The organism is Shewanella sp. MSW (assembly GCF_007636515.1).
Taxonomy (GTDB): Bacteria; Pseudomonadota; Gammaproteobacteria; order Enterobacterales; family Shewanellaceae; genus Shewanella; species Shewanella indica.
Genome location: NZ_LVDR01000009.1, coordinates 115,343 through 173,013, shown reverse-complemented (window position 1 = coordinate 173,013; position 57,671 = coordinate 115,343). Strand labels below are relative to the sequence as shown.

Annotated in this window: 53 protein-coding genes (2 of these 53 running past the window's edge); 28 read left to right on the top strand and 25 right to left on the bottom strand. The window is 50.2% G+C overall.

The window, feature by feature from the left end; translation table 11 throughout:
* Together ftsE and ftsY are read right to left on the bottom strand one after the other, a co-directional pair.
* Positions 1 to 15, bottom strand: partial view of a cell division ATP-binding protein FtsE gene (gene ftsE / locus AYI96_RS11960; protein WP_025012145.1) — the 5' portion only. The gene continues 678 nt to the left of window position 1, outside the view; 15 of the gene's 693 nt are visible here — the first part of the coding sequence; it begins with the start codon at positions 13 to 15; the stop codon falls past the left edge of the window.
* Between the two features lie 3 nt (positions 16 to 18).
* A complete protein-coding gene (ftsY, locus tag AYI96_RS11955; protein WP_144361668.1) occupies positions 19 to 1,683 on the bottom strand; it encodes a signal recognition particle-docking protein FtsY in 1,665 nt (554 codons plus the stop codon).
* A gap of 225 nt (positions 1,684 to 1,908) precedes the next feature.
* Between ftsY and rsmD the strand changes: the two genes are divergently transcribed.
* Both rsmD and AYI96_RS11945 read left to right on the top strand, forming a co-directional pair.
* Positions 1,909 to 2,496, top strand: a complete 588-nt coding sequence (gene rsmD / locus AYI96_RS11950; RefSeq protein WP_071475533.1) for a 16S rRNA (guanine(966)-N(2))-methyltransferase RsmD — start codon at positions 1,909 to 1,911, stop codon at positions 2,494 to 2,496.
* Positions 2,493 to 2,795 carry a DUF1145 domain-containing protein gene (locus AYI96_RS11945; protein WP_071475532.1) on the top strand — a complete coding sequence of 101 codons (303 nt, stop codon included), beginning with the start codon at positions 2,493 to 2,495 and terminating at the stop codon, positions 2,793 to 2,795. The genes rsmD and AYI96_RS11945 overlap by 4 nt, the downstream gene beginning before the upstream one ends.
* On the opposite strand, the gene AYI96_RS11940 is transcribed toward AYI96_RS11945, so the two are convergent.
* From AYI96_RS11940 to AYI96_RS11930, 3 genes are read right to left on the bottom strand one after another with little or no spacing between them, the layout of a single operon-like run.
* Positions 2,792 to 3,268 (bottom strand): hypothetical protein, encoded by a 477-nt coding sequence (locus tag AYI96_RS11940; RefSeq protein ID WP_144361667.1) that lies wholly within the window; start codon positions 3,266 to 3,268, stop codon positions 2,792 to 2,794. The two genes, AYI96_RS11945 and AYI96_RS11940, sit on opposite strands and share 4 nt — an antisense overlap.
* Positions 3,269 to 3,315: 47 nt before the next feature.
* A complete protein-coding gene (locus tag AYI96_RS11935; protein WP_039035737.1) occupies positions 3,316 to 3,651 on the bottom strand; it encodes a DUF4870 domain-containing protein in 336 nt (111 codons plus the stop codon).
* Between the two features lie 18 nt (positions 3,652 to 3,669).
* The gene (locus AYI96_RS11930; protein ID WP_144361678.1) at positions 3,670 to 4,374 is read right to left on the bottom strand and encodes an MOSC domain-containing protein; all 705 of its coding nucleotides are present in this window, start codon (positions 4,372 to 4,374) and stop codon (positions 3,670 to 3,672) included.
* A gap of 147 nt (positions 4,375 to 4,521) precedes the next feature.
* On the opposite strand from AYI96_RS11930, the gene AYI96_RS11925 reads away from it, so the two are divergent.
* The 3 genes from AYI96_RS11925 to AYI96_RS11915 all read left to right on the top strand — a co-directional run bounded on the left by AYI96_RS11925 (position 4,522) and on the right by AYI96_RS11915 (position 7,774).
* Positions 4,522 to 5,310, top strand: coding sequence for a MipA/OmpV family protein (locus AYI96_RS11925; RefSeq protein ID WP_144361666.1), 789 nt, complete (start codon positions 4,522 to 4,524; stop codon positions 5,308 to 5,310).
* A gap of 425 nt (positions 5,311 to 5,735) precedes the next feature.
* A complete protein-coding gene (locus AYI96_RS11920) occupies positions 5,736 to 6,431 on the top strand; it encodes a response regulator (RefSeq protein ID WP_039035735.1) in 696 nt (231 codons plus the stop codon).
* A complete protein-coding gene (locus AYI96_RS11915; RefSeq protein WP_052248255.1) occupies positions 6,431 to 7,774 on the top strand; it encodes an ATP-binding protein in 1,344 nt (447 codons plus the stop codon). Before AYI96_RS11920 ends, AYI96_RS11915 begins: the two co-directional genes overlap by 1 nt.
* 154 nt (positions 7,775 to 7,928) lie before the next feature.
* On the opposite strand, the gene AYI96_RS11910 is transcribed toward AYI96_RS11915, so the two are convergent.
* Positions 7,929 to 9,137 carry a multidrug effflux MFS transporter gene (locus tag AYI96_RS11910; RefSeq protein ID WP_039035734.1) on the bottom strand — a complete coding sequence of 403 codons (1,209 nt, stop codon included), beginning with the start codon at positions 9,135 to 9,137 and terminating at the stop codon, positions 7,929 to 7,931.
* Between the two features lie 113 nt (positions 9,138 to 9,250).
* On the opposite strand from AYI96_RS11910, the gene AYI96_RS11905 reads away from it, so the two are divergent.
* Positions 9,251 to 10,210: a LysR family transcriptional regulator gene (locus tag AYI96_RS11905; protein ID WP_025888907.1), complete on the top strand. Its 960-nt coding sequence runs from the start codon at positions 9,251 to 9,253 to the stop codon at positions 10,208 to 10,210.
* 24 nt (positions 10,211 to 10,234) lie between these two features.
* Here AYI96_RS11905 and AYI96_RS11900 read toward each other — a convergent pair whose 3' ends face one another.
* Positions 10,235 to 12,106 (bottom strand): methyl-accepting chemotaxis protein, encoded by a 1,872-nt coding sequence (locus AYI96_RS11900; protein ID WP_096142124.1) that lies wholly within the window; start codon positions 12,104 to 12,106, stop codon positions 10,235 to 10,237.
* A gap of 326 nt (positions 12,107 to 12,432) precedes the next feature.
* Between AYI96_RS11900 and AYI96_RS11895 the strand changes: the two genes are divergently transcribed.
* A complete protein-coding gene (locus AYI96_RS11895) occupies positions 12,433 to 12,732 on the top strand; it encodes a hypothetical protein (RefSeq protein ID WP_025010750.1) in 300 nt (99 codons plus the stop codon).
* On the opposite strand, the gene AYI96_RS11890 is transcribed toward AYI96_RS11895, so the two are convergent.
* Both AYI96_RS11890 and AYI96_RS11885 read right to left on the bottom strand, forming a co-directional pair.
* The gene (locus AYI96_RS11890) at positions 12,729 to 14,141 is read right to left on the bottom strand and encodes a tetratricopeptide repeat protein (protein WP_144361665.1); all 1,413 of its coding nucleotides are present in this window, start codon (positions 14,139 to 14,141) and stop codon (positions 12,729 to 12,731) included. The genes AYI96_RS11895 and AYI96_RS11890 overlap by 4 nt on opposite strands.
* 47 nt (positions 14,142 to 14,188) lie before the next feature.
* Positions 14,189 to 14,887, bottom strand: a complete 699-nt coding sequence (locus AYI96_RS11885) for a hypothetical protein (protein ID WP_144361664.1) — start codon at positions 14,885 to 14,887, stop codon at positions 14,189 to 14,191.
* A gap of 187 nt (positions 14,888 to 15,074) precedes the next feature.
* Here AYI96_RS11885 and AYI96_RS11880 point away from each other — a divergent pair, with 187 nt between their 5' ends.
* Together AYI96_RS11880 and AYI96_RS11875 are read left to right on the top strand one after the other, a co-directional pair.
* Positions 15,075 to 15,605, top strand: a complete 531-nt coding sequence (locus AYI96_RS11880; protein ID WP_101094768.1) for a DUF2780 domain-containing protein — start codon at positions 15,075 to 15,077, stop codon at positions 15,603 to 15,605.
* A 167-nt stretch (positions 15,606 to 15,772) separates the two neighbouring features.
* Complete coding sequence (locus AYI96_RS11875; protein ID WP_101094769.1) at positions 15,773 to 16,228, top strand: TerB family tellurite resistance protein; 456 nt, start codon at positions 15,773 to 15,775, stop codon at positions 16,226 to 16,228.
* A gap of 9 nt (positions 16,229 to 16,237) precedes the next feature.
* Here AYI96_RS11875 and yjeH read toward each other — a convergent pair whose 3' ends face one another.
* The gene (yjeH, locus tag AYI96_RS11870; RefSeq protein ID WP_144361663.1) at positions 16,238 to 17,503 is read right to left on the bottom strand and encodes an L-methionine/branched-chain amino acid transporter; all 1,266 of its coding nucleotides are present in this window, start codon (positions 17,501 to 17,503) and stop codon (positions 16,238 to 16,240) included.
* Positions 17,504 to 17,644: 141 nt separating this feature from the next.
* Between yjeH and AYI96_RS11865 the strand changes: the two genes are divergently transcribed.
* Positions 17,645 to 18,070 carry an Lrp/AsnC family transcriptional regulator gene (locus AYI96_RS11865; RefSeq protein ID WP_028780007.1) on the top strand — a complete coding sequence of 142 codons (426 nt, stop codon included), beginning with the start codon at positions 17,645 to 17,647 and terminating at the stop codon, positions 18,068 to 18,070.
* 194 nt (positions 18,071 to 18,264) lie between these two features.
* Here the strand turns inward: AYI96_RS11865 and AYI96_RS11860 are convergent, their stop codons facing one another.
* The 5 genes from AYI96_RS11860 to AYI96_RS11840 form a co-directional block, all read right to left on the bottom strand.
* On the bottom strand, positions 18,265 to 18,555 hold the full coding sequence (locus tag AYI96_RS11860; RefSeq protein ID WP_039035726.1) for a cytochrome c3 family protein: 291 nt from the start codon (positions 18,553 to 18,555) through the stop codon (positions 18,265 to 18,267).
* A 22-nt stretch (positions 18,556 to 18,577) separates the two neighbouring features.
* Entirely contained in the window at positions 18,578 to 19,519 is a 942-nt protein-coding gene (nrfD, locus tag AYI96_RS11855) for a cytochrome c nitrite reductase subunit NrfD (RefSeq protein WP_071475523.1), read from the bottom strand.
* Positions 19,516 to 20,199, bottom strand: coding sequence for a 4Fe-4S dicluster domain-containing protein (locus tag AYI96_RS11850; protein ID WP_025010745.1), 684 nt, complete (start codon positions 20,197 to 20,199; stop codon positions 19,516 to 19,518). Before AYI96_RS11850 ends, nrfD begins: the two co-directional genes overlap by 4 nt.
* A 12-nt stretch (positions 20,200 to 20,211) precedes the next feature.
* Positions 20,212 to 20,673 (bottom strand): cytochrome c3 family protein, encoded by a 462-nt coding sequence (locus AYI96_RS11845; protein WP_039035724.1) that lies wholly within the window; start codon positions 20,671 to 20,673, stop codon positions 20,212 to 20,214.
* Positions 20,674 to 20,747: 74 nt separating this feature from the next.
* A complete protein-coding gene (locus AYI96_RS11840) occupies positions 20,748 to 21,212 on the bottom strand; it encodes a hypothetical protein (RefSeq protein ID WP_039035723.1) in 465 nt (154 codons plus the stop codon).
* Positions 21,213 to 21,850: 638 nt separating this feature from the next.
* Here AYI96_RS11840 and AYI96_RS11835 point away from each other — a divergent pair.
* From AYI96_RS11835 to menE, 5 genes are all read left to right on the top strand, one after another.
* Positions 21,851 to 22,573, top strand: coding sequence for a LysR family transcriptional regulator substrate-binding protein (locus tag AYI96_RS11835; protein WP_160289587.1), 723 nt, complete (start codon positions 21,851 to 21,853; stop codon positions 22,571 to 22,573).
* A 139-nt stretch (positions 22,574 to 22,712) separates the two neighbouring features.
* The gene (gene menD, locus AYI96_RS11830) at positions 22,713 to 24,434 is read left to right on the top strand and encodes a 2-succinyl-5-enolpyruvyl-6-hydroxy-3-cyclohexene-1-carboxylic-acid synthase (RefSeq protein ID WP_039035721.1); all 1,722 of its coding nucleotides are present in this window, start codon (positions 22,713 to 22,715) and stop codon (positions 24,432 to 24,434) included.
* The gene (gene menH / locus AYI96_RS11825; RefSeq protein ID WP_233962987.1) at positions 24,416 to 25,222 is read left to right on the top strand and encodes a 2-succinyl-6-hydroxy-2,4-cyclohexadiene-1-carboxylate synthase; all 807 of its coding nucleotides are present in this window, start codon (positions 24,416 to 24,418) and stop codon (positions 25,220 to 25,222) included. Before menD ends, menH begins: the two co-directional genes overlap by 19 nt.
* On the top strand, positions 25,222 to 26,265 hold the full coding sequence (menC, locus tag AYI96_RS11820) for an o-succinylbenzoate synthase (protein ID WP_071475521.1): 1,044 nt from the start codon (positions 25,222 to 25,224) through the stop codon (positions 26,263 to 26,265). The genes menH and menC overlap by 1 nt, the downstream gene beginning before the upstream one ends.
* 53 nt (positions 26,266 to 26,318) lie before the next feature.
* Complete coding sequence (gene menE / locus AYI96_RS11815) at positions 26,319 to 27,731, top strand: o-succinylbenzoate--CoA ligase (protein WP_039035719.1); 1,413 nt, start codon at positions 26,319 to 26,321, stop codon at positions 27,729 to 27,731.
* Here menE and AYI96_RS11810 read toward each other — a convergent pair.
* Positions 27,714 to 28,928 (bottom strand): EAL domain-containing protein, encoded by a 1,215-nt coding sequence (locus tag AYI96_RS11810; protein WP_039035718.1) that lies wholly within the window; start codon positions 28,926 to 28,928, stop codon positions 27,714 to 27,716. The genes menE and AYI96_RS11810 overlap by 18 nt on opposite strands.
* Before the next feature lie 306 nt (positions 28,929 to 29,234).
* On the opposite strand from AYI96_RS11810, the gene AYI96_RS11805 reads away from it, so the two are divergent.
* The 6 genes from AYI96_RS11805 (at position 29,235) to AYI96_RS11780 (ending at position 39,045) form a co-directional block, all read left to right on the top strand.
* Positions 29,235 to 29,858 carry a response regulator transcription factor gene (locus AYI96_RS11805; protein WP_039035717.1) on the top strand — a complete coding sequence of 208 codons (624 nt, stop codon included), beginning with the start codon at positions 29,235 to 29,237 and terminating at the stop codon, positions 29,856 to 29,858.
* Positions 29,855 to 33,481 carry an ATP-binding protein gene (locus AYI96_RS11800; RefSeq protein WP_144361662.1) on the top strand — a complete coding sequence of 1,209 codons (3,627 nt, stop codon included), beginning with the start codon at positions 29,855 to 29,857 and terminating at the stop codon, positions 33,479 to 33,481. The genes AYI96_RS11805 and AYI96_RS11800 overlap by 4 nt, the downstream gene beginning before the upstream one ends.
* A 478-nt stretch (positions 33,482 to 33,959) precedes the next feature.
* Entirely contained in the window at positions 33,960 to 34,517 is a 558-nt protein-coding gene (locus tag AYI96_RS11795; RefSeq protein WP_071475519.1) for a fimbrial protein, read from the top strand.
* Positions 34,518 to 34,580: 63 nt separating this feature from the next.
* The gene (locus AYI96_RS11790; protein ID WP_202932881.1) at positions 34,581 to 35,285 is read left to right on the top strand and encodes a molecular chaperone; all 705 of its coding nucleotides are present in this window, start codon (positions 34,581 to 34,583) and stop codon (positions 35,283 to 35,285) included.
* 60 nt (positions 35,286 to 35,345) lie between these two features.
* Positions 35,346 to 37,886, top strand: coding sequence for a fimbria/pilus outer membrane usher protein (locus tag AYI96_RS11785; RefSeq protein ID WP_144361661.1), 2,541 nt, complete (start codon positions 35,346 to 35,348; stop codon positions 37,884 to 37,886).
* Between the two features lie 55 nt (positions 37,887 to 37,941).
* On the top strand, positions 37,942 to 39,045 hold the full coding sequence (locus AYI96_RS11780) for a fimbrial protein (protein ID WP_144361660.1): 1,104 nt from the start codon (positions 37,942 to 37,944) through the stop codon (positions 39,043 to 39,045).
* Positions 39,046 to 39,155: 110 nt separating this feature from the next.
* Here AYI96_RS11780 and AYI96_RS11775 read toward each other — a convergent pair whose 3' ends face one another.
* Positions 39,156 to 39,494: a hypothetical protein gene (locus AYI96_RS11775; protein ID WP_143078329.1), complete on the bottom strand. Its 339-nt coding sequence runs from the start codon at positions 39,492 to 39,494 to the stop codon at positions 39,156 to 39,158.
* Between the two features lie 293 nt (positions 39,495 to 39,787).
* Here AYI96_RS11775 and AYI96_RS11770 point away from each other — a divergent pair, with 293 nt between their 5' ends.
* A complete protein-coding gene (locus AYI96_RS11770; RefSeq protein WP_144361659.1) occupies positions 39,788 to 40,705 on the top strand; it encodes an IS5 family transposase in 918 nt (305 codons plus the stop codon).
* 440 nt (positions 40,706 to 41,145) lie between these two features.
* On the opposite strand, the gene fabR is transcribed toward AYI96_RS11770, so the two are convergent.
* Entirely contained in the window at positions 41,146 to 41,760 is a 615-nt protein-coding gene (gene fabR, locus AYI96_RS11765) for an HTH-type transcriptional repressor FabR (RefSeq protein ID WP_025010659.1), read from the bottom strand.
* A gap of 143 nt (positions 41,761 to 41,903) precedes the next feature.
* Between fabR and AYI96_RS11760 the strand changes: the two genes are divergently transcribed.
* The 3 genes from AYI96_RS11760 (at position 41,904) to mnmH (ending at position 45,298) form a co-directional block, all read left to right on the top strand.
* The gene (locus AYI96_RS11760; RefSeq protein ID WP_039035978.1) at positions 41,904 to 43,010 is read left to right on the top strand and encodes an acyl-CoA desaturase; all 1,107 of its coding nucleotides are present in this window, start codon (positions 41,904 to 41,906) and stop codon (positions 43,008 to 43,010) included.
* A 132-nt stretch (positions 43,011 to 43,142) separates the two neighbouring features.
* Positions 43,143 to 44,186: a selenide, water dikinase SelD gene (gene selD / locus AYI96_RS11755; protein ID WP_144361658.1), complete on the top strand. Its 1,044-nt coding sequence runs from the start codon at positions 43,143 to 43,145 to the stop codon at positions 44,184 to 44,186.
* Positions 44,183 to 45,298, top strand: a complete 1,116-nt coding sequence (mnmH, locus tag AYI96_RS11750; RefSeq protein ID WP_071475700.1) for a tRNA 2-selenouridine(34) synthase MnmH — start codon at positions 44,183 to 44,185, stop codon at positions 45,296 to 45,298. The genes selD and mnmH overlap by 4 nt, the downstream gene beginning before the upstream one ends.
* Before the next feature lie 86 nt (positions 45,299 to 45,384).
* Here mnmH and AYI96_RS11745 read toward each other — a convergent pair whose 3' ends face one another.
* The 5 genes from AYI96_RS11745 to AYI96_RS11725 form a co-directional block, all read right to left on the bottom strand.
* On the bottom strand, positions 45,385 to 47,256 hold the full coding sequence (locus AYI96_RS11745) for an MFS transporter (RefSeq protein ID WP_039035975.1): 1,872 nt from the start codon (positions 47,254 to 47,256) through the stop codon (positions 45,385 to 45,387).
* Positions 47,247 to 47,861, bottom strand: a complete 615-nt coding sequence (locus AYI96_RS11740) for a TetR/AcrR family transcriptional regulator (RefSeq protein WP_071475701.1) — start codon at positions 47,859 to 47,861, stop codon at positions 47,247 to 47,249. The genes AYI96_RS11745 and AYI96_RS11740 overlap by 10 nt, the downstream gene beginning before the upstream one ends.
* A 248-nt stretch (positions 47,862 to 48,109) precedes the next feature.
* Complete coding sequence (gene gorA / locus AYI96_RS11735; protein WP_045283799.1) at positions 48,110 to 49,465, bottom strand: glutathione-disulfide reductase; 1,356 nt, start codon at positions 49,463 to 49,465, stop codon at positions 48,110 to 48,112.
* 128 nt (positions 49,466 to 49,593) lie between these two features.
* Entirely contained in the window at positions 49,594 to 50,130 is a 537-nt protein-coding gene (locus AYI96_RS11730; protein ID WP_071475702.1) for a hypothetical protein, read from the bottom strand.
* Positions 50,131 to 50,210: 80 nt separating this feature from the next.
* Positions 50,211 to 50,918: a hypothetical protein gene (locus AYI96_RS11725; protein ID WP_083399745.1), complete on the bottom strand. Its 708-nt coding sequence runs from the start codon at positions 50,916 to 50,918 to the stop codon at positions 50,211 to 50,213.
* Positions 50,919 to 51,307: 389 nt separating this feature from the next.
* Here AYI96_RS11725 and prlC point away from each other — a divergent pair, with 389 nt between their 5' ends.
* Together prlC and AYI96_RS11715 are read left to right on the top strand one after the other, a co-directional pair.
* Positions 51,308 to 53,347, top strand: a complete 2,040-nt coding sequence (gene prlC / locus AYI96_RS11720; protein ID WP_144361657.1) for an oligopeptidase A — start codon at positions 51,308 to 51,310, stop codon at positions 53,345 to 53,347.
* A 114-nt stretch (positions 53,348 to 53,461) separates the two neighbouring features.
* The gene (locus AYI96_RS11715; protein ID WP_025009092.1) at positions 53,462 to 53,992 is read left to right on the top strand and encodes a thioesterase family protein; all 531 of its coding nucleotides are present in this window, start codon (positions 53,462 to 53,464) and stop codon (positions 53,990 to 53,992) included.
* A gap of 8 nt (positions 53,993 to 54,000) precedes the next feature.
* Here the strand turns inward: AYI96_RS11715 and AYI96_RS11710 are convergent, their stop codons facing one another.
* A complete protein-coding gene (locus AYI96_RS11710) occupies positions 54,001 to 54,654 on the bottom strand; it encodes a glutathione S-transferase family protein (protein ID WP_039035965.1) in 654 nt (217 codons plus the stop codon).
* A gap of 385 nt (positions 54,655 to 55,039) precedes the next feature.
* On the opposite strand from AYI96_RS11710, the gene AYI96_RS11705 reads away from it, so the two are divergent.
* A complete protein-coding gene (locus tag AYI96_RS11705) occupies positions 55,040 to 55,729 on the top strand; it encodes a DNA-3-methyladenine glycosylase I (RefSeq protein ID WP_144361656.1) in 690 nt (229 codons plus the stop codon).
* A gap of 696 nt (positions 55,730 to 56,425) precedes the next feature.
* Here the strand turns inward: AYI96_RS11705 and AYI96_RS11700 are convergent.
* Positions 56,426 to 57,671, bottom strand: the 3' portion of a protein-coding gene (locus AYI96_RS11700; RefSeq protein ID WP_144361655.1) for an ATP-binding protein. The gene runs 863 nt beyond the window's last position; only the last 1,246 of its 2,109 coding nucleotides appear in the window; its start codon lies beyond the right edge, outside the window; it ends in the stop codon at positions 56,426 to 56,428.

Here is a 57,671-nt window from a genome sequence, read left to right as displayed (position 1 = left end):
CTCAAATCGAATCATATATCAGTTATCCGCCTTCTCCTGACTGAACAGGGCTTCGATAAAGTCTTTGGCATTGAAGGTACGCAGATCGTCTATCTGCTCTCCCACGCCTATGTAACGAATAGGAATACCAAATTTATCGGCAATGGCAAAGATAACTCCGCCTTTGGCTGTGCCATCCAGCTTACTGATACTGATACCGGTAACCCCGACCGCTTCCTGGAACAGTTGCGCCTGACTGATGGCATTCTGGCCCGTACAGGCATCCAAGGTCAGCATCACTTCATGGGGAGCGTCCGGATCCAGTTTCTTCATCACCCGAACCACTTTCTTCAGCTCGTCCATCAGATGGCTCTTGTTCTGCAAGCGACCTGCGGTATCGGCAATCAACACATCAACATTTCTGGCCTTGGCAGCCTGCAGGGCATCAAACAACACAGAAGCGCTATCAGCACCTGTATGCTGGGCAATCACAGGAATATCATTGCGCTGGCCCCAAACCTGCAACTGCTCAACTGCAGCGGCGCGGAAAGTATCACCGGCAGCCAGCATGACAGACTTGCCTTCGCGCTGATACTGTTTGGCCAACTTGCCTATCGTAGTGGTCTTGCCAACGCCGTTGACACCCACCATTAAAATAACGAAAGGCCCGGCAGCATTGTCCGGCACCAGAGGCGCACTCACAGGCTCCAGCGTCGCCAGCATCTCCTGCTGCAGCAATTCATATAAGGCTTCGGCATCCTTGAGCTGCTTGCGTGAAGCATGATCTGTCAGGCTGGAGATCAACCGACTGGTGGTTTCTACCCCAACGTCGGCAATAAGCAGTTGCTCTTCCAGCTCTTCAAACAGGTCATCATCAATCTTTTTACCACGAAACAGGCCGATAAAACCGCTACCGATATTTTCGCTGGTGCGCATCAGCCCCCGCTTGAGGCGGGCAAAGAAGCCCTCTTTAGCAGGTTTTGCCTGTGGCTCAGGTTGAGCTTGTTCCTCGGCAACCTGTTCAGCTTGTGCTTTTTCAGCGGCCAAACGTTCAGCTTCGGCTTGCTCGGCCTGGGCCTTTTCAGCGGCAATACGCTCGACTTCTGCCTGTTCTGCCTGGGCCTTTTCAGCGGCCAGACGTTCGGCTTCGGCTTGCTCTGCCTGCGCCTTTTCAGCAGCAATACGCTCGGCTTCGGCTTGTTCGGCCTGGGCCTTTTCAGCGGCCAAACGTTCAGCTTCGGCCTGCTCGGCCTGGGCCTTTTCAGCGGCTATACGCTCGGCTTCGGCCTGCTCGGCCTGGGCCTTTTCAGCGACCAGACGTTCGGCTTCTGCCTGTTCTGCCTGGGCCTTTTCAGCGGCCAGACGTTCAGCTTCTGCCTGCTCGGCCTGGGCCTTTTCAGCAGCCAGACGCTCAGCTTCGGCCTGCTCGGCCTGGGCCTTTTCAGCGGCAATACGCTCGGCTTCAGCTTGTTCAGCCTGGGCCTTTTCAGCGGCAATACGCTCGGCTTCTGCCTGTTCTGCCTGCGCCTTTTCAGCGGCCAGACGTTCAGCTTCTGCCTGCTCGGCCTGGGCCTTTTCAGCAGCTAAACGTTCGGCCTCTGCCGCGGCTTCTGCAGCCTGTTGTTCGGCGAGTTTGGCCGCCTGTTCGGCTTCGTCGTTGTGTTTGTCTTTACGAAACCAGGAAAAAAAACCTTTCTTTGCCATCAGTGCTACCAGTGCTCAACATCGTGGGGGATCTTCAGGAGCCGGGCTCCCGCTTGAGGTCGCAACTATTTCCCTGGAGCAGCGGGGCCTGTTACTGGCATTCCCGAGCGATAAAGGGCTTTAGCTTCATCTCACCTTTTCGGCTGAGTTTGTTATAAAATAGCGACGCTTTTAAGGTGGCATAGTCTACCACTTTCTTTCTTCAGGCAAAATCACGGGGGCAAGATGGCCAAAAATAGACCGGGCAGCGGTCAGGTTCGTATTATCGCAGGCCAATGGCGCTCGAGAAAATTACCCATCCAGGATCTGGAAGGCCTGAGGCCAACCACAGACAGGGTACGGGAAACCCTTTTTAACTGGCTGGCAGGTGAACTCAGTGGCAGCTCGGTGTTGGACTGTTTCGGTGGCAGTGGCGCTCTGGCATTGGAAGCCCTGTCCCGCTATGCCGCTTTTGCCAGAGTCTATGAGCTGCAAAAAACTGCGGCTCAGCAACTGCAGCAGAATCTGCAAACCCTAAAATGCGACAGTGCCGAGGTCATCAACGGCGATGTATTGGCCGGGTTGGCGCGCCCTGCCGATCGCCGTTTCGATATCGTGTTTATCGATCCCCCTTTTCGCAAGGGGCTGGCCGAGCAAACCCTAACCCTGCTGGCCCGGCATCAATGGCTCAACCCAGGCGCCCTCATCTATCTCGAAGTGGAATCTGAATTGCAGCAGTTACCGATACCGGCTGACTGGGAGGCATTGAAAGAGAAACAGGCTGGCCAGGTCAGCTACCGCCTGTATCGCGTCCAGGGAGGAGCCGAGTCATGAAAGCCGTATTAGTGTTGGGAAAACTGGCGACCCTATTGGCCTGGGTGTTGATGTTTTTCAATCTATTCAGCCCGTTTGAAGGCAATATCGGCGTGATACTCACCATACTTCTCGGGGTAACCGCCATGATGCATGGGCTGCAGGTGCTGATATTCCACACGATATTTTGTCAGTTGTTGCCGCTCAAGGCTAAAGACTATCTCAACGCCTTTCTATTCGGGGTGTTTGCCTTGCTGGATTACCGCCAGCGAGCGCTGAGTAAACTGGCTGCAGAAACCTCGGCAAACACTCAAGATTAAGGTGGCAAAGGCGCCTCTTTACCCTTGGCCAATATTTCCAGAATTTGCTGCAAATGCTGGCTCAAAGCTTCAGCCTCGGCTGCCGCAAACCTTTGCTTGAGGGATGCATCGAGTTGAGTCGCCAGCTCCGCCTTCACAGCTGAGAGGGCCGGTTGGTTCTCTTCAACCTGTAACTTGGCAACGCTGAGAGCCAACAACTTAAGCTCAGGCAACAACTCTATTTGCTTCAGTGGTGCCAATAAGCCTGGGTCGTCAACACTGAGTCGTTGATCCAAAGTCACCAGCAGTTGGTCGACCCGCGCCAAAGTCTGCTCCCCACGCTGATACAGAGGAGTTATGGCAACCTCATTGGCAAAATCAGTGAGTTGATAAAGCGTCACGCTCAGCGTCAGCACAACTAACAACAGCGGCAGTGACAACCCGAACACCAGACCGACCCAAAAGTTATTGATACCGGATAAAAAGGCTCGCATTGCTCCTCCGCTGTCGGCAACAAGGCCATCCAATGGATGGCCCGGGTTCACAGGAATTTGATTGCCAAGGGGTACTTGTATTCCACCCCCTCACTGGCCTTGACCGCTGCGACTATGGTCACCACCACATCGAAAATCGCCAGTACAGCCACCAGCACCAAACCTATGCCAACAAAGATCAGGATCAGGCTGATGATGGTGTAAATGATCATACTAATTTTGAAGTTCAGGCAATTACGGCCGCAAACATCGACAAATTCAAACTCTTCCCGTTTCATCAACCAAACGATCAACGGCCCCAAGATAGTGCCCAAAGGGATCAGGTAACCGGCAAAACTCGCCAGGTGCACCAACATTCCCATGTCTCTTTCCTGCTTTTCCATGTTGTTTCCTAACTTTTTTCAGTTCAAAGCCAAACTATCCGGGCCATAGAGGCGCATCTGCCAGTCTTCTATGCTGCCCCGCTCCAGTCGGCGCTGCAAGCTGCCTACCCAGCTGGCCGCCAAACCTTCACAACTGAGCAGCCTATCATAGGCGGCCGCATCAAATTCGGGGCGAAAATACAGCTTCATCGCCTCGGCAACACTGATATCGGTACGCCTTTGTTTCAGTATCAGAGCATCCTGACAGCTTATGATGCCAGGCTTAAGCACTCGATAGAACCAGCCTGACATACCCGTTTGCTGCATGGCAAGGGCAAAGTCCCGCTGACTATATTGGTGATTGAGCTTAAAACAGGGGGAACGCGGTTGGGTGACCTGCAACTCGACTTCGCCAAAGCTGAGGATATCGCCGATATGAATATCCGCCTCGGTCAGGCCAACACTGCTGATGTTTTCTCCCATGGCTGGTGCATCCTGCCCCGCGGTTATCAGCCCCATGCGCCGGTAATAGCCATAGTGCTCGCGAGGAAAATGATGCAGCACCCTATCCGGGCCACCATGATGTTTGGGATCCGCCTGGGCATCACCCGCAACCCTGTCGCCAAAGACCTCCAGCGTCTCCATCCGAGACTTGTTATCTATCCCACTTGCCAGCTTGTCCCTGAATGTCAGTTTATCACCGGCATACAGCCCAGAAATCTTTTCAATCAAACACTTGGTCACGTTACGTCTCCCTTCGAGTGCCAAAGCCAAATCATACTCCAAGCCTACTGGACAGATCACGGACATTTCCATACAAAGCGGCGCTATTGTATGGCCGCAGCGCCGAGGACAATGCCCGGGATTTCTTATGTATTCAGGAGAAGTAATATGAAAGCATTCAGATTCAGCGCCCTGGCCCTCGTTGGGGCTGCAGTAAGCAGTGCCGCCTTGGCGGACAACACTGACGTTTATATCCGTAATGGCCAGATTTACAGCCATGAAAACAGTTTCTTTGTCTCTGCCGGTGCCTATCAGGGCAGCGAACTCTATCAAGGCGTCGATTCCAAGCTGCGTCCATTCGGTAACCTGGGTTATAACGGCAAGGACTTCAACGCCTCACTGGCCAATATCAACTACCGTTTTTTCGGTAATGATAAAGATCTGTTCAACCTGAGTGTGTTTCTGGGTAGTCCGGGTATTGCCTTGAAAGACTCAGACGCAGCAGCGCTTGGCGGTATCCATGAACGTAAACTGAGTGGCGATCTGGGTATCAACCTGGATACCCAACTGGGATTCGGTACTCTATCCACCTCGGTACAACATGACGTAACCAACAGATACAGCGGCTTTATCGGCCAGGTCCGTTACGCCGTACCACTGAATCTGGGCTGGGGCACTGTCGTTCCCTACGCCGGCGTCAGCTACTTGAGCCGTGACTTTACCCAGTACTACTTCGGAGTCAGCAAGGCTGAAGCCAATAAGCAGCATAAGTACTACCAACCGGGCAAAGCCTTCACCTACAACGCAGGTTACAAGCTGATTGTGCCTCTGGGCGAACATCTCGAACTCAGCCAAAGCAGCAACTACAGCTACCTGGATTCCGCCATTGCCGACTCGCCGATTGTCGATGGCAAACAGCAGTGGAACGCCAACCTGGCACTGACTTATTACTTTTGAGTTTGAGATCATTGGATGAAATCGCTTAAAAACCTTTTTTTACCATAGGCTTAGCCATAGTAGTCAGTGGCTGTGCGACCCATTATGACACCCAGAAATTTTCCTGGGATCTCGACAAAGACTTTACGAGAACTCAGGTGGACTCAAATACTTGGTGGAATAACTACGTTAACAACCATAACGACAAATATATAATGGCGGCACTCTGTCAGAAACACCGCTACTCCCAGTACTGCAAAGGTTAATTTATAGCGACCTATAACTTGGATTTTGGGCTGGCTATATTTTCAATACTGTCAACCGCATTACTGAATGTTTGTGGGTAAAGGGGTGACCAAGTCCCCCTTTATGTCAATTGAGCTGTCACTTATGTAACCGGAGTGATAATTTTGCTTTATCTAAACCCGCATGCTTACCGGCAGGAAATGGCAAACACTCGCATAACACTCGTAGAAGACGATAATAAGATCAGTGACCTTCTGACAGATTATCTCAGGAACCAACATTTCGATGTTGAACGAATAGATGACGGCAGTCGCGCAGGACAACTTATCCTCGAACGTCAACCTGAACTGGTGATCCTGGATCTTATGTTGCCGGGGAGTGATGGTCTGAGTATCTGCCGTGAAATCCGCGCCCAATACCAAGGCAAGATACTGATCCTGACCGCCAGTGAGGACGACATGGATCAAGTGGCCGCACTGGAGATGGGCGCCGATGATTTTGTCAGTAAACCAATCCAACCCAGGGTACTCCTGGCCAGGATCCGCATGTTGCTAAGACGTCAGGAAAATGTGCCAACGGAAAGCAATCGCGAACGCCAGTTCGGAGAACTCTACCTGGATAATGCCCGCAAGTTTTGCGCCATCAGTCAGGTAGAAGTCAACCTCACCACTGCCGAATTTGACCTGCTATGGCTGCTGAGCTCACATCCGGATGAAATACTGTCGCGGGAGTATCTGGTCAAGGAAACCCGCGGCATAGAGTACGACGGAATAGACCGCAGCATAGATAACAAGGTAGTGATTTTAAGGAAGAAATTAGGTGACAACCCCAGCTTGCCGCGCAAGATAATCACGGTAAGAGGCAAGGGTTATCTATTTGTACCGGATAGGTGGTAATGAAACGGCTGTTTATCTTCTCCTACCTGGTGCTGGTGTTTCTGTTTTTCACCTGCTTCATTTTTGTCTTTCAACTGGACTTCTTTTCCTCCGATGAGTGGGAAGCCGACTATCAGGATCGCTCCTATATGTCTCTGATCCAGTTGTTATCGGATATCTCGACGGCCGAGGGCGTTGCCAGTGCCGAGGCCTCGCTTGAGCAAGTGCTCGGCAACCTGCACAAACAGCTGAGGGTCATCTCGCTGGACTCGGATGAGCTGTCGGCTGACGAGAAACAGCGCCTGAGAGAAAACCAGCGTTATATCAAAGATGTGGAAGAGGATATCTCCTACATCATGTTCCAGGGCTCAGACAAGGTGTATGCCATCAGCCGCGATGAGTCCGCGCCCTTCTGGCAGGAATACTACTTCAAAGAATCCATTGCTTTCTGGGTGATGTTTCCGGTACTGGCTTTTATCAACTTTGTGCTGCTCTATCTATTGGCCCGGCGCCTGCGCCGCTTGGAGCGGGTCCACAGCGCCTTTGCCAATGGTGATTTCAAAGTTAGAGCCAAAACAGGTGTGTGGCACAAAGTGGGACACCTGAACCAATCCTTCAATCAAATGGCTGACAAGATAGCCAAACTCATCGATAGCAACAAACAACTCACCAATGCCGTAGCCCACGAAGTGCGTACACCTATATTCAGGATCCGTTGCAATCTGGATATGCTGGACGATTCAGGCGTTCGCCCGGAGCAAATGCCCTATCTGGAAGGCATACATCAGGATCTGGATGAACTCGGCACCATGGTGGACGAATTGTTGCATTACGCCAAGATGGAGCGACGCCAGGCGCCATTACAATTGAGCTACCAATCATTGGATACCGCACTGCAGGAGTTGATCGCCCACCTGCAGTTTGAAACCGACATCGCCCTTGAACTCACCACGGCAGAACCACTAACGGCCATGATAGACCTGCGCCTCTGGCACAGGGCCGTCAGTAATATCATCCGCAACGGCTACCGTTATGCCCACCAAAAAGTCAGCATAAGAATTAGCGGCGACACAGATAGGATCTGGCTGCATATTGCCAACGATGGCCCAGGGATCCGGGATGAAGACAAGCAGCGCATTTTTGATCCCTTTGTTCGCATCGACAAATCACGGGATCGCGGCAGCGGCGGTCACGGCTTGGGACTGACCATCAGCGCCCAGATCATTCGCCAGCACGGTGGAGACATTGCCATCAGCGACAACCAAGACGGTGGCCCAAGCTTCGATATCTGGTTACCTAAACAGATAAAAAAAGCCCCGTTAAGAAACGGGGCACCAGCAAATCAGTGGGGAATCAGCGAGTGAATCACCGCGCCATAAAGAAGACTCGCAATCGAGACTAAGCCCATCACATGACAAGCTTGTGACTCTAATAAGACATTGGTATGAAAATAAAAAATGCCCGCGGCAGCGGTCAACTGCAACGGGCCAAGGGTGAAACCTTACTTGAAACTAAAGCTCAGTGATGCGCACACTGTTGCTCATGATGCCAGGCATTAAAACGGCTCTGGGCCATGACCAGCAGCAGCACCATAGACAGGCTGCCCATCACCAAAGTCACTGCAAATGGCGCACTGAGGTCAGTTTGCTGCACCAGACCGGCCAGCAAAGAAGCGCCGCTCATCTGAATACAACCGAGCAAGGCTGCCGCAGTACCGGCTCGCTCGCCGAAGGCCGCCAACGCCATACTGGTTGCAGGACCCAGCAGGAAGGCGAAACCGACACACAGCAACATCATGGGCAACATAAAGCTCATGGCGGCAGCCATACCTTGCTGAGGACCATAGATCTGCAGCACAGGTTGTATCGCGGCAGAAGCCAACAACAACCAGAGCGAAAACACAACGGTCGCGCGATTTCCAAGGCGTCTGGTGAGCACTGGCGCGGCAAAACAGGCAACAATATTCACCAAGGCGTTGAGGCCAAACAGGCCACTGAATGCCAGTTCTGACATACCCAAATGATCAATCAGCCACACAGGTGCGTAGGACACATAGCTCAATATTGAGGCCATACCCGCCATGCAGCAGAAGGCATAGAACAGGAAGTGGCGTTCGGCCAATACAGGCTGATAGCGGCCCCAGCGGTACAGCGGCCCACTGCTGACGGTATTCTGCGGCCGGGTTTCTGGAAAACGCATACTCACCAGCAGCAGGATCACCAAGCCGTAAACAGCCATAAGCCCAAAGGTAGAGCGCCAACCGAATTGCATCGCCATCACGCCGCCAAGCGTTGGCGCCAGTGCGGGGATGACGCAAATCGCACCGTTGAGATAGCTGTAGATACGGGAACTTTCAGCCGGTGTATAACAGTCACGCACCGCGCTAAACACCACAATAGAGGTGGAGCAGGCCGCCAACCCCTGCAATACCCTGGCAATCTGTAACCATTCGAACTCCATGGCAACCACAGCCAACAGTGCACTAAGCACATAGAGAGCAATCCCCCCCAATGCCACAGGCCTGCGGCCAAATCTGTCTGCCAAGGGGCCTATGAGGATCTGCCCTACCCCCATAGCGAACAGAAAAAGCACCAGAGTCGACTGGACTTCGCCGGCACTGACGCCATATTCAATCGCCATAGTCGGCAAAGAGGGCAAGTAGATATCGATAGCCAGTGGGCTTAACAGCACCATGGCCATCAGCATAGGCAGGAGGTTTTTTGCCATAGGTTGTCGTTCAATCCTGAGTGAAAACTGAGATGGGGCACATTCTAATGAACTGGAGGTATGAAAAGAAATGATATAATCTCACAACATAATTTCCTCTGAGGAATATCAGGGTGAATCTGGATAACCTGGCCCGTATCGACCTCAACCTCTTGGTCATGTTGCAGGTGCTGCTGGAAGAGCGCAGCGTGACCCGCGCCGCCAATCGGCTGCACCTGAGTCAATCTGCATTGAGCAAGAGCCTCAACCGCCTGCGCGACATGTTGGGCGATCCTTTGTTTCAGCGCACCGCCCACGGCCTCAAGCCGACGGCTCACGCCGAACAGTTAGCGCAACATCTGCCTATCGCCTTACAGAGTCTGCATCAACTGACCCAACCTCCCGTGTTTACCCCGGCCAGCAGCAACCGGCAGTTTTCGCTCACCATGGTAGAAAGCGCCTATGAAACCCTGCTGCCCAGTTTTATCGGTCGCTTGCTCAGCAACGCCCCTAATGTCAGGCTCGACTCCTATGTCTGGACCGAAAAATCCATGCAGGCACTGCAGCAGGGGCAGATAGATTTGGGAATTTCGGGAAGGGATCTGCAGCCCAGCTCCAGCTTTCACTTCAGCCAGTTGCCGGAAGGGATCCTGTATCAAACTCTGTTTCAGGATCATCAAGTGTGTCTGGTGCGCGAAGGGCACCCGGCGCTGCAAGCTCAAAAGAACAAGGTCTGGGATCTGGCTGCCTACCTGGCGCTGCCCCATGTACAGGTGCGTTGTGAGGGTAATGATTGGTGGGCGCTGGACTACTTTCTGGCGGATCTCGGTCATCACCGCCGCCTCAGTGCTACAGTGCCGGACTTCTACGGTGCTGCCAGTATTTGCGCTCACAGTGACTTGGTATTTACCCTGCCCTCCAGTTTTGCACTGCACGCCTGCAAGCTTTACTCGCTGCAGCAATTGCCACTGCCGATAGACTTTATGCCCATGGCTTATGTGTTGCTCTGGCATGAGCGCAATAACGACGACCCCGGCCACCGCTGGATGCGGCAGCTGATAGGTGACAGCATGAGCAGTAAAAAGACCGCCTGAACGGCGGTCTTGAGTTAAACGTGATTAGAGCACGAAGGTCGCGACCTTGGCATTGAGATCGGTCGCACGCACCTTGAGTGCCTTGGCGTGCTCAAGGTCGTCCATGGCGGTGGAGGTGATCTCATCGGTAACGTCCTTGATGGCCGTGGTGTTTTGGGTAATCTCCCCCGTTACCTGAGTCTGCTCTTCCGCCGCCGTGGCTATCTGCCCGGCCATATCGGATATCTGCGCCACAGCAACGGCTATCTCTTCCAGCGCCTTACTGGCCTCTTCGGCATCGCCGACACTGCGGCCTGCCATCTGGCGGCTGTTTTCCATGGAGGCTACCGCCCTGGCAGTGGTTTGCTGCAATGCCTCTATGGTGTCGTGGATTTCGGAAGCCGAATCCTGAGTACGCTGAGACAGAACCCTCACTTCATCGGCCACCACGGCAAAACCGCGCCCTTGTTCACCGGCACGGGCAGCCTCGATGGCGGCGTTCAACGCCAACAGATTGGTCTGTTCGGCCACCCCTTGAATTGCGGTGAGAATACCGCTGATAGCCTGGGCATGACGATTGAGCTCATTGATCACTTCGGTGGTTTGGCCTACTTCCTCGGCCAATGAATGTATTGAGTTTCGGGTCTGCAGTACCAGACTCTTACCCTGCTGCGAGCTGCAGGAAGATTGCTGCGCTGCAGTAGCGGTCAACTCGGCGTTGGCAGCAATCTCCTGGGTGGCACTGGCCATCTCGGTAACTGCGGTAGCCACCATGGTTACTTCCTGCTGCTGCCTTTGCAGCTCAACAACCGAGCTCTGGGTGGTATTCAACCCCCGCTCGGCATCCAGATCCAGTTCGGCCGCCAACTGACGTATATGGCTTATCAGCTGATGCTGGGCCGAGACAAAGCGGTTGAAGTTGTCCGCCAGCTCGGCCACTTCATCATTGCTGTCGACAGTGATCCTTTGGGTCAGATCGCCATTGCCGTCGGCAATCCGTGCCAGCGCCTGGGATACCCGCCCAAGCGGGGCCAACAAGAGTCCGAGAAACCAAGAGATAGCCGCCGTGCTCACCAGCAGCACAAGCGCCGCCAAGCCAACCTGGGTCCAAAGCAATTTGCCGAGTGGTGCTTCAAGCGTTGCCTTATCCAGCAGCAGCAAGAGCTGCCAGTCGGTATCCGGAATAGCCGTTGCCCAAACAAGTTTGTCCCGACCATCGGCATCAAAATACAGGGATTGCAACTGCGCCGTTTTTTGAATGTTGGCCAGAATGCCCGCACCGAGATCATCATCAATTTCGGCAACCGGACGCATCGCCTTGCTGCCATCCTTATAAGCGATTACGGTACCGTCGTTATGCATCATGACGGCAAAACCCGCAGCCGGGATCGCCATGCTGTTGACCTCGGCTACCAGAGTATCAATTGCCAAGTCGCCACCTATCACCCCTTTGGCGGTTGGCTGCGCCAAAGAGACCACCTGAATACCATAGCCACTGTCGATATAGGGTTTGGTGATAATGGCCCGGCCTTTGGCCATGGCATCCTGGTACCAGGGACGGCTGCGGGGATCGTAATGACTGTTGTCCACGCTGGGATCGGCATCCTGCATTTTGCCGTCACTGCCACCGAAGTAGACAGACTCCAGCTTGCCGGCCGCCCTGGCCTGCTGCAGTGCAGGCACAAAGTCATCACTTATATATTCCTGCAAGGATGAAACCACGTTGGTGCGAATCGCCAACCACTCGGTGACACGCTGTGCCTGCATATCACCAATACGCTTTAACTCTTGCTGGCTGGCTTGCAACAGTTGTGTTTTTTGAGTGCTGTAGCTTTGCCAGGAAAGCAGAGCCACAACCAGAGTCAATGCCAGTACCACACACACCAGCAACTTGTGTTTCAATGAGCGGAGTTTCATCTTCAGCGGGGTCCGATATTTGAGAAAAGGCCGACAACCATCGGAGTAGCGACCTACAGCTTTGTCGAAATGATCGCATATTCTGCTGATTTGACTGAGTGATAGTTCACAATTAGTTGAAAAACAGGTCAAAATTGCAACAAAAACTCTGGCTTTTGGGTTTTAAACCACAGTTGATGAATAATTATTTATTCGGGGAACTCCTGCCTCTTAACGCTTTCTTAATAAAGTCGTATTAAACATGATGAATAATGAAGCAGATTTAACGTGACCTGAGCCAGGGATGGGGTCACACTTGGACCCAAGCAAAGACCGGAGGAAGAAAGATGTACCGACAATTTGCGCAGAGTCAGCCACTCAATCCCAGAACCTTGGCGGGAGCATTGCTGAGTCTCAGTGCCTTTAGCCTGGCACTCTTGCTTATGCCCCTGGTGTTGATCCTGGCGGCAACTACACTCCTGTGTTTGAGCCTGTTTGGCCGCAGCTATTTGAAACGCCAGTTGGCCAGCATTCACCAATGCCGCCAAAGAGGCAGACAAAGAGATCTCTACGACCTGGATCCCAACCTGTGCCGGGATTCAGGCTTGAGCCCAAGGGGCCGTATCATAGAGCACGAACCGGACTAATCGGCGAGCAGTTCCTGTGCCCGTTTCAGGGCACGCCGCTCATCTGCCGATTGGCTCAGTTGCAATACATTCTCAACCTGTTGTTGCAGTGACTGCCACAAGGGGCCTATCACCTCCAGTTCACGCTCATCGGCGCGCTCTCGTGCCAGGCGCAACCAAGCAACAGCCTCCACTACGTCTATGCGTCCAAGGCAACCATCGGTCAGGGCTATCGCCAATTCAATCATGGCGGTCACACTGTGGCCATAGCGGATAACCTGTCTTAAATAACTTTCGGCCTGAGACAGATCCGAGCCAAATGCGGTGTCATCGTTGAGCATATGCTGCGCCCGTGCCAACATGGCATCCAGTTGTCCCTGCTCTGCCGCTTCGGCCAACCATTGTTCACTGGCACCTAGGTCTGCTTCACAGCCTTCGCCACGGGCCAACATCAGGGCTAGGTGGTATTGAGCGTGGGGATCGCCGGCTCTGGCCGCCCGGGTTATGTGTTCAAAGGCTTGTTGCAGCTCGCCGCGTTGATAACAGAGCACCCCGAGATTGGCCATGGCCTCAGATTGTTCGTTGGCGGCAGCAGCACTGAGGAAACGTTCTGCCTCGATTTCATCTTTAGCCAGCTCACCACTGCCCACCAGATAGAAGTAACCCAAGAGCGCCATGGCATCGGTCACGCCGGCCTCAGCGGCTTGGCGAATAGCCTGCTGCCCGGTAGCAAGATCAACATCACCTCTGTAGCCATGAATAAGGGCCACTCCGTGTTCAAACAACGCCTTGGGTTCAGTTGGCGCCGCCTCGGCAAACCAGTGTGCCGCCTTGGCCAGCATTCGCGCCGAGTCACCCGTGAGCGGTTCGTCGGCCTTATCTTGCAGGGCCTGCTCCTGGCCACGGGCAATCAGGGCCCGATTCTTGAGCGCCATCCCCAGCAGATATTGCGCCTCGGCATCATCCTCCATCACGGCCCGATAGCAGAGCTCGCGTCCGGCCTGCAGATCAAAGTCATCGAAGTGGTATTCTGGCGCTTCCCGGCCCTTCAGCCTGGGGTAGGCCAGTTCCATCAGTTTCAGCAGATCGCCGATGGCCTTTTTGGCCAGTTGCAGCAGTTGTGTTTCGGTGAGGTGGAACTTTTCCGGATGGGCGCCGCGGTTGCCATCGGCCCTCAGCCTATGCAGCGCCCGGGTGATGCGCACATCGATCAGCCGCTGGCGATTGAGCTGTTCGATACGATCATAAAGGTTGGGACTGTCAAAACTGAGTTTGGCCGGTGCAGCCAACAGCTCAGTCAATCTGTGGGCAAAGCTGCGAACATGCAGCAGTGCCTGGGTTGGCACATCCTGCACGTAGCGCTTGGCAGTCCGGTACTCCCGGGCCAAGTCTTCCGACACACTGGCAATAAAAGCAACATCATCCAGCACAGTCTGACCTCACAAGGCCGCAGGAGCGGCCAGTAGAGAGTTGATCATTAACCCTTACGGGCAACCCGATAAAGGCGGAATAAGGCCACATTGACGAACAAACCAATGAAAGCCACCAAGGTATCCACCAGCAACTGCAGTGGCATACCACCAGCCTGCCCAAGTTGCGACAGCACACTCCCCATGATCAGTAGCGGAAAGTAGCTCAGCAGCACCAAGATTGTCTTGCCGGTGAGTCCGTTACTGAACTCAAAACTGGCCTTGATGGCCTGCAGCGGGGTCAGACGCTCGACCACCACCATAAAGTTAACAAAAGCCAGGCGGGCAAACAGATACAGGCTGATCCCCATCCCCAGGATCCATACTGGCCCTATGGCCGCCAGGATCATAGTCGGTGCAGCAATCGCCATGCCGGAGAACACCCCGGCCAACATCAAACCCGGCACAAACGCCAGACTGGACTTTAACACCTGGCCCGTGCTGGGCTGCATCCCCTCGGTACGCAGTTCCATAAACAGAGTCAAGGCCGCGATAAGCACAGAGAAGATCACCATCAAGGCGATCACCGCCAGCATATGAGGGGTACCGAATTGTGGATTTTCAGGATCGGCACTTTGCAACTCGGTACCGAGCCACATTTGAATACCCACCTGCAATAGCAGCAAGGGAACGGTCAGCATTGCCAGCTGAACGATATGATTACGGAAGAAGTTATAAGCTTCGGTCAGGATGGCAGACAGAGACATGCAGCTTTCCCAAAAAGGTTGTAATTAAAGGATCAAGATAGACGCCAAGGATACCCAAATTCCCACGCCAATGCACAAATGAAATACAGCAAAACGACCGCCTGTCACGCAAAAGCCGTGCATCGGCGCCTGAGATAAGACTAGAATATGGCCCCAGAACACCTTTTATATGCATAGGAAAGCAGAAATGAAAGCTTATATCACAGCAGCCGTAATCATGGGCTCACTGATGGCGGCCCCAGCGCAGGCCGGGTGGTTCGACAAACTCACCAGCAACCCCCAAACACAAGCCGATACGGCCACCAATAGCCAGACCGCCACTCAAAACAGTGAGCTGGTCGGCACTGTGATGTCACAGCTGGGCCTGACTCAAACCCAGGCCGAAGGTGGCCTTGGCAGCCTGCTCGGACTAGCCAAGACGTCATTGGGACAAGAATCTTTCTCTCCCATTGCCGACAGCATTCCCGGTATTGACGGCTTGCTGGCCGCAGCGCCCAAACTGGATGGTAACTCAGGGATGACAGGCCTATTGTCCAAAGCCGGCGACCTGGGTAACTCCTTGCAGGGCAGCGCCATGGTCTATGATGCCTTCGCCAAGCTGGGGATTTCCAAAGAGCTGGCCGCGCCCATGATAGATATAGTCAAAAACTACCTGCAAAGCAGCGGCGGTGAAGGCACAGCCGATCTCTTGACTAAAGGGCTGGGCTCACTGCTGTAAAGCGGCCCGCACTATCAGTGGGAACCTGCAGCCACTGATGACGTCTAAAAAATGTGGCCGCCCGGTTAAAGCGCGCATCGGCAAGGCCGGATTTACCCGGCGCCAAGCCGCAAGCCGCGTGGCCGACATGTTTAGAGCCTATACTGAACCAACTGACAGAGAAGCCTATGATCGCCAAGCTCAAGCAGTTTTTGAATGCCCATCAACAGAGTCAGTCCCCGCAGGAACAACAGAAACAACTGGAACTGGCAGCTGCCAGCATGTTGTTGGAAGTGGTTTATGCCGATGAGGAGATGTCCGGCACCGAATCGCAGCTGTTGCCCGAACTCCTGGAACAAACACTGGGTTTAGCTGCCGAAGCAGCGGCCGAGCTGATAATTGAGGCGAAGCAGACCCGTCACGATGCCACCTCACTGTTTGAATTCACCTCGGCCATCAATGATAGCTTTACGCTTGAGCAGAAGCAGCAGCTGATCCTGGCGATGTGGCGTGTGGCCTATGCAGACGGCGAATTGTGCCGCTACGAAGACCAGATCATTCGCCGCTGTGCCGACCTGCTGTATCTCAAACACTCTGAGCTTATCCAGCTGCGCAACCAGGCCATGACTGGCAACTCAGACTGAACCAGCCCTTTATTGCATAGGAATCACCGGCGGCAATTGGCGTTTCTGCCACTGCCGCTGCAGTGTCAACAACACAGCCAACACACACAGCAAACCCAGGGCGTAAGCCATGGCGCTGCCGAGTGCAAACGCCAGTAATACACAAAGCGCGCAGCTTAGCAGTACCAAAGGCAGGTAGCGTTTGCTCAGCAAGCGAATGGCTGCCAGCATGGACAAAAGATAAATCACCACAAATACCCCGTTGCTCCAGGCAATCAACTGCTCAAGCTGTTGGCCTGAAATATAGGTCAGCACTATCACCAGCCCCATCACACCAAGCACAGCCGACAAAGCCCTGACCGGCACCTGATAACTGTTACGCTCACGGAACCAGGCCGGCAATATTCCCTCGGTACTGAAGCTCCAAAGCAGCCGCGATACACTGGCGGCATAGACGTTCACTGCCGCCAGACCACTGGCAATACCCAGCACACCTATCACCTGAGCGCCGTATCCGCCAAGCAGGGTATCAAATGCCCCTATCATAGCGACCTTGGTATCCACCTCCACCAGCAATAACAACAAGGTACAAACCAGATAAACCGCGCCGACCAAAATCACCCCTATCACCATGGCGGGGATCAAGTCTCGATCCGGGCGCTGGAAATCATTGGCCAAGTGGGTCATGGCCTCCACACCGAGGAAGCTCCAGAAGGCGATGCCTATTGCCAGCATCACACCGTCATAGTCGGGAGTGGAATGAGCGGTCAAAGACAGCAACTCACCGGCCTTGGCACCACCGGCGCCGAACATCACCACCACCACGGCCACAATCCCCAGTGTCAGGGCAAATTGCGCCTTGGCAGAAACCTGAATTCCCCTGAGATTGAGCAGCCAGAGCCCGAGCAGAACCAAGAGTTCGCAGCCCACCTGCACCCAACCGGATACGGGGATCAGGGCGTTAACGAATTGGAAAGTCATCAAAATGGCGGCGGGCGCACCGATAGGCACAGCCATCAAAAAACTCAGGCCTATGGTGCGACCCAAGGTACGGCCAAAGGCTCGTTCGACAAAATAGGCGGGGCCGGCAGCGTGAGGGAAACGGCTGGCCAGACGGGCAAACACCAAGGTCACCGGAATAATGGCCAGGGTCAACAGAGCCCAAGCCAGTAAGGCGCCACTACCGGCCTTATCGACTGTCATCTGCGGCAAAATAAACACCCCGGTACCCAACAATGTGGTGGCCATTAAGCCGGCACCCTGCCAGCGTCCGATTGTTCCTGTAACTTGATTCATCTGCTAAATTATCAGTATCTTGAATGGCGCCAGTATAGTCGTTCTCCGGCAGAATTTCTGTCATTCGTTTCCGTCAAATACGGCTTTTAAGCCGACGAAATGACGGCAAATCGGCAAAAAACACACAAAACGTCAGGTAGCATGGATAAGTTCGATAAAGCAATCATTAATGCGCTTAAAAAAAACGCCCGTCGAAGCATTTCAGATGTGGCAGCCGAAGTGTCGCTGTCCCGCAGTGCCGTCTCAGACAGGATCAAGAAGCTCGAGCAAAACGGTGTGATCCGTGGTTACCAATTGCTGCTCAGTGAATCCCAAAAAGAAGCCGTCAGTGCCTACTTTGAAATTCAACACAAATGCCCCCGCTGCAGCGATGTAGTACATGTGTTTCATGCGATTCCGGAGGTCGTCACCTGTCACGGGATCTCCGGTGACATGGACCTGCTGGTATTCGTCAAGACTCCCTCGATGCGGCGATTGCACGAGATCCGCGAATATATAGACACTCATACCGAGATAGTGAAGATTAAAACCCATGTGGTAATGAGCGAGTGGATTAATAACCAGTGAATTAAAACCAAGAAAAGCCACCCGCGTGCTCATTAGGTGGCGAGTCCCGTGGAGGATCGGGAAATGCGTCAAAGGCGCAATAACAAAGTGGCTTCCTGCCCAATCACTTCCTTGTCAGCAACGTAATAACGTTGCTTCAGGATGCGGCGGTGCTTGTTCTTGACTGCAAAGCCGCCGCATTCCTTAACCTCTTATCAGTGGCAGTCTTTACAACCCGCTGCCGGGTCTTTTTCTTCGTGAGCTGTGTGACAGTCAGTACAGCTGAGCACGCCATCATGTTTCTTGTGTGCCTCACCTTCGAGCGAATTCATATCACCGTGACAGGAAGCACATTGCTCGTTTTCAAAGGCATAATCGGCAGAAGGCGAACCATCTTTATGGCAGGCTTCGCAGCCGGACATTTCCGTGTGAGAATCAGCTATTGGGGCTGCCAGCAGTGAACCGGAGAAACCCAGAGCCATCATCAAAAGCATTTTTTTCAACATCACATTTTCCTTTTTATGGGGGTTAAGCAATCGTCATTTGTCCTGTGTACAGGATGAAGTGGCGCAGCAAAATGACCCCCAACAGACTCAGGGTTGCTGTCGCTGCCACATAAGACCATTTACGCTTGGCCGTGGCGGTCATAAACAGATTCATTGCCAGTGGGATAGAGAGACCACAACCCAGGATACCGAGCCAGAACACCCAACCCCAGAAACCTTCCCCGATGGCATTGAAGGCCGCAACTTTGCTTTGGCCACCGGTGAGCACCAGCCCGACAAAGAAAGTGAAGATCACCGCAATTTCCACCAGGATAAGAGGGATCTCTATCTTGTGAATAAAGTGCACTTCTTTGCCGTCGGGGTTGCCCTTGAGCAGCACACCACCAAGTAGAGACGCCGCCGCACCGGAAGAGAGACCGGAGATCAGGAACAGCAACGGCAGTACCGGATTCTTCAGCATGGGGTAACCGGGCAGAGCCGACAGCAGGAAGCCGGTATAAGCCCCCAACGCCAGAGACAAGATCACCAATAAACCTGTTAAGCTGGGTTCATGTTTGGCCAAAAATCCGGTCACTTTGAGCACCACGGGGAAGCGTTGCTCACACCAGTCATCTATCGGTTGACGGAACACCATGGCAATCCAGGCGAACATAAACACCATATAGACCATGAGGATCATCACCCCGATGGACATCACCGAAGTGGGGTTATAGAACACCAAAATCTTCCAGAAATGGAACGGCTTGGTCAGGTCGATGACCAAGATCCCCAAACCTGCCATCACAGTGAGTGGGGCGACCAAACAAGCAGCCTGGACAAAGCCGGAGCGCCAGGCATCCTGTTGCAGGCAACGGTGTTTCAACAATACGGCAAAGAACATGGCGCCCGCCGAAACCCCGGCGAAGAACAGATAAAACGCAATGGGCCAGTGCCAAACCAAAGTATCAAAATGAAAAGGACTCATAGCTTAATCTCCCCCTGTTTGGCCACTATCTTGAACAGCTTGGGCCGGGTGCCGAGATCAACCTTGGATCTCTGGGTTGGGTTGGCCCGAATCATCTGCACCACTTCTGAACTCGGATCTTTCAGGTTACCGAATACCAAAGCCTTGGTTGGGCAGGCTTCTACACAGGCCGGCTGTTTGCCCTGCTTGAGTTGAGTCTCACGGCAGAAATCACATTTGTCGGCCGCTTTGGTAACAGGGTTAATAAAGCGCACCTGATAGGGGCAAGCGGCAATACAGTATTGGCAACCAACACACTTCCAGGCGTCGACGGTCACAATGCCGGTTTTCTTGTCCTTGAACGCCGCACCAGTTGGACAAACGTTGACACAAGGCGCGTCTTCACAGTGCTGACAAGACTTACGGCTAAAATGGTAAAACTGGTTCGGGTATTCACCATATGGGCCAGTGCGAATAATCTCCAACCGCGAGACCCCTTCAGGTACCTGGTTCACTTCCCGGCAGGCATCACTACAGGCGTTACAGCCAATACACTTGGTTTCATCATGGAGCAAGGCATAGTTGATGCCAGAGTCATGATCGGCGCTGGCAACCGCCTCATTGCCACTCAATGGATAGAGAGAGGCACCGGCCATCAGGGCACAGCCCCCTTTTAAAAAACGTCTTCTGGAATTTTCCATTACTCTTACCCCTTAGTTGACCGTATGACAGTCACGGCACAGCTTGCTGTGCTGTGTGCCAGTTGCTTGCTTCATTGGATCGTCCAACGGGTGCAGCTTGTGGCAGGCGGCGCAGCTCAACTTGTCGGCGTGAACATTGTGGGTCCACTCTTTCTCAGCCAATTTCTGTGGCTGGTGACACTTGAGACAAGTGGCATTCTGGGTTGCTGGGGCAATCCCTTCCTGAGGAGTAAAAACTCTTAAATCATTGGGCTTTCTTGGATGTTTTCCTTTTTCCCCATGACAGGTGCTACAACTCATATTGAGCTGATCCTGACCATGGTGTCCCTGCATTAAGCCATTGCGTTTGTGACACTTCACACAGGGATCACTGTTGATTTTCAACGCGGTCTCGGCATAGGCAATGCCGCTTACCCCCAACAAACAGGTCATAGAGGCCGCGCCTAATATTGCACGCCATCGAATACTGGACATCTCGGGTCCTCACTTTCAATTGGATATACAGGGACTCAAAGGTAGCGGCCTAAACCGCCACCCGTTATTGCAGCCTAAGCTGTCAACATCTGCTCAAGGTGCTGTGCATCCAGGGGATTGGAGCGTTTCATATCGATGAGGCGAACGTTGAGCTTTTCAAGTAGGCTCTTTGAGTTGGCGCTTTCAGCATCACTGAAATCTGAAATTACCATTTTTATTTCTGAAGAATTCTGATCTATCAATACATAGTCCAGGCGCGAGTGACTCGCGGTCGCATGTGGGTCAATATCAACCACTGACTCCAACGCCACATTGCTACAAACTTCGTATCGACCATTGGTTAAAGACTTCAGAGATTTAAAAAAATCTAAACTCTGCTTGTCAAAGAACCTATTTTTGAGCTTTATCTCTTCGGCATTCTTTTCATCTGACTTAAAGAACTTGATACATGTCATTACAAACACCACCAGCACGAATGGCACTGCAATAAAAAGCACGAAGTAGATAAAGGCATAACTTAGAATAACTGAAGTATCCATATAACCCTCCAAACATCATTTTTAGTTTTAATACGCTTATTGCGCAGTTGAATTATTACTATCTACAGCAATATTAATTTTGATCGTCATCAAATAACCGTTGAGGAAAAGATTGAAAGATCAAAACATAAGACACTGACTACATTGCTATTTTCTAGAAAACGTTCTGCTAAAAACAAGAAATAGCATTTAGATAAAGCGATATTTGAAAATACATTATTTCACTATATGAAATACACACAGTTAATGAGAATCTCTCTCACAAACCTCCTTGGGTTAGTCAAAAAAACAGCATTTAGTGATCTAGAATACAGAATCGAAAATAGCTTCGGATAAAATTATTCTTTCTGAAAAAACAGGTTAATATAGATGCTGAAGGTACCACTAAAGGAGTATTGCAGATGAACCATATTGACTTTGAAAAGCTGGATATTTTGAGCCTTTCCATCCTTGTTAGCTTATATGAAAACAAATCTGCAACACACGTTTCAAAGCTTTTAAATGTACCAGCCCCAAAAATAAGCCGTTGTTTAAAAACTGCCAGATCTATTTTTGGTAACGAACTATTTCTAAGAAAAAAGTATGGCCTTATTCCCAATGAATTTGCGGCTAAGGTTTATCCTATTGCCAAAGAAATAGTGAACAGTGCCAAGGGCTTCAATCAGCTTGGCAATCCAGCTATGGCGGGCAATAAAAACTTTGAACTTGTCACGCCGGGTCTTATCTCTTACGCCTATCCCAAGGCCTTGATGCAGGCCATTAAACAACAGAACAAACAGCTGCATATCAATTTGAATTCCTGGAGCTGTAACTCATTGCAAGGGCTCATAGATGGCAACATCAGTGCAGGACTTTGCAGTTGTCACTACCCACAAGAACTGCAATCTATAGGCAGCAAATTACAGATTGAAGCCCTGAGAAAACTAGATAGCCTCTACCTTATCTGCAACAAGAATCATCCGCTGCTCTCCCGCGAGCTAACGTTGGAAACCATCGCCGAGTATCCTTACATCAACACAGATTTGAGCATAGGCCCCAACACTCTAAGCCCATTTGAAGATTACTGCCGGATCAACAATCTGGATTTGAATGTCGAAATGACTATCACCGGCATCTCCTCCCTGAGTGCCTATCTGGAAGCCTCACAGGCGGTGGCTTTGGTGCCCTACAAGGCGGTATTCGATCTGTTGGGCGAAGAACCTCTGCTACACCTTTGCAAGCTGTCGGAAATGGAAACCACTCGCCTGTTCAATGTCACTGAGCCGCTGACACTGACACTGCTTAGTCCCAGCGGCCAACAAGACCCGGATCTGGAATGGATACGTTCACAGTTGCGTTTGGTGAGCGGGACCTTACTGTAGGCTTGTGATAACAATCTAAATAGGATCTCAGCCCGCTCTTTACGACTTGAAGTATACAGACAGATTTGCCCAAGAGTTCATACAATAGCGCTGCCAAAAGCGGTACACTAATGCGCATTCGATACTGGGTAAGCCGTCTATGCAAATCAATTCTCACGCCGAACTCAATCTCCTTTGGGGTTCCCTCATACTTGAAGAACTGGCACGCCTTGGGGCTCAGCATGTGTGCATGGCACCGGGCTCGCGCTCAACGCCTCTGACACTGGCAGCCGCCCGCCAGGACAAACTGAAACAACATCTGCACTTTGATGAGCGAGGACTGGGCTTTATGGCACTCGGACTCGCCAAAGCCAGTCGAGCTCCGGTGGCCATTATCACCACCTCGGGAACAGCCGTGGCCAATTTGTATCCGGCCATAGTCGAGGCCTGGTTAACTCAAGTCCCCTTGGTCGTGCTTTCCGGTGACAGACCGCCGGAGCTGATAGCTTGCGGCGCCAACCAAGCCATACTCCAACCGGCGATTTTCGGCCAATATGCCAAGCAGTTAAACCTGCCGACACCGGATCTGGCCATAGCTCCCCAAGCGCTGCTGACTCAGATTGATGAAGCCGTGGCCAACCAAAGCATGCCGGTCCACATCAATTGCATGTATCGTGAGCCACTGTACCCAAGCAGCCTGGATGCCCCCAGAAGTCAAGCCATAGAGCATTACCTGCAACCTCTGACGAACTGGCAACAGGCAAGCACACCCTATAACCAATATGCAGCTGTAGGCATGGGACAAGTCCCCAGTTGGGATACCATGGCGCGTTTTGTTCACGGCAAGGGTGTTATCATCGCCGGCACCCTGGATAGTGCCGATAATCCACAAAAGTTGGTCGAACTGGCCAGCAAACTCGGTTGGCCGCTGCTGACAGATGCCCAGTCTCAGCTGCGCCAACATCCTGCCGCGATAGGCAATGTCGACCAACTGCTGCTCAACCCCAAGGGCCGAGCCCTGCTGCAACAAGCCGACCGGGCACTGGTGTTTGGTGGACGCCTGCTGTCGAAACGCTTAATAAGTTATCTTGAACAGCAGAACTGGCACCAATATTGGCAAGTATTGCCGCAGCAGATGCGCCTGGATCCCAGCCATAAACCCAAGCAGCTCTGGCTGGCAGAGCTGCAGCAGATAGCCGCGCTTGAGTGGCCACGCTCGTCCTCCGCCAATTGGGCGCTGGAGCTCACCGCCCAGAATGAGGCGCTCAATGAGCTCTTTGTACGCCAAATAGATAACGGCGAGTTCGGTGAGGCCCAGGTGATCAGGGCCATAGCGGCAACCCGCACCGGCGAACAACAGCTGTTTATCGGTAATAGCTTGCCGGTGCGGCTTTATGATATGTTCGCGCCCATCAGTTGCTGCGCCGCCATCACCTACACCAACCGCGGTGCTTCGGGGATAGATGGCCTGCTGGCAAGTGCCTGCGGCGTCGCCAACCACAAGGGTCAGGCCACCACCTTGGTGCTCGGCGATCTATCGGCGCTGCACGACCTCAACTCTCTGGCGCTGGCACGCCAGGCTCAGGGGCCGTTGGTGATAGTGATACTCAACAATGATGGCGGCAATATCTTCAATATCCTGCCGGTGCCGGACGAGCAAGTAAGGGCTCACTATTACCGATTAAGCCACGGACTGGAGTTTGGTTATGGTGCGGCCATGTTTGGCCTGCCCTACAATAGGGTGGAAGACTTCCAAGGCTTTATGGATGCCTACAGTGAAGCACTCAACTATAACGGCGCCTCGGTCATCGAGGTTTGCGTCAGCCAAACCCAGGCCAGCGACCAGATAGCCAGCATAGGCCAATGGGTAAAACAAAGCTGATGTTAGCCACAACGACTCAGGGTTCAGCAACCCAGCCGCCTTTGGTGCTGCTGCACGGTTTTCTCGGCAGCAGCTATGATTGGCGCGAGTTGCTGCCGCTCCTGAGTCAGGACTACTACTGTATTGCGGTCGATCTCCCGGGACATGGCCGCAGCGGTGATATCCAAATCGACAGCCCAGGCTTCAGTGACTGTGTTGCCTTGCTGCGTCATACACTGCTCAAGGCCGGCATCGCGCGCTTTCACTTGTTGGGATACTCGCTTGGTGGCCGTATCGCACTGCATCTGGCTCAAACCTGGCCCGAGGCGTTGCTGAGCCTGCATCTTGAGTCCTGTCACCCGGGCCTGTTATCCCATGATGAACGTCAGCAGAGGGCGATGGCCGATAAGCTGTGGGCCGAACGTTTTAACACTATGCCGATTGAACAAGTGCTGGCCCTCTGGTATCAGCAAGCGGTATTTGCCGACCTATCAAGCGCCGAGCGAGAAGGTTTAATTGAGAAACGCCGCCATCAGCAGCCGCTTGGCCTAATCAGCTGTTACCAGGCCACTTCACTGGCACTGCAACAGGATCTGCGCCAGGTGCCGGCCAAGCTTGCTTGCCCAAGCCACTACTACCTCGGGGAGCAGGATGGCAAGTTTGGCGCTCTCGCCAAGGCCTGGCAGCCACAAGCCGGATTCAAGCTGCATACCATTGCCGATGCGGGCCATAATAGCCATCAGGCCCAACCCGGCGCTTTTGCCACGGCGCTCAAAGGCGCCCTGAACGCGATTTCAAGGGGTGAATGATGCATCCAGACTCACTGTCACTGGCCCGCTATAGGCTGCCGCTGGAAACCTCACTACCTGTGGGTAAGCAAAGAATCGAGCAGAGATCCGGGCTGGTTATCAAGGCCAGTTGCGGCAACGAAGAACATTTTGTGGAAGTCGCCCCCTTGAGCGGCCTGGATGCCAACGGCGAGCCACTGCTGGGTTTTAGCCGTGAATCGCTGGCGGAGGTGACAGAAGCAGCCTTGGCACTGATGCAAGCACTGGCCGCCAAAGAGCTTAAGTTGAGTCAGGCGGCCGATGCCTGTCAGTATCCCTCACTCGCCTGGGGGCTAAGTCTGCTCGATGCCAAACTCAAGGGACAACTGCCACAGCGCTGGCCGGCCGTTGAAACCATCCCGCTCATCTACCACAGAGAAGAAGAGCCACTGGCGCTACTGCAACAAAGGCTGGCGGCGCTTCCCGATACGGTTCTCAGAGCCAAGATAAAAGTCGCCCAGACCAGCATGGTCCAAGAGCTCAGACTGATCCATGCTGTATTGGCCGCCAAACCTCATCTCAAACTCAGGCTGGATGCCAATCAGGGCTTTGAGTATCAACAAGCTGTGGATTTTTGCGCTTGTCTGCCCAAAACCAGCATTGAATATATTGAGGAACCCTGCCGCCGCGCCGACGATAATCCGGCCCTATTCAAGGCCACAGGGATCCGCTATGCCCTGGATGAAAGTCTGCTGCAAAGTGAGTTTGTACCTGACTGCAATGACTTCGCGAGCGGCCTGACCGCGCTGGTGCTTAAACCTATGTTGCTCGGCAGCTTAACCAGACTGCAAACCCTGATCGAACAGGCCGAAGCGGCCGGTGTGCGCGCCCTGTTGAGCTCCAGCCTGGAATCTTCTCTGGGAATTGCCGATCTGGAGGCGGTCAGTGCCCTCTTGACCCCCAATGAAGCCCCCGGACTGGATACTCTGGCGCCTTTCGGACGCGATATTATTGTCGGTCAAGGCCACAAACCCTGTCTGGACTTTGCCGAGCTGGAACTCTTGGGTCAGTGGCCCTGTCTGTAACCGCCAAGCTCTGACAGCCTCTGCAACCTCCAATTTCAGTAACAGGAGAGCACATGACCTACTCGCCCCTTCACCTCAGTGGCCAACAAACGCCGGATGCCATCGCCTTGGTAGAGGGCGGTATCTGCCATAGCTATCAGGCAGTAAGCCGGCAGGTGTTGGCGCTCGGCACCGAGCTGCGAGCCTTGGGGTTGCAGCGCGGGGATAAACTGGCCTGTGTGGCCACCAACTGCCGCGAGCTGATATTGCTGTATTGGGCTTGTCTGGATCTGGGGCTGCTCTTTTGCCCGCTGTCACCCAAGTTTCCGGATAGTCAGCTCCAGGAGCTGCTTGAGCGTTTTCATATTCGCTTTATCTGGTGTCCGGATAACACCAGAAATAAGCTTTGGCAAACGCGGGATATCACCCGAGTGCTGGCGGATTTTGCTATTCTCGAATCGAATGGTATCCCAGCCGAGATAGCCACGGTCTCGGCCGATACGCCGCTCAATATCATTCTTACCTCGGGCTCCAGTGGCAGCCCCAAGGCCGCAGTCCACTGCCTTAACAACCATATCGCCAACGCCAATGGTAGTCGGCAGTTGATCCATTTGGCAAATGGTGATGCCTGGTTACTCTCGCTACCGCTGTTCCATATTGGAGGTCTGGCCATTCTCAATCGCTGCGCCCTGGCCGCCGCGGCCGTGGTGCTGCCGGATAATGAGCTGACTATGGCAGCGCAGTTAAAGCGCGATGCCATCACTCATCTCTCATTGGTGGCCACCCAGTTGCAACGCCTATTGGACGACAACCCCGAAAGCCTTATGGGGGTAAAGTGCCTGCTACTTGGCGGCGGTGCCATAGGCCAAGGCCTGCTGGACCGGCTATCCCCCTTGAAAGTGAAATCCTTTACCAGTTACGGCATGACAGAGATGGGCTCGCAGATCACCACGGGATTCGCCCGCAGTGATGGCAGCAGTGGCCGCCTGTTACCCGGGCGCGAACTCAAAATAGAACAAGGAGTTATCTGGGTCAGGGGCGAGACCCTGTTTATGGGTTATCTGCAGCCGGATGGCAGCATAGTTAAAGAGACCCAAGACGGTTGGTTCTGCACCAAGGACAAAGGCTTCTGGAGCCTGGATGGGCTACTGCATATTCAGGGGCGGGTCGACAATATGTTTATCTGCGGCGGCGAGAATATTCAACCGGAAGAGGTGGAAGCGGCGCTGAAACGGCACCCGGCCATCCTGGATGCCATTGTCTTTGGTGAAGATAACCCTGAGTTTGGTTTACTACCGGCCGCCATTTTGCGTTATCGAGGCTCACAGGCGCCGAGCGAAGCCGAGTTGACTGCCTTCCTGGCAGACAAGCTGGCCCGTTTTAAACGCCCGAGGCACTATTATCCCTGGCCGCAACAGGTTGCCGAGGGGTTCAAAGTACAGCGCAAACAGGTTATTGCCGCTATCTGTTCAGCCATGAAGTCTTAAAAGTTCATTCTGTAAAAAGCGTTTACAAAAGTCAGCTTCACTCAATGGATGCGAAAAGTAAAATCCCTGTCCCAGATTGCAACCGAGATTTTGCAATAACTTAAGCTGGGCAGCCGTTTCAATACCTTCAATAACTAGCTGCATATCCAATGAATCCGAGAGCGCTATCACACTGGATATCGCCGCCTTACATCTGGGCTCTGTATCCAAACCTTCCACAAAGCAGGCATCCAGTTTCATCTGTGAAAAAGGCAGATCACACAGGCGAGCTAAAGATGAATGTGCGGCACCGAAATCATCAATCGCCAATTCACAACCCAACATACGTAAACGGATCAAATTCTCCATGTTGAGGGCCGGTGCCAATATAAGTCCAGACTCTGTTATCTCTATGGTAACCAACTTAGGCGGAAGCTTATAATCCCGAATCAATTTGGAAATTTGATATACAAGTTCAGTGGAGTTTAATTGGGAAATGTCAAGGTTGTAGGCAAGCGATAAGCGATAGTTCTGTTCCAACAATCGCTTTTGCAATTTGATCCCCTGATGGAATAATTGAAGAAACATCTCGTCCAGCAGGCCATAACGAATGAGAGGTTCAATAAACAGATTAGGATGCAGTAACCCAAACACGGGATGCTGCCATCGCGCCAACACTTCCGCTCCTTCTATTTGTAAATCAGTAACGCTGAACTTGGGTTGATAGAAACCAACAAATTGATGTTGCGTGACCGCATCCTTAAAATCCTTGAAGTTTAACGAAAACCAATCCGGATGTAACTCCGGCTCAGTTGGTATCTTCGGCGGCTCATTGAGCTCACGATAACACTTGATCATGGCATTCAAGTTTTCAATTGTGGGCGACTTAGCCAAATCACCCAGATACTGAAATCCCAATAGCTTAACCATCTGAGACACCGCCCGACGCAGATCTTTGTCAACATCACTATAAAGCGCTACCCCACGGATTTTGAATCTGGCTCTTGCCTGGCGCAAGAAAGACAAACCATCGGTTCCAGCCAACATCAAGTCGCAAATTACGATATCGACCTCCCTATGCTGTTGTAACCAGGAAAAAGCGGCTGTCGCGCAGCCAAAGCTGAAGACTTCCACACAAGTTAGCGACTTGAGGTTGTGCTCCAGCACAGTGCGTTGAAAAGGATGATCCTCAAGCACCAACACCTTGCATTTCTTCATTGTTTAAGCCAAAAAATAATATGGATATAAATGGCGGTCAGCATCATTTATCTGCAAAAATAGCCGACATTTGCTTTATTAAAATTAACCAAATCCTTATATGGCTATATTTACGCCAACACACCGAAAATGGTCTATATCACACTATTCCTAATTTACTTTGAAGCGATATATATTCAACCATATTATAGTAATTGTAAAACCCAATAGAAAAGGCTGAAAGTTCAGTAGGAAATATCCTACTTACATGTAAATATTATTCTGCCACAATTGGCTTGAATGATAATGGGGGTGGAAGTTTAGAATATGAAGAAAATTATTGTTGTTGATGACCATCCTGTGGTGATTATGGCCATAAAAATCATACTCGAGCAAAATGGCTTTCATGTCATAGCCACAACAGATAATGGAGTTGACGCGCTGAAGCTCATTCGAGAGCATCAACCAGATGCCGTTATTCTGGATATAGGCATACCACAACTAGATGGTCTAGAGGTGATTAACAGGTTAAATAATGTGGACTTTCCACCTAAAATCCTGGTGTTGACGGCACAGCCATCCGAGTACTTTGTTACCCGCTGTATACAAGCAGGCGCCTCTGGTTTTGTCTCAAAACAAGAGGATCTAACTGAGGTTTTAGGGGCTTTGAGGGCGGTGTTATCTGGATATTCCTACTTTCCCAACAATGCTTACATTCATTATAAGCAGAACAAACAACTGCCGGAGTCAGATAAGTTGGCACAATTATCAGGCCGAGAAATGATGGTACTTCAACAACTGTCACACGGCCTTTCCAATAAAGAGATTGCCGATCGCATGTTACTCAGTAATAAAACCATAAGTACATATAAGACTCGTTTACTGGAAAAGCTTAACGCTCGTACCCTGGTCGATCTTATCGAAATATCCAAGAGAAATCATATTATATGAAGAAAGCACCACTTCTATTGGCGCTATACTTAATATTGCTTTTTGTCACTTTTACTTCAAAGCAAGCAAAAGGGGCTCAATTGCATACTCCAACACTCTCAGGCCATGCCAGTATGAGTGAAATAGAGATAGATTTAGCCGATGAGCAGTGGCAGTGGTTACAAACACAGCAAAGTATCCGGGTAGGAGTTACGACACCTGACAATCCACCTTTCGATATGACAATGGATGGCAACAGTGACTATTACGAGGGCTTGAGTGCCGATTACTTGCAGCTTCTTTCCGACCTCCTAAAAGTCAGAATAGAGCTACGTTTATTTAATAACAAAGAGGACGCTATCTTAGCTATCAAGGACGGCGAATTGGATCTGCTCACCGGGGCCTCTGATTACGAAGCATCCCAAGGATTACTACTAAGCCGGGCTTATGTCGATAACCAAGCTGCGTTATACACTTCAGAAAAACTGCCTTCAGAACAAGCTCCGACTCATATTGCCATGGCTTATGATTACCTGCCAGATGCCGACTTAACCACACTTCTTCCTAAAATCCAAATCACCCCCTATCCCTCCAAAATAAAAACGGTAGCCGCAGCTGTATTTGGTGAAGCTGATGCCGTTATCATGGATCTGTTTTCAGCCAACTATATTGTTAACAACTATTTTGCCAAGAAGTTACGGATTAAGAAATTATTGCCCGTTGATACTCAAGGCATAAGCTTTGCTTTAAGCAATGATAAACAGCAACTTAAAGAGATAATAGATGATGCATTAAATCAAATCCCGCAAAGTGAGCATTGGGCCATCAAAAAACGTTGGAGTGGAGGCGGCCTGAATCTATCCAAAAAAAAACTCGGTCTGGATCTGACTGATACAGAATTAGCTTGGTTAAAGCGACATCAGCCTATAAGAATTGCAGCCAATAAGTTTAATGCACCTATGACCTATTTCGATCAAGAAGGCAGATTACATGGTTTCGCAGCTGATATTTTGGAGATTATAAAGCTTTATAGCGGGATTGACACTATCATTATCCAGACGCAAAACTTCCATGAAATTGCCAAGAGCCTACAAGATAACAGTGCTGATCTAGCATTGTTATCACCTTCAGATAAACGTAAAAAGGAACTGATTTTCACTAAAGAGTTAGCTTATGCTCCATTTGTATGGATCTCCCTTAAAAACTCTCACATCAATCAGCAAAAAAATAACTTAAAAATAGCCTTACCAACGGCACATATCTCTACGGAAATGTTACCTGAAGTATTACCTCAGATTAAAGTTCTAGAAGTAAGCAACTATATGGAAGCCCTTGAGGCCACGCTAAAAGGTAAGGTAGATGCCACTATAGCCCCGCTTGGGATCGCAGATTATTACGTCAATCACTATTATGACCACAAACTTGAAATACAGGGTATTTTTGATAGTTTACCGCCGGCGACTGCAGCCTTTGCCACGAGCAAAGGTAACCCTGAATTAATCAGCATTCTCAATAAGGTTCTGGCCATTATTCCCGCAGATGAGTTGCAATCTATAGGAAATAGATGGCGCGGCAATGCCGTCCCCGGACAAGAGACCTGGCGTGACTATAAGTATACTATCTATTCCATCACTATTGCCGCTATATTGTTGATTACTGCATCTTTAATCTGGGCCTGGTTCACTCGTAGCCACTATCTCAAACGGTTAAAGGTAAAAAAGGAACTGCAAAAACAACTTATATTTATGCAAGAGGTTATTGACAGCATCCCCCACCCTATTTATGTACGCAATACAGAGCGTAAGCTAATTCTCTGCAATCAAAGTTATTTACAATTTTTCCACGTATCAGAACAGGAATTGATAAACAGAACAGTGTTGAAAAACGGTGACAGAATCAAAGATGTTCACACCATAGATCAAAAATATATTCAAGCCATAGATGAGAACAGAGCATGCTACGAAGATAGGCGTATATATATTGATGAAAAACCTATTGATGTGTATCACTGGTTCCGCCCTTATAAAAATGAACAAAATCAGATCCAGGGGATTGTCGGTGGATGGATAGATGTCAGCGACCGAATTGAATTAATGCAACAGTTGAGCCTAGCCAAGGAACAGGCCGAAAAGGCCAGCGTGGCCAAGACTCAATTTTTGGCGACTATGAGCCATGAAATACGCACCCCCATGAATGCGATTATAGGCTTGCTGGAGCTATCGATAAAACGCTCCCAGGAAAACTTGTATGATTTTAAGTCTATTCGTGTTGCTTATGACTCAGCCAAAGGGTTACTGGAACTGATTGGCGATATACTCGACATTGTTAGAATTGAGGCAGGGCAATTAAGCTTAAACCCTGTACAGACAGAACTAAGGCAAACGCTGGATTCGGTAATACGTATCTTCGAAGGTATTGCAACCCAAAAGGGCTTGCAATTATCGTTGGAAGTTGACCCTCAACTACCAACGTATGCGCTGCTAGACCCCCTAAGAATCAAACAGATACTGTCCAATCTAATAGGTAATTCCATAAAATTTACCGAGCAGGGCAATATAGTCCTCACAGCACTTAAAGCGAAAAACGCCGCAGGTCAGAATGAACTGGTCTTCCAAGTTGCCGATACAGGTATAGGCATGCCAATTGAAGAGCAACAGGACTTATTTAATCCTTTCGTTCAAGCCCAAAATGGTGCCCACAACAAAGGGGGAACCGGTCTGGGTTTACCTATATGCCGTTCCCTGTGTGAGATGATGGGCGGTTCTATTACTTTGGTTAGTGAACCAGGGCAAGGAACATGTATCAATATCCGAATACCTTTACAAATCGCCAATACCGATACTGCTGAAGAAAATCAAACCTCTTCTGTACCAGATGCCCTCCCAGCAACCCAAGCACAACATGTATTAATAGTCGATGACCATCCAGCCAACAGACTGCTGTTGTCACAGCAACTTAAATATATGGGGCACAGCATTGATGAAGCAAACGATGGTCAGGAAGCGCTCCAACTCTTCAACCAACACCCTTATCGAATCGTCATTACCGATTGTAATATGCCGGAGATGGATGGTTATGAGCTTAGCCGCAAGCTGAGACAACTTGAGAAAAGCCGTAATCTATCGCCAGCTGTTATCTTAGGTTACACAGCCAATGCCCAGCTGGAAGTCAAAAAAATCTGCATCGCCGCAGGCATGAATGATTGCCTGTTTAAGCCTATCAGTTTATCTGAGCTTAAAAGCACCTTGGATAGCTTCCATCAAGTACTTGAACAAGATGTTCCAAAGCCCAGCTTCCTACCTAGTACATTGGATAAATTAACCGGTGGCAATTTAATGCTAACAGAGCAGTTACTACATGAATTATTGAATGCCAATGAAGCTGACCTAATAAGTTTGAAATCAGCATTGAAAGATGGGGATGAAGATAAGACCAAGAGTATAGCCCACAAAATTAAAGGTGCGGCGAAGATTATTTCAGCTACTTCCATAGTCAAACATTGCGAGCAGTTAGAACAGGCAGAAACCCTAGAAGAAGCAAGTGTGTATCTGGTTACACTCAGTAATTCATTGGAGCATCTTGCTGAAGATATAAAAGCATACCTAATTTCAGAGAAAAACGAAACGATAGATTTTACAATCTAAATTTAGCTTAAATTTTCTATAAAATAAAACACCCAAGTTATTTCAACAACAAACACAAACTTGGCTACAAAGTAAACTATAAATATTTTTGCTGTGACCTTCTCGGCATCAACAGATTTTACCGCTTGATATTTATGGTACGCATGGCCATTATAAAAGTTTAATATTTATCAAAAGATTAATAGATTGCGACAATTGAACAACTAGATATTACACATAAGATTAAAAAACTATAAAAAGCATCACCCGTGTAGGACTTTTCCTATAGGGTTATTGTCATTTCCGATCCAATCCCAATCCTCTTTCATTCTAGTCACTACTAATTGTAGTATCAGCATCGAAGTGGTTCGAGCTTAGCTTGAAAATATGAAGCTCAATTTTAAGTTGAGATCTTAGGTTTTCCTAGGCTTCTAAATTCTACAAGTATAAAAGCGCATACCACCTATTCTTTAAATATTAAGGATTAATAGGTACACATATGAAAAAAATAATTGTATTAGCGGTATCTTTAGCTGGTTATGCTTCTCTAGGAACAGCTAACGCAGCATCAACAGGTACTATTCAATTCGTTGGTGAAATCACTGGAGCCACTTGTAATGCTACAGTTAATGGCACAGGCAACGCCACCGTAACACTGCCAACTGTCAGTAACAGTCAACTTCAAGCGGCTGGTAATACCGCCGGGAAAACCAGCTTTACCGTTGAGTTAAGTGATTGTACTGCACTAGGTACTATGACTCAGGGTTCTGCTTTCTTCGAGAGCGGCTCAGCAGTCAATATAGCAACTGGTCGTCTTAAAAATACCGCGGCAAACAATGCCGCAAGTAACGTGACATTGCAGTTACGTGACGCTTCATCTGATACAGCAATCAAAGTTGGCGACTCGAGCCAAACTACTACAAACACTTATGTCAATTTGCCAACCACAGCCGGAGGTAAGGCTCAACTTCCTTACACTGTAGAATATTATGCTGAAAATGCGGTGACTGCGGGTAAGGTTAATTCATCAGTAGTTTATTCAATCCAATATAAGTAAACCTTTTATTAAATAAGATATATAGGGGGGATCTCCCCCCCTATCATCAAAAAGGATAATACAGTGCTTCGCTTCTTTTACCTTATTCTAATTATGGTTACATTAATATGTACTATAGGAGTTGCACCACAAGCATTAGCCAGCGTGGTGATTACTGGCACTCGTGTAATTTACCCTTCTGATGCGAATGAGGTGAGTGTAAAGCTGGATAACAGGGGAGAAACTCCTGTTTTGGTTCAAAGCTGGATTGACAATGGTGAAATTGATGAAAAACCTGACTTCATCGATGTTCCATTTATCATTACTCCTCCTGTAAATAGAATTGATCCAGATAAGGGACAGACTCTAAGAATACGTTACACAGGGGATACTCTTCCGACTGATAGGGAGAGTTTATTTTGGCTAAACGTACTTGAAATCCCTGCAAAACCAAGCTCAGAAAGCAATGAAAACTATTTGCAAATGGCGTTTAGAACGAGAATAAAGCTATTTTACCGACCAAACTCATTAGCGTTTGACGTTAAGGATTCTATAGAAAAGATCAGTTTCAACCGACTAGACAATGACACTGTAAGAGTTGATAACCCAACTCCTTTCCACATTTCCTTCGCCAAGATAGTATCCAATGAAAAAGAAATAGAAGGAGAGATGGTATCGCCACATTCATCGTTGAAGTTCCAACTACCTAACCGAATAGGAAGTAAAGTTGAAGCCACTTATATCAATGATTACGGCGCCATGAAACTTCAGGAATATTTAGTTAAATAATTAATAGCCTAATATGGATAACAATATTGGCATCAGCTAAATAACTAAATCGAGGTCAAATTGAAAAAATTACCAATCAGTAATTTTATTACATTATTAGTAGTGGGCTATACACTATCATTTGGCTGTAGGATAACTCTTGCTGATACCTCCCCATCTGTTGGTGCATCATCTACTAGCGTTACATTTGATTCATCTCTATTGAACATGGTGGGATCAGATAGCTTCGATTTAAGCTATTTTCAAGATGGCGCATCTGCTCTTCCTGGAAATTATAAGTCGGCAGTATATATCAATGGGGTATTACTTGGCTATTACAATGTTGAATTCAAGGTAGACAATAAGAAAAAGGTATATCCATGCCTGAGTCAAAAATTGATAAAAGACATTCAATTCAATCCAGATGAATTACCCATACCCATTGATAAAAATATCGATTCATGCATTGACTTGAAAAATCACATCTCTACGGCATACGTTAACTATGATAGCGGAACTCAACACCTTGACATTATTGTGCCTCAAGCCTATCTGTACAATAAGGCAAGGGGGGAAGTTCACCCTGAACTATGGGATGAGGGCATCAACTCTGGTATTTTTGGATACAATATCAATGGTTATAGTAGCCGTTCCAATGGAGAAAATTACAACTCATTATTTGCCAACTTTAGAACCGGAATCAATATCGGAGCATGGCAACTAAGACATAATGGTAACTACTCTTCAATTGAAGGAGGAAGAGAGAACTATAACGCTATAAATACATATATACAACGTGATATCCCTTCATGGAGAAGTAGTGCTTTAGTTGGACAATCAAATACTTCTGGACAAATATTTGACACCTTACCTTTCGTTGGACTTCATTTGGCAAGCGATAGAAGAATGTTACCTGAATCTCAGCAAGGCTACGCACCTCAAATAAGAGGTGTAGCTAAAACTAATGCGCGAGTTTTTATCCGCCAAAATGATCAAATCATTTATGAAACCAATGTAACTCCCGGTGAATTTCTAATTAACGATCTCTATCCTACCGGTTTTGGTGGGGATCTTGTTGTTACTGTAAGAGAATCTGATGCCAGTGAACACTCATTTAAAGTACCCTACGCTTCTGTAACCCAGTTGTTAAGGCCAGGTACAATACACTATGAATTTACCGCAGGTAAAATTCATAGTGATAGCTTATTAAGTAATCCTGATATCTATCAGGCGACTTACCAGTATGGTGTCAATAATACCTTTACTAGTTATGGTGGACTCCAGGCCAGTGATGATTATTACGCCGTGCAACTTGGTGGTGCTATCGGTTCTTCCATTGGTGCATTTGCTCTGGATATTACCCACGCAAGAACCCGCTTGGGAGACAGAGTTGAACCTATGGATATTAGTAAGAGAGTAGAAAATATAACAGGACAAAGTTATCGACTAAGCTATAGTAAGGCTATCAGCGAAACAAACACTAACTTGTCATTGGCTGCATATCGATTCTCAACCGATGGGTATATGGACTTTATGACAGCAATGCATACCCGTGATGCTGTATCTTTAGGAGATTCACCAGAGAATATTTTCAGATCTAAAAATCGCTTTACTGTTACCGCAGCACAGAGTTTACCTAATAATTGGGGACAATTTTATTTAAGTGGCTCATTACAAGATTATTGGAACCAAAAAGGGACAGAAAAGCAATATCATTTTGGATATAACAATCGTTATAAAATTTTGTCTTATGGTTTAAGTATAAACCGTAGCTTTTCCAGTATAGGAACAGAAGAAACCAACTATTTATTGAGCTTTAGTCTGCCCCTTGGAAAAAGTAACTTCTCGCCGCAGATGATGGTAGACCTTTCCCATGACACCAATGGCAATAATAGCCAGCAGTTGGCAGTATCTGGTGTATATGGAGCCGAAAGTGAATTAGGTTATGGTGCAACTATTACCAATACTGATAACGGCGGAACCAGTCATTCACTCAACGCCAATTATCGAGGGCATGCAACCACACTAACAGGTAGTTATAGCCATGGAAATAACTACAACAGCGCTGCGGCAGGGATTAATGGCACTGTCATAGCACATTCAGGTGGAATAACACTCACCCCCTATGTAGCCAATACCTTTGCCTTGATTGAAGCTATAGGTGCTGAGGGAGCAAGTGTATCTTCATATCCTGGTATTCATCTTGATAGCAATGGTTATGCTGCCGTACCTTATTTGAAACCTTATCAGATAAACGAGATTAACATTGATCCAAAAGGAACCTCTGCCGGGGTTGAATTGGAATCTACTTCTCAGAAAGTAGCCCCTCATGCAGGAGCTGTGGTGAAGTTAAGCTATAAAACCAAGCAGGGTAATCTGATTTTGGTCAAAGCAACCTATGAAGGAAACCCATTACCATTTGGGGCTTATGTTACAGATGGTCAAAACAATCATGTTGGCACTGTAGGCCAAGGTGGCGTTCTTTATGCCAGAGTCGATAAAAACAGTGGACAATTAAATATAAAATGGTCAGAACCTGATTCAAAAAGTTGCTCAATTGATTATGAAATAAAGAAAGATTTACCAAATGGGATCCATAAATTCAAAGCTGCTTGCCACTAACCAACTGAATTAACAAGCTTAGAAAAGTTTCACCTAAAGTAACAGGTAGATTAAGATGAAGTGTATAAAAAAATTTTTTTGGATCTTCTTATTGTTAGTCATAGGAGGATACTCTAGCGTAGCGGAAGCGATCCAATGTTCTCGAACCTCATCTTTAGTTAACGCACAAATGCCTTTGGCTGTAAATAACTTAACTGTTGGCCCTGACACGCCTAACGGCACAGTTATATTTAGGCAAGATTTTCGCGTAGGACAAAGGCTATCCGTACATTGCACCCCTTCAAGCTCGCCATATCAAATTTATAGGAGTTATAATTATACACGCATGCCATTGCCTAGTTCGCAATGGTATGGCGGACCTTATCCTAGAGCAACTATTTATCAAACCGGAGTGCCGGGTATTGGCGTAATGATATTAGCAGAGAATAGGCCTTTACCTATAGATATAAAAGCTAACGAAGTCACACCAGCGAATCAGTTCACTAATTATAATTTAAACTTAGGCATGGTTTTATTTTTCATTAAAATAGGAAATGTACAACCGGGAACTATTAGAGGATTTAACTTACCTTCCAGCAACATAAGGTTTAAAGCGCCTGGTGCTAATGTTTTATTGGCAAGATTAGCAATCACCGGCTCTATCAATATAGTGTCGCAAACGTGCAGGGTATCGAATGTGACTGTCCCTATGGGACAGCATAAGATAGGTGATAAATTAACAGGAAAAGGGAAAACCACTGAATGGGTCGACGCATCCATCAGGCTGACTAACTGTCCGAGATTTTACGGCACCCTAAAAGATGGTAAAAATACCAACTACAATTACACCACAGGCGTAGTGAACACCGGAAATTACACTCAAAATGCGTTGGGAGTATCAATATCACCTAACACAAGTACGGTAGATAATAGTGCAGGTATTATGAGTATCAAGTCCGGAACCAATAGCGCTCAAGGTGTTGCCATTCAGCTTGCCGAGTTTTCCAATCGTAGATTTAACAATTATATAAAGTTTGGAACTCCTTGGATATATAATTTATCAAATGAAAATAGTACAACTTTTACCATTCCACTGAGAGCAAGATATATCCAAACCGAATCAGAAGTCACTCCCGGTAGAGCTGATGCCACGGCTACTTTTACCTTGACATACAAGTAACATTAATAAAAAGAATAGTTTTAAAAAAGGCAGCCAGATGGCTGCCTTTTCTATCAATTTTTTAATCAAGGATAATACTGAAATAAACTTAAGAACAGTAAGGTTGAAAATCAGCCTAATGTCATAATCAAGGAGGCTCGCCAACGACGATAATGATATGGCAAAATAGGTTGTGGCAAGACCCAGCGAGATTCACTGTCACTCTTGTAAAGCGGAATATCTTGGCTTCTTAAGAAACGCTCCAAACGAAAAGGGTGTAAACGACAAAAAATAATGTCACAGCCTGCCAACTGCTCAACGTGTAACTCATCTTTTGATATGCAAAGTCCTGCATCCATCAGCCAATAAAGTGTCTGATGATAAATTTCATATTTATGCTGTTTTAGAAAAGCTATGCCCCAACCTGGTTCAGCCGTTAATGCCAACTCTCGGTAAGTTCTGAAATCCATTTACAGCCTCCAAAAGATAGTTTAGGCAGACTATAAAGGCTTGCTTCAATTATATCGTTAAGAAAAATCTCTATTAATGTAAGAAAGTTCTGACATTGAAGTTCTGTCAAATCTCATTACTAGTAACCTGTCCAAATAACTCTCTTTCATGACATTGCTGACTAAAACAGACTAAAAATATTTTCCATAGTAAGCTAATAGCGGGTTTTCTAGACGGCGTTGTTGCCTAAATAAGCGGAACCTTTTTCGCTTTCCATGATCTGATCTTGCATAACAGGTCTTCGGTCAGTTTCATGGGTAAGTCAGAACGCAATATCACCAATTGGAAGCAATACAATCAGGCATTAGTCAACCGTGGTTCGGTTACCTTCTGGCTGGACGAGGCAGCGGTTAACGCTTGGCATTGCACAAAGCATCACGGCGGTCGTGGCCGTGGCTTTCAATTCAGCGACACCGCCATCGAAACCGCCTTGATGCTCAAAGGGATTTTTAAGCTGTCATTACGTGCGACCGAAAGGTTCATCAACTCCTTATTTCAGCTGATGAAAATACCGTTAATTGCTCCAGACTACAGCTGTATCAGTAAACGCGCCAAGACGGTGAACGTCAAGTACCGCAATCCCTCAAGAGGTGCGGTAGCGCATGTTGTCGTCGATGCCACAGGCCTCAAAGTGTATGGCGAAGGTGAATGGAAAATGCGTAAGCATGGCAAAGAAAAACGTCGGGTTTGGCGCAAGCTTCATTTGGCTATCGATGCCGCTACACATGAAATTATCGGTGCGCAAACAAGCCTTGAAACTGTAGCAGATAATGAAGTATTTCCAGCGTTACTGGCTCCCCTAAGACGCAAGCTTAGACAAGTCTCCGCTGACGGGACTTACGATACCAAAGCTTGTCATAAATTATTGCGACGAAAGCAGGCGAAGCCAACGATTCCACCCCGCTCAAATGCCGGATACTGGGAACCAGGGCATCCTCGAAATGAAGCTGTGGATGCACTCAAGGCAGGAGAGTTGAAGCAATGGAAATTGATGAATCACTACCATCAGCGTTCCTTATCTGAGACCGCCATGTATCGCTACAAACAACTCATTAGCGCCAAATTAAGTTTGCGTGACTATAACGGGCAGGTGGGTGAGGCATTGGCTGGGGTTAAGGCATTAAACAAAGTCATAAGACTGGGTATGCCTGTTCGCCAGAAAATCTCGTAAAGCAGCTGAAAGCCTAGGGGTAGTTGCGTTCAAGCGAATGATTTGATCAACAACGCCTTTCTAGACTGTTACTAATGCAGTCTCCGAGTATGACGGAAAATAATCCTCTGCATTGAGAGCTGTGGAGCACTGCGTTATCCGACTTCGACAGACTCCGGCATACCTTCAGGCAGATGCCTTGAATGCCAATTGCTGTGCAAGCCACTCTCTACAAAAGAGAAGGCCACAAGGACTTATTCTCACCTTCCTTAAACGCTTACATTCAAAAGGTCTCTATCTACTAATAAGCACTTGCTGCAAAAATTAAAAGTATCAGGAATTTAGAAACCGATGTAATTGGGGAAAGGCACGATAAGGTTCACCAAATCTAAATAGGTCAGATTGATCTATTTAGATTTGGTTGACCGTTATTTTTTACCAGAAAAATTTACATCATCAACTTAGCGGCTATCGCGCTTTTGCTGCAACGCTTCGGCGCCCGTTGCCACCATTCGCAGTTGAGTCACCAGTCGGTCGGCCAGAATCTTGCGATCGGCCCGTTTCATATCCAGGGCGGCGGCGCCGGCATTGAACACCAGAGTCACCAATGCTTCGGCCTGTGCCCTGGCCAACTCAGGGCTGCGGCCGGCGGTGTCCTCGGTGTAGTGCGCCAGTTCCGAGATAAAGTGTTCAATCTCCCGCGCCACAGCGGCACGAAAGGCGGCCGAGGTGCCTGAGCGTTCATGCAGCAGGATCCTGAATACGTTGGGGTTGGATTCCAGTACTTCCATAAAGGTGTCGACCGAGATGCGGATAACACTGCCGCCGGCCTCGGCGCGCTGACGTCCCTTACGCATCATCTGTCTCAGCGTCAGGCCACCTTCATCGACCATGGTCAGCCCTAGCTCATTCATATCCTTGAAATGACGGTAGAAAGAGGTTGGCGCTATATTGGCTTCCCTGGCCACTTCCCTAAGACTCAGGCTGGAAAAGCTACGCTCGGCACTCAGTTGATTGAATGCTGCATCCACCAAGGCGCGGCGGGTTTTCTCTTTCTGCTGTGCTCTGATACCCATCTTTATTCCATTCACTGGATCTGTTGCGCAAATAATACAGGCTTTACTCAATAATCACATCCTCGGCTGGTGTCACTGTGATTGTGCTCCAATAGCAACTTAGCATACACTTGTTAGCTTAAAGCGTTTTGGAAGTCATCATAATGAAAAAACCTCCCCTCATCTGGACCAACCTGATCCTCTTCCTGCTGACGTTTGCCGGTGCCTGTATTCTGGTGCCTTGGCGAGGCATCAGTCATGGTTTTGAGCTCAGCGAGTGGCTCACCTTCGTACTGTTGGCCTTCGCCAGTGGTTTGTCTATCACCGCCGGTTACCACAGGCTGTGGTCACATAAGGCTTATAAGTCTCACCCTGCCGTGCGTTTCCTGTTTGCCCTGGGCGGTGCGCTGGCTTTGCAGAACAGTGCCTTGCATTGGGCTTCGGATCATCGTATCCATCACAAGCATGTGGATGACAATGACAAGGATCCCTATTCAGCGAACATGGGTTTCTGGTATAGCCATATTGGTTGGATGCTCAGGGAATATCAGGCACAGCGTTATCACGACTATAACAACGTCAGAGACCTGCAAAACGATACCATAGTCATGTGGCAGCATAAGCATTATCTGCTGCTGGCACTATTGATGAATGTGGGCCTCCCCGCTCTGCTTGGTTGGTTGAACGGCGATATCCTGTCGATGTTGCTGCTGGCCGGTCTGCTGCGCCTGGTAGTAGTGCATCACTGCACCTTTTTTATCAACTCGTTGGCGCATATCTGGGGCAAACAACCCTATACAGATCGCAACAGTGCCCGAGACAACGGCGTGCTGGCACTGTTTACTTATGGTGAGGGTTACCATAACTTCCACCATATCTTTGAAAACGATTACCGCAATGGTATCCATTGGTGGCATTACGACCCTACCAAGTGGCTGATCCGTTTCCTGTCCTGGTTTGGCCTGACCAAAGATCTGCGCAAGAGCCCCCAGGAGCGCATCGAAGCCGCCAAACTGCAGATGCAACTCAAGCGCGCCCAGCATAAGGTGGCCCATCTGCCCAATTGCGAGGAAATCCTGGAAAAGCTGCAGGCAGAATACGAGGAATTGAAGAGCCACTTGCTGGCCTACTTTGAAGCCAAGAAGGCGCTGCTTGAAGCACGCAAGCAGCAATTGGCCGATAAGCATCTGCTGTCTCAGGTGACGGAAATGCGCTTACGTTTTCGCGCCCAACGAAAACAATGGCGCCAACTGCAAGCCAGCATAGCCTAAAACCTTGTCGTAGCCACCCAAGGCCTGGCGATCGGCTTAACAGAATTTACCTGAGTTGTGAAACGGTCGGCTTGTACTGCGGCCGTTTCTGTTTATGATCAGGGGTTATTTCAATCACTCAGGGACCCGGCTATGTCAGATCAGTCAGTAAAACTCACGGAGTACAGCCACGGCGCAGGTTGCGGTTGCAAGATTTCTCCCAAAGTCCTCAGCACCATTTTGGCCTCTCAATTGCCGGACTTTAAAGATCCCCGCCTGTTGGTCGGCAACCAGAGCCGGGATGATGCGGCCGTGTATCAGTTGGATGATCACACGGGCATTATCAGCACCACAGACTTCTTTATGCCGATAGTCGATGACCCTTTCACTTTCGGCCGTATCGCAGCCACCAATGCCATCAGCGATATCTATGCCATGGGCGGCAAGCCTATTATGGCGATTGCTATTCTGGGCTGGCCGGTGAACAAGCTGTCACCCGAGATTGCCCAGCAGGTAGTGGATGGCGGACGCCAAGCCTGCATGGATGCCGGGATCATGTTGGCCGGAGGCCATAGCATAGATGCACCCGAGCCTATTTTCGGCCTGGCAGTAACCGGCACAGTGGCACTGGAGCACCTCAAGCAGAACGATACCGCCAAGGCGGGTGACAAGCTCTATCTCACCAAACCTCTGGGAATTGGCATACTGACTACGGCACAAAAGCAGAAGAAGCTGACACCGCAGGACGTCAATATCGCCCCCGAAGCCATGTGCCAACTCAATAAAATAGGTGCCGAATTCGCCAAGATAAGCGCGGTTCACGCCATGACAGACGTGACGGGCTTTGGTCTGGCGGGCCACCTGCTGGAAATGTGTCAGGGCTCCAACCTCAAGGCCAGCATAGATACCGCCAAACTGCCGTTGCTGGAAAAAGCCTCCGAGTATCTGGCTATGGGTTGTATCCCGGGCGGCACCCACAGAAACTTTGACAGCTACGGTGAGCACCTTCCCGAGGTTTCCGAGCAACAAAAGGCCTTACTGTGCGATCCGCAAACCAGCGGCGGCTTACTTATCGCTGTCGGCGCCGAGGGTGAGGCAGAACTGCAGCAACTGCTGACCAGCCAAGGGCTGGAGCTACACTGCATAGGTGCGCTCGACTGCCGCGACGACAGTCAGCAGTGGGTGGAGCTTATATGAGTCGACAGATAATCGCGCCTGCAGAATACCGGGAGATCTTCCTATCCGATCGTCCCCTGGTCGATCTGCGGGCGCCGGTTGAGTTTGCCAAGGGTGCCTTTCCTGCCAGCACTAACCTGCCATTGATGAACGACAGCGAAAGGCAGAAGGTAGGCACCTGTTATAAAGAGCATGGGCAGGCCGCCGCCATAGAGCTCGGCCATTCGCTGGTCAAAGGCAAGATCAAGGCCGCGCGTATTCAAGCCTGGCTGGATTTCTTCAGCGCCCACCCAGATGCCAACCTCTACTGTTTTCGGGGTGGTCTGCGCTCTCAACTGACCCAGCAATGGATCCGCGAGGCTGGTCTTGAAGTGCCCTATATTCAGGGCGGCTACAAGGCGATGCGCCAATACCTTATCGATACCATAGATAACACCCCGCAGCAGCAACAGCTGTTGATCCTCAGCGGTATTACCGGCTCAGGCAAGACAGAGTTTATTCTCAGTCGCAGCGAGTCTGTGGATCTGGAAGGTACAGCCAATCACCGAGGCTCAAGCTTTGGCAAAAATGTCACGCCACAGCCCAGTCAGATCAATTTTGAAAACAGCTTGGCTCGGGAGCTGTTGAGGCATCAAGAGAGGCAAGAGTCCTGCCTGCTGCTGGAAGACGAAAGCTTCCTGATAGGACGCCGCGCCATACCCAAAGTCTTTTTCAGTGCCATGCAGCAGGCGCAGGTTTTGGTGTTGGAAGAGCCACTGGAGGCCAGGCTCCCCCGCCTTCTGGATGAGTATGTGCACAAGATGCAGCGAGGTTTTGAACAGCATTATGGCGCCGAAGAAGGCATGGCGGCGTTCGGTGCCTATCTGCGTCAGAGTGTCGAGGGCATACGCAAGCGTATGGGGCACCAACAAACTGAGCAACTGCTGGAGCTGGTCGACGCAAGCTTGCAGACACAGCAGCAACGCAACACTACAGAACAACATCTGGAGTGGATCTCACTGCTGCTGGAGAAGTATTACGACCCCATGTATCAGTACCAGCTGGAGAAAAAGGCCGAGCGGATCATCTTCCGCGGTGACCGTCAGGCCATTCATCAGTGGCTGGATGAGAGGCGATCAAACCGCCAGCAATGAGTGTAACGACGGGCCATCAAGCTTAATTGGCTCTTCGGCAAACAAAATGAGCCCGGCTGCGACCGGGCTCTTTCGTTGACATGACCTTAGCTATCAGATTTAGCCAGCAGATCGGCTACCCGCTGCTGCAACGAGTGACGGCTCTCTTCTGCGCCGGGTACCTGAGCTGCGATATTGACCTTAAGCCTGGACCAGAAACGTCTTGGCCGGGTCGTCAGGGCATGGCCATCTTTGTGGCTGAAATAAGATCCCCACAAACCTTTGAGCGCCATTGGCACCACAGGCACAGGATCCTTTGCCAGTATCTGTTCGATACCGGGCCGGAACTGATGCAATTCACCGTCGGGAGACAACCTACCCTCAGGGAAAATACACACTAACTCTTCATTGGTCAGCGCCTGGTGGATACGCTCAAAGGCCCGGGTATAGGTATCAATGCACTTTTTCGGTGAGCAGATAGGGATCACCCCGGCGTGGCGGAACAGATACTTGAGCAAAGGCATTTCACTTATGCTCTTATCCATCACAAAGCGCACCGGGCGAGTGGATGCTCCCAGCAGCACCAAGGCATCGACGTAACTGACATGGTTACACACCAGCACGGCAGCCCCCTGCTTGGGGATGTTTTCCCGGCCTTCCACCTTGAGACGATACAACAAATGGCTCAGCAGATAACTGATAAACCTCAGCGTAAACTCAGGCACCTGGCTATAGACATACAACGCTACCACGGCGTTGAATACCGCCAGCAGAGTAAATAACTGAGGAATCGACAGGCCCACCAGCTCCAGCAATATTATCGACAATATCGCCGAGCACACCATAAACAGAGCATTGATGATATTGTTGGCGGCTATGGCTTGGGCACATTCACCCGGGGCCGAGCGCGACTGAATAAAGGCATACAGAGGCACAATAAACAGGCCGCCACTGACCCCCACCATAAACAGTGCCAACATCAGCCTGAAGTGTTCACTGCGGCCGACAAACTCACTTATGTCGTAGAGATATCCCGCCGGCAGTTGGCTGTAGTCAGGAATGGCCCACAGCAGATCCAGGCCAAAGAAGGTTAACCCGGCGACCCCGAAAGGCAGCAGCCCCAGCTCTACATGACCAAAGGAGAAGCGCTCACAAACAAAGGAGCCGACCGCAATACCTATGGAAAACAGCGCCAGCAGCAGTGACACCACAGTGGCGTCCGAATGCAGCGAGCCTCTGGCAAAATTGGGGAACTGGGTCAGGTAGGTGGCACCCAAAAACCAGAACCAACTGATCGCCAGAATCGCCATCCAGATTGACGGCGTTTGCCGTACCCGCTTGATACTGGCCAAAGTACCGGACAAGGGTGCAAAGCGTACCTTGTCTATCGGCAGCGGCGCCGGCAATGATGGAATCGCCCGGCTGGAGAGGAAACCGGCCAAGGCCAGCACACATACGGTTATTGCGGCCCACATCAGGCCGTTATCACTGGTTACCAACAGCCCGGCACTCAGGGTGCCTATCAAAATAGACAGAAAGGTGCCCATTTCCACCCAGGCGTTACCGGTGACCAACTCATCTTCTCTAAGCGCCTGCGGCAAGAGCGAGTATTTTACCGGGCCAAAGTAGGCCGATTGGGTGCCAGTGAGAAACAGCAGCAGCAACATCAACATATAGCTTTGCGCCATAATCGCCGCGGCGGCGCAGGACATGATGATAAGCTCCAGCAGCTTTAATCTGCGGATCATCAGCGCCTTGTCCATATTGTCGGCCACCATGCCCGCATGGGCAGAAAACAGAAAGAAAGGCAGAATGAAAATCCCCGCCGCCAGATTGACAAACAGATCCACACTCATCGGCAGGTTCTCGACCTGGCTGTAGGTCACCAGCAGCAGCAACACATTTTTGTAGATGTTGTCGTTAAGCGCCCCCAGACACTGAGTGGCGAAATAGGGTAAAAATCGTTTGCTCAGGAACATACGCCATCCTCCTGTTGCATTGCTGTCCACCACAAGTGCACCTGAAATGTCAGTAACTGCAACCAAGAAGCCTGACTGAAGAGCTTATCGTCCAGCGCCAGGCCGGTCAGCCCATGGATACTGCTCCAGAAGCTGCGACTGGCGAGTGCCAGCTTGGATGAGGGCAAGTTTGGCAACAAGTCACCGAGTTGCAGTTCGAGCAAGCCTATCAGCTCGGCAATCAGCTGTTGTTGCGATTCCGGCAGAGGTTCTTCCGGCCCCAGATGTAAGGCAAACACCAAACGAAATGCCTGGGGTTGGCTATGGGCAAACTCGGCATAAGCCTTGGCCAGTGCCAACAGCTTCTGCTCGCCGGTTGCGAATTTTTGTTCACACACCAGCTGTATTTGCTCAAGCAGACGCTCCAAGACCCTGGCGGATACGCTCAGGAGCAGATAGTTGTAGCTACCAAAGAGGTTGATTAGGGTACTGGGGGCATAGCCCACTTGGGAGGCGATCCGCCTAAGACTCAGGCTGGTATATTCCTCCTGCGTCAACAACTGCTCGACGACATCCAGTGCCATGAGGCGGATCTCTTGATGACTGTGTTCCTTACGTCTTGCCATAGTGTCCATTCCTGAAAAGAGATGGCAGCAGACTAACAGCCTTTAAAATAAAAAACAATGTTCACAATGTGACATTTTTTAATCAGAATTACGAAAGGCAATTGATATCTTCTAAGGTAATCACTACCTAAAAGTACACCAAATAATATGACTTCAGCTTACTGCCTCTAGTTCTAATAGGGTCAAAACGACAATAGGCCAGAAGCACTGCTTCTGGCCTATTTTACCTGTGATATGCATCCACTTGTTTAACGCATGGTAACAAACTCTTCTGCGCCTGTTGGATGGATAGCAACTACGGCATCGAAGTCAGCCTTGGTGGCGCCCATCTTGATGGCAACGCCAAAGCCTTGAAGGATTTCATCCATGCCAAAGCCGATACCGTGGATCCCGACAACTTTTTCATCGGCGCCGGCACAAACCAGCTTCATCTTACAGGCTTGACGGTGCGCAGTAACCGCTGTGTACATGGAGGTAAAGGATGAAGTGTAGACTTTCACCTGATCCTCACCGAAACGTTCTTTGGCCTCAGGCTCTGTCAGCCCCATGGTGCCAATTGGCGGGTGGCTGAAGACCACTGTCGGGATGCAGTCATAGTCCATCTTGGCATCCGGCAAGGCGCCAAAGAGACGCTCTGACAGCAAGCGACCCGCCTTGACGGCAACCGGTGTCAGCTCTACTCCGCCAGCCATGATGTCACCGACACAGTAAACCCCTTTGGCGCTGGTGTTTTGCTGGGCATCTGTTATCACATATCCCTTGGGATCCAACTGCACATCGGTATTTTCAAGGCCGATATTGCCTGTGGCCGGTGCCCGACCTATGGCCCAGATCAGGCAGTCCACTGTGTACTCTTCAGCGTTTTCCAGCACCAGAGTCAGGCTGCCATCGGCGTTTTTACGCACTTCCTTGGGAATGCTCTGGGTATGCAGCGAAGGCCCTTCGCTGGCCATGGACTCCATCAGTGTTTCATAGAGCATGGGGTCGAAGTTACGCAGCGGCGCATGTTTGCGTACAAACAGATGGGTTTCACTGCCCAGGGCATGCAATACACCGGCAATTTCTACCGCGATATAACCGGCACCCACTACGGCTACCCGCTTGGGCTGTTCACGCAGGGCAAAGAAACCGTCCGAGTCTATGCCATATTCGGCCCCGGGAATGTCGGGAATGCTGGGCGCGCCACCGGTAGCTATCAAAATATGCTCGGCACTGTAGTGCTCGCCGTCAACCTCAATAGTGTGGTTATCAACAAAGCGGCCATAGCCGTTAACCACAGTGACCTTGTTGTTGGCCAGACCGCGTTCATAGGAGCCATGGATCCGTTCGATATAGGCTTCACGACTGGCCACCAGCGTGTTCCAGTCAAACTGGTTGACGCTGACATCAAAACCGTAATCTTTGGCATAGAGATGCATGGCTTCGGCCACTTGGGCGCCATACCACATGACCTTCTTGGGCACACAGCCGACGTTGACGCAGGTACCACCCAGATGTTTGGCTTCAATCAGCAAGACCTTGGCGCCACGCATAGCGGCTCTGTTGGCTGACGCAATACCACCGCTGCCCGCACCCAGGCAGATATAGTCAAAATGTTGTGCCATGTTTATCTCCGTAGATTGATACTGACTCACTCGCCCAACAGGGCGACCTCCCGTCTGGCGGGATACTTGTGAGCCATTGTAGGGGGATTCAGATCAAGTGACCAGACCAGAGTCTGCCGGTAAAAATTTCAGTGGTACAAGCTGCAGCGGGAATAATCCTGGGTCTCTGGCCCTGAGCCTGAGCACTTGAGGCAACGAAACTGCTGTTGATGCTCGCCGAGTTCAGCCTGCAAATATCTGGCAGTGTGGGAATCTTTCTGCCTGAGGCGCCGCTCCAGCTCTGTCATTCGCTTATCCAACCAGCGACAACTGGGATCATCGGCGATTTGGCGGCGAGGCTTGGATGGCTTCTTTTTTCGGGATTTGGTTGGTTTACTGTCGCGCGAGGCCTTGGGCAGGGGCGCAGACTCATATTCAAGTGCGGCTTCAAACTGCTGTGGAATGGCAATAGGATTGCCCTCGCTGTCGAGCACCCACCCCAGAGGGAGCGAACCAGGCTCTTTGCCCGGGTCGCTGAGTTGCTTATCTATTGAGGGCTCTGAACCCGACACTGGATTCAGGTCTGGATTCAGGTCTGAGCTTGATTCGGCCTGGGATTCAACCAATGGGGCGACTCCCAACCAAAGGAGCAGGCAGCAAAGCCCGCCGATTCTGTAGGTTAACATTCCCTGTCCCTCCGCATCGATCCGTCGACGCTGTTTGTCTTCACATCAGAGTCTAGAAGCTGCGGTGAATGTTAGCCAATTTAAAACTGCCACTCTAGATGCAAGCCGGCATAAGACTGAGCCAGATCGCCATGCCAATCCTCCTCTTGCGCCTGCTGCTTGATATCGTCCTGCGCTATGCTGTGGCTCAAATGCAAGGAAGCCACCAAAGAAGGGGTTAATGAGTAGCATGCCTCTACACCAAACTGCAGATGATTGGGGCCATCATGAGTCTGGCTGGCATAGCCAAAGTCGAATCCCTGAGTCACATAAGGGGTCAGAGTCAATTGCTCGTTCACTTGCCAGTGGCTGTGCAGGCTCAACTCCACAAAATAACCCGATGCTTCAGTAGCATAGGTATAGTTAATCGATGGCGTCAGCCAACTCAGCCCCTGATAGGCGAGATAGGCGTACACCTCATTGTCATGGCCGCGCTCATCACCGTAAAACTCCAGTCGCTGCATGCCGACACCGGCTTCCACTGATTCGAGTGGGTTGAAACAGTATTCCACCCCGGCATTGAGCTCGGCGTAGTTAACACTGTCGGCTCGGCCAAACAACACGAAGGCCCCCAGGCCATCACGGCTATGGTGAATGCCACTCCAGGCAATCCCTCCCGCAGACAAGTTGTCACGCCCTTCGGAAACATAATGGCTGTCCCACCCCAGCATGAGTTGGGTTTCGGCGGCCTCATCGGCCAATAATGGATTACAGCACAGGAGTGTCAGCAGCGAGAGCAAATAGCGCATAAAACGTACCAAACTTACAAAGTAAAGCCATTCTATTGCATCAACCAAACGTGTAAATGATAATGAATCGCGTTTTAGATCCAGTTATCATTTATAGTATTTTTGTGCATTGACGGTAGGCTCTCTTCCTCGGTAGCAGTGACTCGTGACTCACGAGTATTTCTTTGCCGAGTTTGATGGCTATGTTTCACTGCTATGTTTCACTGCTATGTTTCACTGCTGTGTTTCACATCTGTGCCACTGCTATGGCACCAATCGCTTTTATCACCTTGATAAATCAAAGCGGAACCCTTATCTATTAGCCACGCCCCTGAATATTCGCCGCCATGGCGGCAAGACCAGGCACCCAATGCAGGCCCTATGGCCCACGCCCAAAGAGAGGACAGACAATGACCAATCCGCTGCTGACAGCACAGGAGCTGCCACCCTTTTCCAGTATCAAGGCCGAGCATATTCAACCGGCGGTCGAACAGGCCATAGCCAAATGCCGCGATAAGATAGAAGCCGTGCTGGCCGCAGGAGGCCCCTTCACTTGGGAGAACCTGGTGGCCCCCCTGGAGCAGGTGGACGATGAGCTGAGTCAGATCTGGTCGCCGATTTCCCATATGAATTCAGTACTCAGCAATGAAGAATGGCGCGCCGCCCACGATGCCTGCCTGCCACTACTGTCTGAGTATAGCACCTTTGTCGGCCAACATCTGGGCCTGTATCAGGCCTATAAAGAGCTCAAGGCCTCGGCGGAATTTGCCCAGCTCAGCCAGGCACAACAGACTGTGATAGAACATAGCCTGAGAGACTTCGAACTGTCGGGAATAGGCCTCAATGATGAACAAAAAGCCCGCTATGGAGAGATTGTAAAGCGTCTGTCTGAACTCAGCAGCACCTATTCCAACCAACTGCTGGATGCCACACATGCCTGGAGCAAGCTGGTTACCGATGAAGCCGAATTGGCCGGTCTGCCAGAGTCTGCCATTGCCGCCGCCAAGGCGATGGCAGAGGCCAAAGAGCAGCAAGGTTGGCTGTTCACCCTGGATTTTCCATCCTATCTGCCGGTCATGACCTACAGCGACAACCGCAGTCTGCGTGAAGAGTGCTACCGCGCCTTTGTTACCCGCGCTTCGGATCAAGGCCCCAATGCCGGTGAGTTCGACAATGGCCCGCTGATGGACGAGATCCTGAGCCTGCGCCATGAGTTGGCACAGTTACTGGGCTTTGATACCTATGCCGATAAGTCTCTGGCCACCAAGATGGCGCAATCGCCCGAGCAGGTTATCGCCTTCCTCAATGAGCTGGCGCTGCGCTCCAAGTATCAAGCCAAGGCCGAGTTGGCCGAACTCAAGGAGTTTGCCAAGGAGCATTATGGTGTAACCGAGTTGGCGGCCTGGGATCTGGGTTACTACGGCGAAAAACTCAAGCAGCACAAGTATGAGATATCTCAGGAAGAGCTACGTCCCTTCTTCCCCGAAGACAAGGTGCTCAGCGGCCTGTTCTACACCATCAAGCGCTTGTTCGGCATGGATGTCAAAGAGCAGCAGGATTTCGACAAGTGGCATAAAGATGTGCGCTTTTTCCACATATTGGATGCCGAGGGCGAACACAGAGGCAGCTTTTATCTGGACCTCTATGCCCGTGAAGGCAAGCGGGGCGGCGCCTGGATGAATGATTGCCGTACCCGACGTATGACGGCCACAGGCCTGCAAAAACCGGTAGCCTACCTCACCTGTAACTTCAATCGCCCTGTGGGTGACAAGCCGGCGCTGTTTACCCATGACGAAGTCACTACCCTGTTCCACGAATTTGGTCATGGTATTCACCATATGCTGACCCGCATCGATATCGGTGGGGTTTCCGGCATCAATGGCGTACCTTGGGATGCCGTGGAGCTGCCAAGCCAGTTTATGGAGAACTGGTGCTGGGCCGAAGAGGCGCTGGCGGAGATCTCCGGCCATTATCAGACCGGGGAGCCGCTGCCCAAGGCGATGCTGGACAAGATGCTGGCCGCCAAGAACTTCCAGTCCGGCATGATGATGCTGCGGCAACTGGAGTTTTCTCTGTTCGACTTCCGCCTGCATCAGGAGTTTGATCCGGCCAAGGGCGCCCATATTCAGCAGATGTTGGATGAGGTTCGACGCCAGGTGGCAGTGGTCACACCGCCTGAATTCAACCGCTTCCAGAATGGCTTCGCCCATATCTTTGCCGGAGGTTATGCCGCCGGCTACTACAGCTACAAGTGGGCCGAAGTGTTGTCTGCCGATGCCTTCTCCCGCTTCGAGGAGGAGGGTATTTTCAACGAGAGCACAGGACGCGACTTCCTGCATAACATACTTGAGATGGGCGGCAGTGAAGAGCCTATGGTCCTATTTACCCGCTTCCGTGGCCGCGAGCCCAGCATAGACGCACTGCTGCGTCACTCGGGGATCCAAGCCTGAGACTGAAGCAATTGATTAGGCGCCTTAGGGCGCCTTTTTTGTGAGCCAGTTCTCGCTTGCCGTCTGGTATGACCTTTGGTAGCCTTTAATGCCTCTCAACTCTTGGACCCTTTGATGAACCTCTACTTTCGCCTGTTTTGGCTGCTGCTCTGGCGAGTGCGCCGGGCAAACGATATCGGTTTTCTCGGCACCAGCCGCATCCGTTATCGGGCTTTACCGAGTGACTGTGACATCAACCTGCACCTGACCAACTCCCGCTACCCGGCATTTATGGATCTGGCCCGCACCTATATGATGGCCGAAATGGGCTTGCTGAAGCGCTTTCTAAAACTGAAATGGATGCCGATAGTCAATGCCGCCGAATTCACTTATGTAAGGGATATCAGGCCATTACAGCAGTTTGAAATTGCCTCTCGCGTGGTTGGCTGGGATGAAAAGTATTTCTACATAGAGCAACGTTTCCTGTCGGACAGAGGCCTGCATGCCATAGTGCATGTCAGAGGTTTGTTCGTCTGCAAACGCAAACCTGTACCCACGGAAAACCTGTTGACGGAAGCCGGGTTCGATGAGACCACGCCCGAGTTACCGGCGGAGATCATCAAGTGGAAGTCATTCCTGGATCTCAAAAAGGCCCGCAACAGCTGAATTCTTGTTCAGGGGATGGGTCTGAGCCCGCTGCTGGCCTCCTCCTGAGCCAGAGTTACTTCATCCTGCACCAACATCCAGGAACCTCGCAATTGCGCCTGCAGCCAGTAGCGCCCCAAATGCTGGTAATCCAGTAAATTGAAACTGCGCTGCAGGTAACCAAGACAAGGAATTAAGGCACAATCGGCCAAAGTGAACCCATCTCCGCACAGCCAATGATGCTCAACCAGGCGCAAGTCCAGCGCCCGCAGGCAAAGTCTGAGACGGTTTTCAATTTGACGCTGCACCAGAGGAAGTTGCTGTTCTTCCGGTAAGCTATATTGCTGTTCCAACTGATAGAGGCTGTTGTTAAGGTCGTTGTCGGCAATTCTGTCATAGAGACGTACTTGCAGATTGAGCTCGGGCTCCTTGGGCAACAACCGGGTGCCGGCGGCCATTTTATTGTCCAGATACTCTATGATAATGCTGGATTCAGGCAACAGGCTGCCGTCCTGACACACCAAAAGTGGCAGCTTACCGGATGGATAGAAATGCAGATAGTGTTGGCGCTCCAATGGATCCTGCAGATCCGTTACCCGGGGAAAGAAGTTTGCCTGCTTTTCATAAAGTGCCAGCAGCACCTTTTGCGAATAACGCGACAATGGATGGTAGTAAAGCTCCATAGACAGGGATCCCCATGGTTACCAACTTTAACTTTAGTTGCTGGCTACCGCTTAGGGAAGGCGTGAACAGTTACCATGAGTGCCGCGAGCAGTTATCCGTCCTCTGTTTAGCCCTACTTCTGCTTGAGAAAGTCCCACATGTAGAGATGTGATGAGCACCTTTTCAGTCGGTAAACTTGCTAGCTGATTTCAAAGTCTCCACTTTGTTCTCAATCGCCATTTATGACATCAAACGTCTGTTGGGGCTGAACGTTCACTGAAAAAGCCCCGCTTGATCAGTCTTGAAACCAAGCCTCAAGTATGACTGTTAATCCGCTGCCATCTTTACCCCGATTGGTATTACACTGGTGCGGCAGCAACTGAGCCAATCAAAAGGGAAAAGCACATGATCAAGCCGGAAGATTTTGCCACCATCTATGCCAGAGCCTGTGAGCGTAAAGGTGGCGCCGAGCAACTGGAGAACCTGTTACCCGAAATCTGTCCCACTGAAGAATTGCTGGAATATACAGATGCCGAGTTGCTTTCAGCACTCAGCAAACAGGTATTTCAGAGTGGTTTTGTCTGGAAGGTAGTGGAACACAAATGGCCGGCCTATGAAGAGGCCTTCTTTGGCTTTGAACCCATGAAAGTGTTGATGCTCTCCCCTGAGCAGCTGCAGGCCAGAGCTGAGGACAGTCGCCTTATTCGCCACCAGAAAAAGACCCAGGCAATTTATGACAACGCGCTCATGGCGCAGGATATTGCCAGAGAACACGGCAGCCTGGCCCGTTACATCGCCCTCTGGCCAGTGGAGGAGATCACCTCACTGTGGCAAGAGCTCAAACGCCGTGGGGCACGCCTGGGTGGCAATACCGGCCCCTATTTTCTGCGTGGTATAGGTAAAGACAGCTTCCTATTGACCGCTGATGTCCAAAACTATCTCAAGAGCCACAAACTGGTAGATGCAGGCTTCAGCTCAAAGAGCGGCCTGGCCCAGGTACAAGCTGTATTCAATCATTGGCAGCAGAGCAGCGGCAGGAGCATGGCCGCCATCAGCCGCATCCTGGCTTGTAGCACAGGGGATAATCGTATCTGAGGCCTGAGATAAATTTGACTTAAATACAAACAAAATAGTTGCAATCGAAAATGAGAACCATTATCATCTGTTTTGCGTTCCAAAACTCATCCTTAACTGAGAGTCAGTTAACCGCTAGTCGACTGAGATTTGCTTGAAGTTATGGTGTTCCTGAGTTTGCAAAGCACGACATTGCTCACACACTCTTTTAGGCCGGGTTAACTACCCGGCCCTTTTTTTTGGCTGATTGTTATTGTCTAAGCTTTATGCCCCTTATCCCCACTAACTATTTCTCCCTCTCACTGCTATTCAAAAGTTTGATGCCCTTCGCTACAAACCAATATTGGGAGAATCAGGCACCAAGAAAGGGGCCGAAATCTGGATTTAGCAGCAAAACTGCCAATGGTTTTCGACCAGTGATTTAGATTCAAACGCATCAAAAAACCACTTACTAATCAAATATTTTTGATAAACACCCAAGATGAGAACAATTAGGCCGGAAAGATTTTATCTAGAAAGGGCAAAAAACAGTTGCAAACATAAATGAGAATGATTATTGTTAACTCGCGTTCCAAAACTCATCCTTAGCTTTAGGCCCGCAGTACCCGCTGAGAGTTATGGTGTTCCTGAGTTTGCAAAGCACGACATTGCTCACACACTCTTTGTGGCCGGGTTAATTACCCGGCTCTTTTTTTGTTTACACGCCAAGCCTATAACCTACCCGAACAGCAGACCATCATAGGGGCCTGACTGATCCTCTTTAGCTATATGATAAATACTGACAGTAAACTGCGTCCCCTTACCCAGAGTCGAACTGACCTCTATGGTGCCGCCTATACGCTTGATAATACCGTAGCTCAACGACAAGCCCAGCCCGGTACCATCCTTACGGGTGGTATAGAAAGGATCGAATATCCGGCTCAATTGCTCCTGCGGGATCCCTGAACCTTCATCTTCAATCTCTATCTTGATCCCCACAGGTTCATCCTGTTCCACCCAATCATAGGTGCGGATCCAGATCCGCCCCTTGCCATCCATAGCATGAGCGGCGTTGACCACCAGATTGATCAACACCTGCAGTAATTGTGGACGATTCACCTGCACCGGATAACTGGCGTTCAGCTCAGGCAACAACACCACTTCCTGCTTACCCAATGAGTGACGCACCAGCAGCTGCATCTCTTCAATAATAGGTGTGATTTGATGCATCTCCAGCGGCGCATTGAATTCACCGGGACGACTGTACTGCAGCAAGCTGCGAATAATTGTACTAATACGGCCTACCTGCTGGATGATGAGGTCTATTTCCTCCTCAACGACCTCAGCGTTGTCACCAAGCTCCACCCGCAGCAGTTCCATATTACCGAGGATTACGGCGGTAGGGTTATTGATCTCATGGGCAATCCCAGCGGTCAATTCCCCGAGGGCGGTCAGTTTTTCATTGGTCACCAACTGCTGACGGGTTTCGTTCAGCAATTGTACGTTGCGCTGCAACTCTTCGGTTTTTTCCTGCAGGCTACGGGTACGTTCCTCGACCTTCATCTCCAATTGCTCGGCTGCCGCTTGAATTTGCGCATTGCGGCGCTGCAACAAATCGAGCATACGGTCAAACTGCTCTGCCAGGTTGGCCAGCTCATTGTCTCTGTCCAGTCCCAGCTCGCCGATACGCAGGTTACGCCCGGACTGCACCGCCTTAACCACTTGATGAATTCGTTCAATCGGTTGCAATAAACTGTAAGCGCCGCGATAAACCAAGAGTCCGGAAACCAGCAACACCAACATCAAAATGGTGCCCAACTCTATGATATTAAGCAGATAGTTGTGGATAAAAGGCGACTCGGAAAACCCGGAATAGATCATGCCTATCCGTTGACCGCGGATATCGGTCAACGGCGCATAGGCCGAGATAAACCAGTCATTGTAAACAAAGGCTCTATCAACCCAGAGTTGGCCTTTGACCAAC

What these genes read in the sequence shown, in the direction of transcription:
- AYI96_RS11895 (WP_025010750.1), top strand. Translation starts at nt 12,433, where the DNA reads ATGTACCGACAATTTGCGCAGAGTCAGCCACTCAATCCCAGAACCTTG.
- AYI96_RS11795 (WP_071475519.1), top strand. Translation starts at nt 33,960, where the DNA reads ATGAAAAAAATAATTGTATTAGCGGTATCTTTAGCTGGTTATGCTTCT.
- gorA (WP_045283799.1), bottom strand. Translation starts at nt 49,465, where the DNA reads ATGGCACAACATTTTGACTATATCTGCCTGGGTGCGGGCAGCGGTGGT.
- AYI96_RS11810 (WP_039035718.1), bottom strand. Translation starts at nt 28,928, where the DNA reads ATGAAGAAATGCAAGGTGTTGGTGCTTGAGGATCATCCTTTTCAACGC.
- AYI96_RS11770 (WP_144361659.1), top strand. Translation starts at nt 39,788, where the DNA reads ATGGGTAAGTCAGAACGCAATATCACCAATTGGAAGCAATACAATCAG.
- menE (WP_039035719.1), top strand. Translation starts at nt 26,319, where the DNA reads ATGACCTACTCGCCCCTTCACCTCAGTGGCCAACAAACGCCGGATGCC.
- AYI96_RS11715 (WP_025009092.1), top strand. Translation starts at nt 53,462, where the DNA reads ATGAACCTCTACTTTCGCCTGTTTTGGCTGCTGCTCTGGCGAGTGCGC.
- rsmD (WP_071475533.1), top strand. Translation starts at nt 1,909, where the DNA reads ATGGCCAAAAATAGACCGGGCAGCGGTCAGGTTCGTATTATCGCAGGC.
- AYI96_RS11730 (WP_071475702.1), bottom strand. Translation starts at nt 50,130, where the DNA reads ATGTTAACCTACAGAATCGGCGGGCTTTGCTGCCTGCTCCTTTGGTTG.
- menD (WP_039035721.1), top strand. Translation starts at nt 22,713, where the DNA reads ATGCAAATCAATTCTCACGCCGAACTCAATCTCCTTTGGGGTTCCCTC.
- AYI96_RS11705 (WP_144361656.1), top strand. Translation starts at nt 55,040, where the DNA reads ATGATCAAGCCGGAAGATTTTGCCACCATCTATGCCAGAGCCTGTGAG.
- AYI96_RS11780 (WP_144361660.1), top strand. Translation starts at nt 37,942, where the DNA reads ATGAAGTGTATAAAAAAATTTTTTTGGATCTTCTTATTGTTAGTCATA.
- AYI96_RS11740 (WP_071475701.1), bottom strand. Translation starts at nt 47,861, where the DNA reads ATGGCAAGACGTAAGGAACACAGTCATCAAGAGATCCGCCTCATGGCA.
- AYI96_RS11945 (WP_071475532.1), top strand. Translation starts at nt 2,493, where the DNA reads ATGAAAGCCGTATTAGTGTTGGGAAAACTGGCGACCCTATTGGCCTGG.
- AYI96_RS11745 (WP_039035975.1), bottom strand. Translation starts at nt 47,256, where the DNA reads ATGTTCCTGAGCAAACGATTTTTACCCTATTTCGCCACTCAGTGTCTG.
- AYI96_RS11910 (WP_039035734.1), bottom strand. Translation starts at nt 9,137, where the DNA reads ATGGCAAAAAACCTCCTGCCTATGCTGATGGCCATGGTGCTGTTAAGC.
- AYI96_RS11840 (WP_039035723.1), bottom strand. Translation starts at nt 21,212, where the DNA reads ATGGATACTTCAGTTATTCTAAGTTATGCCTTTATCTACTTCGTGCTT.
- AYI96_RS11915 (WP_052248255.1), top strand. Translation starts at nt 6,431, where the DNA reads ATGAAACGGCTGTTTATCTTCTCCTACCTGGTGCTGGTGTTTCTGTTT.
- ftsY (WP_144361668.1), bottom strand. Translation starts at nt 1,683, where the DNA reads ATGGCAAAGAAAGGTTTTTTTTCCTGGTTTCGTAAAGACAAACACAAC.
- AYI96_RS11805 (WP_039035717.1), top strand. Translation starts at nt 29,235, where the DNA reads ATGAAGAAAATTATTGTTGTTGATGACCATCCTGTGGTGATTATGGCC.
- AYI96_RS11880 (WP_101094768.1), top strand. Translation starts at nt 15,075, where the DNA reads ATGAAAGCTTATATCACAGCAGCCGTAATCATGGGCTCACTGATGGCG.
- menC (WP_071475521.1), top strand. Translation starts at nt 25,222, where the DNA reads ATGCATCCAGACTCACTGTCACTGGCCCGCTATAGGCTGCCGCTGGAA.
- AYI96_RS11845 (WP_039035724.1), bottom strand. Translation starts at nt 20,673, where the DNA reads ATGTCCAGTATTCGATGGCGTGCAATATTAGGCGCGGCCTCTATGACC.
- AYI96_RS11935 (WP_039035737.1), bottom strand. Translation starts at nt 3,651, where the DNA reads ATGGAAAAGCAGGAAAGAGACATGGGAATGTTGGTGCACCTGGCGAGT.
- prlC (WP_144361657.1), top strand. Translation starts at nt 51,308, where the DNA reads ATGACCAATCCGCTGCTGACAGCACAGGAGCTGCCACCCTTTTCCAGT.
- fabR (WP_025010659.1), bottom strand. Translation starts at nt 41,760, where the DNA reads ATGGGTATCAGAGCACAGCAGAAAGAGAAAACCCGCCGCGCCTTGGTG.
- AYI96_RS11940 (WP_144361667.1), bottom strand. Translation starts at nt 3,268, where the DNA reads ATGCGAGCCTTTTTATCCGGTATCAATAACTTTTGGGTCGGTCTGGTG.
- AYI96_RS11775 (WP_143078329.1), bottom strand. Translation starts at nt 39,494, where the DNA reads ATGGATTTCAGAACTTACCGAGAGTTGGCATTAACGGCTGAACCAGGT.
- mnmH (WP_071475700.1), top strand. Translation starts at nt 44,183, where the DNA reads ATGAGTCGACAGATAATCGCGCCTGCAGAATACCGGGAGATCTTCCTA.
- AYI96_RS11725 (WP_083399745.1), bottom strand. Translation starts at nt 50,918, where the DNA reads ATGCGCTATTTGCTCTCGCTGCTGACACTCCTGTGCTGTAATCCATTA.
- AYI96_RS11925 (WP_144361666.1), top strand. Translation starts at nt 4,522, where the DNA reads ATGAAAGCATTCAGATTCAGCGCCCTGGCCCTCGTTGGGGCTGCAGTA.
- AYI96_RS11875 (WP_101094769.1), top strand. Translation starts at nt 15,773, where the DNA reads ATGATCGCCAAGCTCAAGCAGTTTTTGAATGCCCATCAACAGAGTCAG.
- AYI96_RS11920 (WP_039035735.1), top strand. Translation starts at nt 5,736, where the DNA reads ATGGCAAACACTCGCATAACACTCGTAGAAGACGATAATAAGATCAGT.
- AYI96_RS11800 (WP_144361662.1), top strand. Translation starts at nt 29,855, where the DNA reads ATGAAGAAAGCACCACTTCTATTGGCGCTATACTTAATATTGCTTTTT.
- AYI96_RS11850 (WP_025010745.1), bottom strand. Translation starts at nt 20,199, where the DNA reads ATGGAAAATTCCAGAAGACGTTTTTTAAAAGGGGGCTGTGCCCTGATG.
- AYI96_RS11760 (WP_039035978.1), top strand. Translation starts at nt 41,904, where the DNA reads ATGAAAAAACCTCCCCTCATCTGGACCAACCTGATCCTCTTCCTGCTG.
- AYI96_RS11860 (WP_039035726.1), bottom strand. Translation starts at nt 18,555, where the DNA reads ATGTTGAAAAAAATGCTTTTGATGATGGCTCTGGGTTTCTCCGGTTCA.
- menH (WP_233962987.1), top strand. Translation starts at nt 24,416, where the DNA reads ATGGGTAAAACAAAGCTGATGTTAGCCACAACGACTCAGGGTTCAGCA.
- yjeH (WP_144361663.1), bottom strand. Translation starts at nt 17,503, where the DNA reads ATGAATCAAGTTACAGGAACAATCGGACGCTGGCAGGGTGCCGGCTTA.
- AYI96_RS11900 (WP_096142124.1), bottom strand. Translation starts at nt 12,106, where the DNA reads ATGAAACTCCGCTCATTGAAACACAAGTTGCTGGTGTGTGTGGTACTG.
- selD (WP_144361658.1), top strand. Translation starts at nt 43,143, where the DNA reads ATGTCAGATCAGTCAGTAAAACTCACGGAGTACAGCCACGGCGCAGGT.
- AYI96_RS11865 (WP_028780007.1), top strand. Translation starts at nt 17,645, where the DNA reads ATGGATAAGTTCGATAAAGCAATCATTAATGCGCTTAAAAAAAACGCC.
- AYI96_RS11710 (WP_039035965.1), bottom strand. Translation starts at nt 54,654, where the DNA reads ATGGAGCTTTACTACCATCCATTGTCGCGTTATTCGCAAAAGGTGCTG.
- nrfD (WP_071475523.1), bottom strand. Translation starts at nt 19,519, where the DNA reads ATGAGTCCTTTTCATTTTGATACTTTGGTTTGGCACTGGCCCATTGCG.
- AYI96_RS11885 (WP_144361664.1), bottom strand. Translation starts at nt 14,887, where the DNA reads ATGTCTCTGTCTGCCATCCTGACCGAAGCTTATAACTTCTTCCGTAAT.